Genomic DNA, 57,671 nt, shown 5'->3' with positions numbered 1-57,671 from the left:
CCACTTCTATTCATCGGACTTTGTACGCATCGAGAATCTTTATAAAGAATTAATTGATAAGTCAAAAAAACATATTTATATTGGTACGCCTTACTTTATTCCAACAAAAAAACTTATGAATGCATTACTTGCGGCACTTAATCGAGGTGTCCATATTTGTGTAATGATTCCTGAAAAAGAAGACCATAGGCTAGTTAAAGAAGCGAGTTTTCCACACCTCCTATTAATCCTAGAATGTGGCGGAGAAGTTTTCCATTATCAGAAAGGATTCTTTCATGCCAAAGTACTATTAATCGATGATTGCTGCTGTGATGTGGGATCCGTCAACTTTGACCGTAGGAGCCTTTGCATAAACGATGAATGGAGTTGTATTTTCTCGAGTGAGTCATTCATATTGAAAATCAAAGAAATATTTATGAAAGACCTAGAGCGTTCGAAGTCTTACCCTATCCAGCATTATAAAAAAACAACATTTTTATGGAAGTGCCGTAAGCTTTTATCTAAGCTTCTTTCTCCATTAATGTAATGTTTTTTTCAGTACAAAATAATAATTGAGGTGAACACAATATGATAATTCGATTTGGATATGTATCACATGTATTATCCTTATATAATTGTTCACCTGCAAAAACTCTTACATTAACACGTTATAAAGCGCTTGAAAAAGATGAACGTTTAGAGAAACTAATTTACGTTACATCCCAAAATATTAAAAACACGTTTAGAGCACTACACTATAATGTAGGACAACAAATTCCCTTATATAGAATGTCCTCTTCAATGGTTCCTTTGGCGACTCATCCGGATGTAGAATTCGATTATATTAATATTTTTTACAAACAATTCAAAGAAATAGGTGATTTTATAAAAAAGCATGAAATAAGAGTTAGCTTTCACCCTAACCAATTCACGCTTTTTACAAGTGATAAACCGCATATTACTAATAATGCTGTGATTGACATGGAATACCATTTTAAAGTTCTTGAAGCAATGGGCGTTTCAGACCAAAGTGTCATTAATATACACATAGGAGGAGCGTACGGTAACAAAGAGCTTGCTATCGGACGATTTTATGAGAATATAAAAAAACTCCCTTCTCATATAAAAAAACAAATGACACTTGAAAACGACGATAAAACTTATAATACTGCTGAAACACTAATGGTTTGTCAAAACGAAGGTATTCCACTCGTATTTGACTATCATCATCATATGGCAAATTTATGCGAAGAACCGTTGGATGAATTATTACCACTCATTTACTCAACTTGGGATCATACAAAATTGAAACCTAAAATACATATCTCCTCTCCAAAATCTGATAAAGAATTTAGAGCTCACTCAGATTTAATTGACCTTGATTTTATTAAACCTTTTTTTGACATTGCTCGAACAATTGGAAGTGATATCGATATAATGATTGAGTCGAAAAAAAAGGATATAGCCCTATTGCAATTAATGGAAGACCTGTCAAAATGGAGAGGCTATAAGCGAATATGTGGCGGAATAATTGAAGTGAAATAGAAACCACCAGGGAATCGTTCTTCCCTTGTGGTTTCTTTTATTTTAGGAGCTTCGACATCTTTTATCTGTTAAATGATATGATGATTTATAGATCATCATCTAAAGTCTAACTGCGACTCTATTATAAAGGTGGCGTGTAAATGAACTATCAGGATGCTTTACAACAGTACATAATAGCAACAAATACACATGATTTTGACGAAGTAAAGAAATACATACATAAAGATGCTACTTATTGGTTTTCTGACAAATCGTGTACAAATTTACTAGATATCCGACAATACTTTGAAAACGCTTGGAACCTGATTCAAGATGAAGTCTATAGAGCTACGAATGTAAAATGGTTAACGGTTGATGAGAGTTCTGCTTCGTGTACTTATCAATATCTTTATGAAGGCTATATGAACGGGAAAATTGTAAAAGGTCATGGTAGGGCTACAAATGTGTTTATTAAGGATGTAGTTGGTGAATGGAAGGTTATTCATGAGCATTTAAGTGGCCATGCTTAAGGTTTCTTTCTGTCTTCAATAAGAGTAGTCTGAGTTCCAAATAAGTGTGAGAGAACTGCAATTAAATGCGTTAAAACTAATCTAAAAAGTTCTTGCATTTATAAAAACACTTTGCTTAAATCCTTATGCTAAAGCGGTATTAAAAAAAGGCTCCATTTTGTCAGTTAGCCTGACTTATGGATAGCCTTTTCTTTATTGATTTCTATGCCAGTCTTTATTGTACGATTTTTCATCATATTTATTACGGTCATCGCACTTATAGCATTTTTCATTTCTTCCATGAAAGTTATTTTTTCTACTTGAATTACGTTCGCTATAATTTTCATGTTTTTTTTTCTCATAATACTTCTCATAGTTTTTGTATTGATTTTTTTGATCGTACTTCTTTATTTCTTGGTTGTTGTCACTATGATTCCATTGTCGCTTTTTATTACCCCAACGTTCTTCTTGGTGTCTATTATTTTTATTTTCTTTTGAATAACCATGATTATTGGCCTTGTTTTTATCTTTAATAGGCGACTTTACAGATGATTTATTTTTGAAATTGTTCTCTTTTTTTGTGACTTTATTTGAATGAGAATTAAAGTTACTATCTTTTTTAATTTGTTTCTGATCTTGAGTTTTTATTTGATTTTGAGGTTGAGTTTTAGCTTTTGGTTTATCTAATTCATTAGATTTTGGGATATTAATATGATTATTACTTTCTTGAATATCCTTCAATTCACTATTTAACTCAATTTGCTTATTTTTAAATTTTTGTTTCATCTTACCTGTTAATTTGATTGTTTCATCTGGTTGAATTACTTTAGATTTCTCCATCTCATTAACTAAGTCATTCATGACGGTCTGTAAAGGCTCCTGCTTCCAGTTATCCATCTTATCAACCACTTTTTTGCCCTGTTCATTGTGACCTTCTAATGAGATAACGTTTAACTGTTTGTCTAAAACTAATGACACCTTTGCCTCTGAGTCAATTGAGACCTTTCCTGCTGCTAATGCTTTTTTATCGTTCCAATTTTCGAATAAAAATGACATAAGAATTAGTGCACTGGCAATTACGACAGGTACTAATTTTGGGATATTTATTTTCACTCTATTATTTAAAATAATTGCATGGTTAGGGAACTGAATTTCTTCACCAATTGAATATGATGACAATAATTTTTTACATTTTAAGTACTCACCATTTGCAGTTAGTACAACTACATATGTACGATGAACCTTTAATACAATTCCATTATTCATCTTCAGTCCCCCCTTTTTAAATAGTTTTTTAAATAGATATAATCATTAACATCTATGATGCACATAGCAATTATATATTTCCTATGTTTTTCAAGTGTTTTACGACTTATATCAACTTTAGATTCTAGTCTATTCATCGGTAATTTTTTCTTTTTATATAGAAAAGCCGTCATTTCTTCATCAGATGTAATACAATCCACAACTGAAATAATATGCTTCCTAGTATCCTCGTGTTTTGGTGAAACCTCTACTAAATTTTCTAATGATATTCCAAATTGATTAAGCATTTCACTAAAATGAAGTATTTCTTCTTTACGATTAACTTCATCAAAGTTTTTAATATAGGAACTATACACGTGGTCATCATATTGTTTATGCAAATCTTCCGACTCAGATTTTTCTGATGTCATTGATTGATACTTAGATTCCCTACGAAAGTAATCGATTAATTCCCTTTTTATGATCAACTTGGCGAACGATAGAAATGAGGCACCTTTTTTATATGTATATAGTTTAATAGCTTCATGAAATGCACTTAGGCCAATACTATATTCATCTTCTTGATTTGTAATATATCTACCACAAATAGTAGAAACAGTTTTGTTTATAAAAGGATCATATTGAACGATAAAATCATCTAGTTCTTTTGATGAAGATTGTTGTATTGTTAATACAATATCTTCAATTTTTTCTTTTCTTTTATAAAGCGTCTGAAAAATTGTAAGTAACAAGACCCCATCTCCTTTCAAAAGAGGATTGCTTAGTTTTTAAAACAGAATGCGCCTCCACCCATTATATAATCAAATGGACGAAGTGGCACCGTTTTATTAAACCCACTAAACTTAAGCATATCGCATCCTAAGAAATGTTTCATGTTAATTCAATTGAAAGGTGAATGGTAATAATTACTTATTAATGTTTATGATGACCATTTCCGTTGTTTTCACCTTGGTCATTAGAGTCATCACTTTTCTTCCATTCATGCTTCTCATTTCCCTTGTGATTTCCACGATTTTCATTTTTACCATGATGTCTATGAACTGTACCATTTTCGTGTTTTTTCACTTCATGTTTTACAGCTTTTTCGTCTTTCTTAACTTTAACTACTTTTTCTTCCTTTGATTTATGTTTATCCTTATGATGAACTTCCTTATGTTTTACTTTTGCAGGTTTAGTAGAAACCTCAGTAGCATCATCTTCATTTACATTTTTTAAATCTGTATCTTTTACATCTTCAATTTTAGTTATCATTGTAATAACTTCTGGTGTATCTGATTTTTCTGTAGTTGTATCAGGGTATTGAACTGTAATAATTGGTTTTACAACAGTTGAATTTTTTTCTGAATGCTTTAATACTTTCTCTAATCTTTCAGAAATTTTGTTAAAGCTCTTTTCAATATTTTTTGCAATTGCAGCTTTCGCTTTAGGATTTTTCACTTTATCTAAAACGTCTGCTAAAACAAGTAAATTATTATTTAAATGGTGCTGAATTTTAGCAATTTCTTTTTGCTCTTTAGTTAATTTTTGTTTTTCAACATGTTCTTTTTCGTCTTTTTCTGTTTCAACTTTTTCTACTTCTGTTGAATCTTCAGCTGGTTTCGTATTCACAGTACCTTCTGTTGTTGCGTTCTCTGGAGTCGTTGGCTCAGTAATCGTTGGAAGTTGCCCTTGAGCATTTTCCATCTGTCCTAAAGCTTCTTTTATTGTTTCTTTTGCTAGGTCTTCTTTACCTTCTTTAATTAATTCTCTTGCTTCATGAATACGCTCTTGCGCAAATTCTGCTAAAAGTTCTGCTTCTTTTACTTTGTCAGTTGTTAATAACAGTTGAATCTTTTCTACAGTTGTTTTTACAAAATAGAAGAAATCGCCTTTAAGTAATGCAGGTGCCTCTTCTTTGTGGTTTAAATCAGTTTTTGAAGCAGATTCATTTTCAGCAGCAAATACTGAACCTGAAAATCCTAGTTGTGATAATAATAATGCTGTGGCAGTTGTATGTACTAAAAGTTTTTTCATGTGTTTTTATCCCCTTTGTAAAAATTTCTTTATGTAGTCTCACTATAACTATTCGTAGAGAATTTCATTTTTTAGGGGGTCGTTATAAAAAAAATTTAAAAAATAAATAAAAAAATGGTGAAATTTGTGATTTTTCCGTATCTACCGACAAAATTATATAAATTAATACCCAAAAATCTTACAAAATAATACTCTTTGAAAATAAAGATTAACTAAAAAAAGTACCATACCTTAAACATAAGGCATGGTACTTTTACCAATTTACTATTTACATTTTTTCAGGTGCAGAAACTCCAACTAAAGCTAATGCATTTTGTAATGTAACTTGAACAGATTTCATTAAAGCTAGTCTAGCTTTTGATTTTTCAACATTTTCAGCATCTAATACTTTTTCTGCATTATAGAAGCTGTGGAAAGTTCCAGCTAGTTCAAACACATAGTTTGTAATATGATGTGGTGTACGTTTTGAAGCTGCTAATGAAACTGCCGCTGGGAATTCTCCTAATTTCTTTAATAATTCATATTCCTTTTCAGAAGAAACAAGGCTGTAATCCGCTTCACCATTGTAAACTATACCCATTTCTTTTCCTTGACGAAGAATACTGCATACGCGAGCATGTGCGTATTGTGAATAATACACAGGGTTTTCATTTGATTTTGAAACAGCTAGGTCCATATCGAAGTCCAAATGTGAATCGCAACCACGCATAGCAAAGAAGTAACGTGTCGCGTCAATTCCTACTTCTTCCATTAGATCACGTAACGTTACAGCTTTTCCTGTGCGTTTACTCATTTTTACTTTTTGACCATCTTGATATAGCTGAACCATTTGAATAATCTCTACTTCAAGTGTATCAGCGTTATAACCTAATGCTTGAATTGCCGCTTTCATTCGAGGAATGTAACCGTGGTGGTCAGCTCCAAGAATATCGATTAATTTATCTGCTCCACGACTTAGCTTGTCTCGGTGGTAAGCGATGTCCGGCGTTAAATAAGTATAAGATCCATCACTCTTTATTAATACACGGTTTTTGTCATCTCCATATGTTGTAGAACGGAACCAAGTTGCTCCTTCTTCTTCATATGTTTCACCACGTTGTTTTAAATCAGCAAGAGCTTCTAGCACTTTACCATTTTCATATAATGAAGTTTCTGAATACCATACATCAAAGTCTACTCTGAAATTACGTAGATCTCTTTGTAGCTTTTCCATTTCTAGTTTTAAACCGTACTCACGGAAGAATTTGTAACGAGCTTCTTCTGGTTCATTCATATAACGGTCACCGAATTCACCAGCTAAAGTTTTCCCAATCTCAATAATGTCCGCACCATGATAGCCATCTGCAGGCATTTCTTTATCCAATCCAAGAGCTTGCATATAACGAGCTTCTACTGATAATGCTAAATTATTAATTTGGTTTCCAGCATCATTAATATAATATTCACGTGTTACTTCATAACCAGCTTTACTTAAAACATTACATAATGAGTCCCCAAATGCTGCACCACGAGCATGGCCTAAGTGTAAATCACCAGTCGGATTCGCTGAAACAAACTCAACTAAAATCTTTTCACCGTTACCAAAGTTTGTTTGGCCATATTCTTTTCCTGATTCAATAATTGACGGGATTAAATCAGTAAGGTAACTATTATCCATATAAAAATTGATGAAACCAGGTCCAGCAATTTCTACTTTTTGAATACTAGCTTTGCTTTGATCAAAAGAATTAATTAACTCTTCTGCGATCATTCTAGGCGCCTTTTTTGCAACACGCGCCAATTGCATTGCCATATTCGTAGAAAAATCTCCGTGCGCTTTATCTTTTGGGGTTTCTAATACTACTTGTGGTAGTTGTTCCTCCGTTGCTAATCCTGCTTTTAATACAGCAGCTTCGATTTCATTTTTCAAACGACTTTTTACTTGTTCTAATGTATTCATATCGTTGCCTCCTTAATTGATACTGTGATGTTATACGAACCAGCATTTTCATCCCCTACGAATAACTTATACCCTAATTGAAGCACGCCTTTTAAAGGTCCTTCTGATACTAGAAATTGTAGTTTTTTTGTATATGCTTTTGTTTGAAATACACCTAATTCATTTGAGAAAGTACCTTCAGTTGTTTCATTAACACGGTATTGATGACGCATCATCACTCCGCCATTACGAATAATTGTAACTTCCCCTTTTCCTATCTTCATAGTCGCCTTTATTTTTCGATCTTCGTGATTTTCATCAAATAATAGATATGAAACATCATCTTTTTTATAATATAGGCCATTTGCTTGAAAACTGATTTTATCACGCCCGTGTGGATCTTTAATCAAAGTCTCAAAATCAATTGAAACAGGTATACCTTGTTTTCCTTTCACTTTTACACGTCCTTTTCTCCCGATGAACGTAACGAATCACATCCAAAAATCATCTTTTCCCATTTTAGCATAATCTAATAAAAAAAATAAAATAGGTAATAAAAAAATTGTGAAAAATATTCATTAAAACGAACAAAAAAATACGGTCGTCTCAAAAGTTGGTGCATTTTCTTGTTTTAATTCTACTCTTGAAATTGTGATAATATTTGTTTTCAATTGAAAATGGTTTGTGAGACAATAAAGAACATATAGTATATAGAAGGAGAATTTATGAAAATAATCGCACAACTATCATCAAGCAAACTATTTTTCATCGGACTAGGCATTGGAATTATTTCGTTATCGAGTATTTTTCTCATTTATTTGTACGCCTTTTTCGTGCCGCTCGTTGTGGGACTCATTTTATGGTTCATTTTCAAACGAAAAGCAATCATGTTCGGCAGTTTTACAGCTGTAATAATCGGACTACTCGCACTCATCGGCTTCATCTTTTATCTTGCCTTTTTTGGTCATTTCGGACCATGACAAGCAGCTCGTAAAGGGCTGTTTTTTGTTTGTTAAAAACAAAAAAACCGCTAGAAATTTTAATTTCCAGCGGACATTCACTAAATTTCTGAATCTACCTCATAATATAATTAATGCGCAGATTCTGCTTTATCAATATGAATTAAATGCTTTTTATTAATTAATAAGAATAGTACCGATATTAATACAAAACATCCACCTACATAGAAAGGCACATGTGGATTATACCATTCAGCAAGTTTACCTGCTAAAAATGGTGCAATTGCTCCACCAAGGAAACGTAAAAAGCTATATGCCGCAGATGCCGTTGAACGTTCAACTGGAGCTGCCTGCATTACTGCTGTCGTAATTAATGTATTGTTATTACCTAAAAATGCACCAGCAATAATTACACAGACGATAATAACGCTATTTGTATCTGTTCCAATCCCCATAATAATAAGTGTTATAGCAAAAAGTGTTAACATTGCATACATCGATTTAAGCGTACCGAATTTTTTTTGTAGCTTTGGTGCCATAAATACGGATGTGATTGCTAATAAAAGTCCCCAACCTAAGAATACAAACCCTAAACCATGTTCCTTTAAGCCCATAAAGAATGGTGAGAATGCTAATAAAGTAAAAAACCCAAAGTTATATAAAAATGCTGTAATCCCTAGTGTTAATAATGATCTATGTTTAAGAGCGCGGAATGGATCAAGGAATGATGTTTTTTTCGTACTTTGTGTTATTGGTGTTTTTGGCATCATAACGCTTAAAGATAAAAATGCAATGACCATTAAACAAGCTACGCCAAAAAATGGACCTCTCCATGAAATTGAACCTAATTCCCCACCTAAAAGAGGACCAACCGAAATGCCTAGACCTATCGCAGTTTCGTATAAAATGATTGATTGTGCAACACCTGATCTTGATAATGAAACAATTGCAGATAATGCTGTCGCAACGAATAGAGCGTTACCTAGGCCCCAACCGCCACGTAACCAAACCAATTCCCATATACTGCTTGAATTTCCGCCAAGACCTGCGAAAACTGCAATAATTAGAATACCTAAAAGAAGTGTCCATTTAATTCCGATACGTGAAGATAGATAACCTGTTACTAACATAGCAATTGCCATTACTAAATTATAGCTAGTAAAAAGCAGCGTTACGTCACTTTTGGAAGCATGCATCTTCTTGGCGATTGCTGGTAAGATTGGGTCAACTAATCCTATTCCCATGAATGCGATAATACATGCAAAACCAACAGCCCAAATGGCCTTTGGTTGATTCAGAAGACCCGACTTTTGACTTATATCAGTCCTTTGATTTTTACTATTAGCCAAGTTTGACATAGTCCTTCCATCTCCCATATTTTTTTATTGTTCTAATGCTTTTCGCACTCTCTGGTACATCTCATTCATTTCATTTCTTATGTCGTTCATTTTTTTAAGCTTTTCATCAATCATATTTAATTGTTGAGAAAGTATTTCTTCCGCTCCTAGAAGCTTTTCCTTTCTCTCATCATCGTTCATCTTTTCCTTGTTTTCTCTATATTGGATTCGGAATTCTTCAAACGCTTCACTAATTGCCATATATTCCTGGACCTCTTGCAATGAAAAACCAAGAACATCACGTACATTCATTATTTTCTTTAGTCGTTCAATATGCTGATCTGAATAAAGCCGAAATCCACCTTCGCTTCTTTCAGGTGGAGGAATTAATCCAATTTCCTCGTAATATCGAATAGAACGTTTCGTTAAATTACACTCTTTTGCTACTTCATCTATTTTATAAAGCAAATTATTTCCTCCCTTCGAAAAATATTTAATTGATCGCGTTATTTACATCACTTATCTATCTTACTCCTAATGTATCGTTAACGTCAACGTTAACTTTATTTTTATTTCTATTTTTATCTTTCTTCAAAAGCATTGTTTTACTATCAAAAAGCTATAAAATTTCTTATCATAGATTATTTAATACCCATACAAAAAAAACCGAAAGATAAATTCTCTTTTAGAGCACTTATCTTTCGGGTTCCGCTTTCTTCTGTATTATATTTCGTTCATTTATGCTACTTTCTGTAATTTCCTCATTTTTTTAGCTTTGTTTCTACGTTTTAAAGCCCACATTGTAATACCAGTTATTCCTAATCCAAGTGGAGCAATCCCAACTAAGGCATAAATCGTTCTTACGAAGACACCACCATAAGTACCTCTATGTAAACTATGTCTCCAAACCAAAAATTTATCATAAGCCGTTTCATTATTTTTCGAAAAAGATCCTAAATGCTTGCCAGAAAATTGATCGAAGAATTCACTTGTATTCCCTTTACCTTTAGGATCGTAAGTACCATCACTTAATTGGGCTTCTATAACACCCTCTTTATCAGATGGAAGTCTTAATTTGTATAACTCACCTTCAGGATGTAGCTTTTTAATTTCAGCGGTTATAGAATCTAATCCAATTTGATGTTTACCATTATCAACTGATTTAAGCTCTTCAGGATAATTCGATGTAAACTTCAATTTCAAAGATTCTTCAATCTTTTCTTGGAATGGAAATAGCATTCCTGTAATTGCTACAACGAGTAAAAATGGTAAAGTAATTACCCCAATGAAATTATGTAATGATAAATTTCGTGCCATTTGGCTTTTATTCCATTTTATTTTTAAGCTTTTAAACATTCGTTTAATACCTGGATACCATAAATAAATACCTGTAATAAGAATAATAATAAATGCAATTGCTACGATTCCTATAATTGTTTCACCAATATCATCTAACAATAAATGAGTATGTAAATCTTTCATAAAAGATACGAATGACGCTTCTCTATCAAAATTACCTAATAACTTACCATTGCTAGGATCTATATAAGCATCAATTTCATTATGTCCTTTTGACATATTTGCATGGTATACATCTGATAACTTTGAAGGAACATCCAGCCTAGTGATTTCAAATCCTTTGTAATGATCTTGAAAAACCTTTTCTGCTTCGTTAATTCCAACATTTCTTTCACTACTTGCAGGCTTAAAATACTGCGGATTTAACACATGTTCAATTTGATCCTCAAACACTAAAACACTACCCGTTGCACAAACAGCAATAATAAATAGACCAAAAACTAAACTGCACACGAGATGTAGTGTCAAAATAAACTTCCTTACCCCTTTTTTCATTTTCATCTTCTCCCCGAAAATATGATAATAATAATCGTTCTCAATTATAAAGGTAATGATTATCATTATCAATAATATTTTTATATTATTAGTATAATTTTTATTCAAATTTAAAATTTCATATAAAAAAAAGACGAATTTTCGCTCTTTTGAACGAAAAATCGCCTTTCACAATTCGTATTATTTTACCCAACCTAATAGGATTTCACGAATAAATTTACTTGCTGCAACTTGAGTTTGCTCTGCATGATCATATACTGGTGCTACTTCTACTAAGTCTGCCCCAACAACGTTAATATCACTGTTAGCAATTGCTAATATACTATCAAGCATTTCTTTTGAAGTAATACCACCTGCTTCAAGAGTACCTGTTCCTGGAGCATGCGCTGGGTCTAGTACATCGATATCAATCGTAACATATACTGGACGACCAGCAAGTGTTGGAAGTACTTTCTTTAACGGCTCAAGCACTTCGAATTTAAATAAATTCATTCCAACTTCTTTAGCCCATTCAAATTCTTCCTTCATACCAGAACGAATACCAAAAGAATAAACATTTTTTGGACCAATTAAATCACAAACTTTTTTAATTGGTGTTGAGTGAGATAATGGCTCACCCTCATATGAATCACGTAAATCCGTATGAGCATCAAAATGAATAATAGCTAAGTCTGGGTATTTCTTATACATAGCTTTCATTACAGGCCAAGATACAAGATGCTCTCCACCCATACCTAAAGGGAATTTCCCTTCAGCTAATAGGCCGTCAATATAGTCTTCAATCATATCAAGACTTCTTTGTGCGTTACCAAATGGTAATGGAATATCTCCTGCATCAAAGTATTTAACTTCTTCAAGTTCTTTATCTTGATATGGACTATATTCCTCTAATCCAATTGAAACCTCACGAATACGTGCTGGACCGAAACGAGAACCAGGACGGAAACTTACAGTCCAATCCATAGGCATACCATAAATAACTGCTTTACTTTCTTCAAAGCTTGGATGACTCTTTATAAATACATTTCCTGAATAAGCTTCATCAAAACGCATAGTTAAGCCCCCTTATTTAGTAAGATCAGCTACAAATTTTGGTAATACGAACGCTGCTTTATGTAGCTCTTTTGTATAATATTTTGTCTCAATATCGAAGAAACGATTCTCTTCTACTTCAAGTGGATCATGTTTTTTCGAACCAATTGTAAATGTCCACATACCACTTGGATATGTTGGAATGTTTGCAATGTATAAACGAGTGATTGGGAAGATTTCTCTTACATCACGTTGAACTTGTGTAATTAATTCTGGTGTAAACCAAGGGTTGTCCGTTTGAGCCACGAAAATACCATCTTCTTTTAATGCTTTTGAGATTCCAGCATAGAATCCTTTTGTAAATAAGTTAACAGCAGGACCAACTGGCTCAGTAGAATCTACCATAATGACATCATATTCATTTTCGCTGTTTGCAATATGCATAAACCCGTCATCTACTTTTACTTCTACACGTGGGTCTTCTAATTTTCCTGCAATTTCAGGTAAGTATATTTTAGAGTATTCAATTACTTTTCCATCGATTTCAACTAGAGTTGCTTTCTTCACGCTTGGGTGTTTTAGTACTTCGCGAATTACACCGCCGTCACCGCCACCTACAACTAATACGTTTTCCGGATTTGGGTGTGTGAATAAAGGTACATGTGCAACCATTTCGTGGTACACAAACTCATCTTTTTGAGTTGTCATAACCATACCATCTAAAATAAGCATATTACCGAACTCTTCAGTCTCTACCATGTCAAGCTTTTGAAACTCAGTTTGCTCTGTATGTAAAGTTTTATTAATTTTAGCAGTAATTCCAAAGTTTTTTGTTTGTTTTTCAGTAAACCATAATTCCATTTAATGCATCTACCCTTCTTTATCAAGATTTAGTTTGAAACATGTTTTGTCCAGTTCCAGCGACTAGCCCCACAGAGGTCATTAGCAAACCGCCAATGGAAGGGGCTTTAGCAAGGCGCCTCCACTTTTCGAATATGTTTCGTATTATCCCCACTCTTCCTAATTCCTATCGGATTTGTGTTGTTACGACATTTTTTGCCGTACAAAAGAAAAGTATAGAGTAATTTTCCTGAAATGCAAGATTTTTAAGGCTAAATTATTTGATATTTTTTACTACAGTAATTTGTATAAAAATTCTCTTAAACTACCATACTATTATTAAAATAGAGAAACTGGTCGAGGGGAGGATTCTTTTTGTATCATATCAACTACTCTTTTCATTGGCGCACCCTTCAAAAGGTAGGCATTTTACTTACTATTATTTCAATTTCAGGCACTTTATTTTTATCTTGCATCTATATTGTAGCAATCTCATCTACAAAACCTTCATTATTTGTTCAGTCAAATTCAAGCTATTATGATCATCATAAAAAATTAATTAGTAAAACTAAGCTACTTCAAAATCGAAAAACACTTCAAATTGCAGATGTACCGCCAATTGCGATTAATAGTGTTTTGGTTTCTGAGGATCGTAATTTCTTTCATCATCACGGTTTCGACTTAAAAAGGCTTGGTTCAGCGATTTTAATTAATTTAACGAAGGGACATTATGCTCAAGGTGCAAGTACAATCACTCAACAACTCGCAAAAAATTTATATCTTTCACAAGAAAAAACGCTCAGTCGTAAAATAAAAGAAGCTTATTTAACAATGAAGCTAGAATCCTCTTATAGTAAAAAGAAACTATTAGAGGCCTATTTAAATACTATTTATTTTGGACATGGTATTTACGGTCTCGAAACCGCAGCGAATACCTTCTTAGGAAAAGAGACAAACCAGCTTACAATTGGAGAAGCTACATTTTTATTAAGTATTCCAGCTAATCCCACTATATATGATCCTTACGTCCATTTCTCATCAGTAAAGAAAAGACAGCAGCGTATTTTAACTGCGCTTGAACGAAATAAATTAATCAATTCAAAAAGCGTAAAAAATGCAATTAACGAGTCAATTAAGTTAAAGCCGATTACACATGCTTCAAATTCTTCATTTTCGTCCTATTTTCAACAAAGTGTTCAAAAAGAGATTACAGCTTCCATTGGACAGTCCATCAATAATAATGGTAGCCAGATTTATACAACATTTAATCCAAAAATACAAAAGCAAATTGATCAAGCATTTAATAAATATATTTCACCAATACCAAAATTGCAGGCTAGTATAATTGTATTAGATAGCCAATCTGGAGAAGTACTAGGTATGATTGGTGGACGTGAGAAAGGTCAGTTTTTATTTAATCGTGCAATTGCCTCAAAAAGACAGGTCGGAAGTACAATAAAGCCCATTTTGTATTACAGTGCACTTGAAAATGGATATACTCCATCGACAAGGCTTCAAAGCAAACCTACTGTATTTCATTTTGAAAACGGAGATTCATATAGTCCCCAAAATAGTGGGAATCTATATGCACACGATTCGATTACTTTAGCAAAAGCAATTGCTGTTTCAGATAATATATACGCAGTAAAAACTCAACAGGCAATTGGTACCGACGAATTTATAAAAGCCCAGAAGTTATTCCATTTACCAACGCCAAATGATCATCTCCCATCAATGGCACTCGGTACACAAGAGGCTTCATTGCTCGATATGACAAGAGCTTATGCCTTAATTGCAAATAATGGGAAAGAAGTTTTTCCTCATTTTGTAAGAGAGATTAAAACACAATCTGGAAAAACGCTCTATCATGAAAAGTTTGATCAAAAACAGCGATTAGAAAAAGATCAAACTGTGATTCTTAAACAACTAATGAATGGAATGTTTAATACGAACTTTACTAGTTACTTACCTGTAACAGGTACTAGTATTATCCCTGAACTTTCTAAGGATTATTTTGGAAAAACTGGTACTACGAAAACGGACAGCTGGATGATTGGATTCCATTCAAGTCTTGTTGTTGGGGTGTGGGTTGGATATGATCACTCAAAAGATTTATCTGCTGAAGAAAGCACACTAGCAAAAAAAGTTTGGGCATCAGTTATTACAAATCTATCAGATAAAAAACTAGATTCAAAACTACCTAATGACCTAGTTAAAATCGCAATAGATGAAAAGACCGGCCTTTTATATAAAGAAGGATGCGGTGAAAAAGTTTCACTATATTTTGTCAAAGGTACACAGCCGACAAAACCTTGTATAAATAAAAAAATAACGAAAAAACATAAAAAAGAAAATAAGGATAATAAACCTTGGTATTCACAATATTTACCATAAAAACAAAAGACCTCACCAAATTGGTAAGGTCTCTTGTTTGTCCTAGTCCTAGCTTTGTCCAAGCTAATATTAGTTTACTTTATTTGGTCAAAAATGTAAAAAGATTATTCGACGATTTCTTCAATTTTTTTATATAATTTTCCATAAAAAATGTATTATCCTAAAAGTTCGGTTTTTAATTGATCAGATGAATTATTCCACATCTCTTCATTGTGCAATTTTAGAAAATTAGCTAACAATTTACGAGATTTTTCATCCATATGATCAACCATTAGTTTTCGTTTCATTGCTTTATCCATTTTATTTACATGGTCAGGAAGAAGTTTATATCCCCTTCTAGCTTCTCGATCAACTGTCATGTAGCAACCAGTTACTCCAGCGTAATAAGGACCACTTTCAGTTCTCTCAGTTGCTACCCACACTAACCAATACGGTTTTCCATTAGGAACTTCATCCTCATTTGTTAAGAATTTAATCCCTTTTTCCACTGAACTTCTCGCGTGCATTGCACCGATGTCTACAAAAACATCATTCTCTTGAATATCAATAAAGACTGGTGAAATATTTTCTAAACTAATTGCTCCAACACCAAATCCGCCATGTCCGCTCGTTGAATCATTTTTTAATATATTAAATCCCATTGACTTCTTTTTTGGTTGTTCAGACATTGTGTACCTCCTAATAGTAAATTACATAATTAATGGTGTAACAATTGAATTAATCCAGTGAAAAACTGAAGGTATAGCAACCTGGAAAATCGGTTGTATTGTATAGTTATCTAATGGAGTTAATACTAATATTAAGAATACAAATGCACCATATTGCTCATATTGTGACATTTTTGCACGAATATCATTTGGCGCTAAATCTTCTAGAATTCGATATCCATCTAATGGTGGAAGAGGAATTAAGTTAAACACAAATAATACAATATTCATTTGAATGAAGATACTAAAGAAAGAATCTAGAGTAATTGATAAAGCTTGTGAGAAAGAATGGAAGAAACCATACTTTATTAATAGTAAGTAAACAATTAAACCAAGTGTTGCTAGTATTAAGTTACTAATCGGACCCGCTGCGGTTGTTAGGATCCCTGCTAATCTAGGATTTTTAAAGTTATGGCGATTTACTGGAACAGGTCTTGCCCAACCAAACCCTAAAATAATGATAGCAATTGTTCCGAAAATATCTAAATGTTTAAATGGCGAAAGAGTTAATCGGCCTTGTCTCTTAGCTGTGTCATCTCCAAATTTATAAGCTACATATGCGTGTGCAAATTCGTGAACTGATAACGAAATTGCGACAACTAGTAATATTAATGGTATATCTTTTAGTGGATATTGAAAAAATGCTCCCATTATTTGCTCCTCTCGAGAAATAGCTGTTTTGTGTAACTAAACGTTATATTATAAACAGTTTAAATTATTCTTTATGATTTCTTCAATGTTAATTGATTTAATCGTTATTATTCTGACTTCCTGAGTTATAATAAAAATGATAAATCTAAGGAGGTCATATTATGCCATACGTTACTGTAAAAATGCTAGAAGGTCGCACTGATGAACAAAAGAAAGCTTTAGTCGAAAAAGTTACTTCAGCTGTAAGTGAAACAACAGGTGCTCCAACTGAAAAGATTGTTGTTTTCATTGAAGAAATGACAAAAAATCATTACGCAGTTGCAGGAAAACGCCTTAGTGACGAATAGAATTTCATACATACATTAACAGTAAACGGGAGTAACTTTCGTTTACTGTTTTTATCTTCTTTTAGCCCCAGCAATTTCTTCAATCATTTCGATTACTTTCTTTTTCTTATCATCTGGATTTTTATAGATTAAATCATAAGGAAAATATAGCTTAGAATCGAATAGCTCCTTACCAGTTATTCCATCCACTAGCTCTGATTTACGAGAGATCTCTTTTAAATCACCGTTCGTTTGTAATAGTAAAATCGGTTTCTTCCCATCTTCCTCACCGTATCTAAAATAATCATAGGCTTCGTCTGAAATTGTATCAATCACTAAATAGTACTCCGAATCAATATCTATTTCTAAGAAAAGCTTTTTTAATTCGGCAAACTTTTCAGTATGGTTTTGAGTATCAAAATCTACATATTGAAATAAATTTCGATTTAAGAAACGTTGACACAAATCACTTAAAATTTGATCGGATTCCTCCTGCCATACTTGGAAATAATACAAAAGGACTGATTCGTCTAACTTGATATATTCTTCTAAGTCAATCTTTCCTTCAAATAAATGACCAAAATGCACTGGTACATAATTAAAATGATAACCTGTTTCATGCAAATACTTAGCTCTTTGTAATATTTTTTGTAATATTGCTTCAGCACTTCTAGACACAGGATGAAAATAGACTTGCCAATACATTTGGAATCGACTAATTAAATAATGCTCAACAGCATGCATACCAGATTGTTTAATAACGACACCATCTGGTCGGGGACGCATAATTCTCAAAATACGTTCCATATCAAAATTACCGTAACTTACACCAGTGTAGTATGCATCTCTTAGAAGATAATCCATTCGATCAGCATCAATTTGACTCGAAATCATACTCGTAACTAACTTATTTTTAGATGTTTTCCCAATGACTTCCGAAACTTTCATAGGAAAGTCATCCCCTACTCTTTTTAAAATTTCATTAATTTCTGTTGAACCCTCTATAATTTCTCTCGTTAATTCTTCATGATCTAAATTAAAGATTTTCTCAAAAGTATGTGAAAAAGGACCATGACCAACATCATGTAAAAGTCCAGCACAAAGAGCTAATAAACGATCATCGTCATTCCATTCAGGACGACCGGAAAAAACATCATCTACCATTCGCCTTATAATTTCATAAACGCCAAGCGAATGGGTAAATCGACTATGCTCAGCTCCATGAAAAGTAAGATATGTAGTACCTAGCTGTTTAATTCTACGTAGTCTCTGAAATTCCTTAGTCCCAATTAAATCCCAAATCACTTGATCTCTCACATGAATATAACGATGTACTGGATCTTTAAATACTTTTTCCTCATAAAGCTTTTGGAAACGATATGACATATGTTGGCCCCCTTTCAATATGTACACTATTTCTTTATATGCTAATGTTTTTGCTTTCTGAACAGGACGCTTATCTATTTCACTTTTTTTAAATCTCACTTATTCCTCAGATCTAAAAACTTAAATTTGTATAACATGGTGTCTAGTTACGAAAGCACTTCAATCTATTATATCAAAAAAACGCTCCTGAAGATGAAGGAGCGTTAATTCTTACCTAGTTTTGACTTTACTTTTAAAATTAAATCATCTTCGCTTGGTGCTGATAGTGGACGATTATTTACGAAACAGAATGATTTTTTTCGTCCTGGTCCACAGTAAGATTGACAACCAATTTTAATCTCTGCTTCTTCATCTATTCTTTTTAAGCGAGGGACTAATGTTTTAATATTTGTCGCCTGGCAGTCATCACATATTCTAAACTCGTTTGACATTTTTTTACAATCCTTTCTGTTCTAAAATGAACATACTCAGCAGTAATTTTACTCGTTCCAAAAAGGACATGCAAGTTTTCCAAATTAATCACTCCAAATAGTATTCTACTATTTTCTATTTTTTGTATAGTTTTCTATTTTTTTGTCCAAACTTCTATTAATCAGCTATGAAATTAAAGCAATTAATTGAATAAAGAAAGTTGAGGGGAAATTTCTATGATGAAATTAAGACAAGATGCTTGGACTGAAGAGAATGATTTACTTTTAGCGGAAACAGTTTTACGCCATGTACGTGAAGGAAGTACCCAATTAAATGCATTTGAAGAAGTTGGCGATATTTTAGAACGTACTTCTGCTGCTTGTGGTTTTCGTTGGAATGCTGTAGTTCGTTATAATTATGAAAAGGCACTTCAATTAGCAAAAAAATTCCGTAAAGAAAAGCTTCGTCACGCTAAAGGTGAAGACGCTAAGAAAAAATTATTATATACACCTTCTGAATCTAGTTATATACAAACTGATGTATCTAGTAATTTTGATCGTTATTTAAATGATGAGCAAGATTTGGAATATGGCGTAGAACTTAATCAAGAATTCGGATCATTTGTAGAAACTAATGATCAAATTGAAACAAGTGTTGAAGCTTCGCACGATGAGGAACCAAAAACTGAGATCTATTCAAGTATTCCTTCAGTACAAAGTCAATATCAAGCTCAGACTTCTCCAGTTAACACAAGAAAAAGTACAATCACAATGTTTGACGTAATCCAATTCTTACAAGGTCTTTCAACTAGTCAGGTCGGTAGCGATCGTTTAGTCCGCGAAAATGACCAGTTAAAAAGAGAATTAATGCAATTACAAGAACGAAATTCACAGTTACAGAGACAAGTAGAAAAACTTGAAAAAGATGCTACTACTGTTCAAGAAGACTATGAAACAATGATGAAAATAATGAACCGCGCTAGAAAATTAGTATTGTTTGAAGAGGAAGAGAAACCAGCAGCAACATCCTTTAGAATGGATAAGAACGGAAATTTAGAAAAAATTGCTGAATAGTAAAGTCAGTAAATAAATAGAGGAACTAAATCTTATAACAGGTTTAGCTCCTCTATTTTTATGATCACTAAATTCTCTAAAATCTATTAATTTCCTAAAAATGATTTTTTAAAGAATGCTAGCTGTTTATCGAGTGTTACTGGGTCACTAAATGAAGCACCATTACCTAGCATTTCATATACATGATTATTTTTTACTGCAGGAATTGATTTATATGTATCAGTTTTTTTGAAAGAAATATCCGCATCTGCATATTGACTTAAAATAACATAATCTCCTGCATATTGTGGCAACACTTCTGTAGAAAGTGTATAATATCCGTCTTTTAGAGCCATTTCTTTTACCTTTTCAGGCATTTTTAACTTCATTGCTTGATATAAGATCTCCGTTCCGCGAGCCCAGTTATTACCGAATACATAAAGCTGTTTATCATATGATTCAAATACTGAAACTGTTGCGTCTTGACCAATTTTTGCACGAATTTCATCTCCGGCTTTTTCCGCGCGTTGCTTGAAGTCATCAACCCATGCTTGAGCTTCCTTCTCTTTGCTTAAAAGCTTACCAATTTCTACATGCTGTGCTAAATAATCTAATTTACCCCATGTGTAAGTAACTGTTGGAGCAATCTCTTTTAGTTTATCTATATTTTTAATATTAGATAAACCAATAATTAAATCCGGTTTTAATTCAATAATTTTTTCAAGATTTTCATCAGAAACTTCTGCTACATCTTTTAACTCTTTCTTAAAAGTTGGATTATTCTTTGACCAAACGTCTACACCTACAACATTTACTCCTAACGAAATAACATTACCAGTAAAACCTGATAGCAAAATAACACGCTTAGGATGTGATGGCACTTCAACAGGTCCAGTTTCTGATTGATACGTAAATGTTTTAGGTTGATCATCTTTACTTGAAGTACTCGCCTTCTTATCAGCCGAATTATTACTACATGCACTTATGATTACTACAAATATAAGGATAAATGGTAATATTAGTTTTTTCATTTGAATCTCCTTTTACAACCATTATCAACGTCTTCTTACTGATAACGATTATCATTTTCATTACGATATTAACTATAAGTCGGTTTTAAATTATTGTCAACCAATATTCATTATTCAAAATATGAAGTTTTTTTATTTAACCTTAAATCATGCTAAAATAGGAAGACAAACGCAAAACGCAAGGGGCTTATTGAATGAATCAACATTTGAATCGGTTACAAAAAGATGAAATACGTTTTATAGACGGCTCAACTTTAGGGCCATCCTTTGAGGCGATCCAATCATTTGCAATAGATGATACATTATGTACAAAAATTGGGAAAATGGAGTCTCCAGCAACAATTCGAACATGGGTACACCATAATACGATTGTTTTAGGAATACAAGATACTAGATTACCGAATTTAATAAATGGTGTAAAATTCCTTAATAACCATGGCTACAAAGCAATCGTACGAAATTCAGGTGGACTTGCAGTAGTTTTAGATGAAGGTGTTTTAAATATATCAATTCTATTTCCAGAAGCTGAACGTAAGCTTCAAATTAATGATGGTTATGAAACGATGTATGCACTTATTCAGGATATGTTTAAAGATTTAACAGATAAAATAGTTGCAAAAGAAATTGTTGGTTCATATTGTCCAGGAGATTTTGATTTAAGCATTGATGGTAAGAAATTTGCGGGTATCTCTCAACGACGCATACGTAAAGGGGTCGCTGTTCAAATATATTTATGTATTAACGAAAGTGGTTCAAAACGAGCATCAATCATTAAAGATTTTTATGAAATTGCGATCGATCACAAGGAAACTACATTTAAATATCCTACGATTATTCCTGATACAATGGCATCTCTTTCCGAACTACTATCATTAAATCTTTCTTTAACAGATGTAATGACTAGACTACTGCAGTCACTAATTAAACTAACTCCTAAATTAACTTCTAACTCTTTATTAGGTGATGAAATAGATTTATATAATTACCACTTACAAAGAATGATTGACCGAAACTCAGAATTAAGTTCTATGCAAGAATGTTAATGATCGGATCATAATTTAGAAAAACCACAAAGATTTGTGGTTTTTTCTGTTTTTTACTTTAAATTTAGCCAGTTCTCTTCTGTTTTACGAAATTCTGGACTAATTGCTACTTTCTAAAAATGATTTCAATGAGTTTCTGCACTAATTGTGTGGGTTTCTGAATTATTTGAGCGGAATCTAACAATAATTAAGCCGGTTTCAACATTAATTGAGCCAGTTTCGTCATTAATTAAGCAAAGTTCACAAAGTGTTCGACTTCCATGCTAACAAACTAAAAATGGGTGCTCTTAAGTCCTTTGACTTTTGAGCACCCATCAGTTTCTCTCATGATCTTAAACCAATACTATTACAGTGACTGAGCCGCTGTAATGATTGATAATTTATATACATCTTCACTGTTACAACCACGTGACAGGTCATTAACAGGCATATTTAAGCCTTGTAGGATTGGTCCGATTGCTTCAAAGTTACCTAAACGTTGAGCAATTTTGTAACCAATGTTTCCTGCTTCTAAGCTTGGGAATACGAATGTATTAGCATCACCTTGAATGACTGAACCAGGAGCTTTACTTTTCGCTACAGATGGTACAAATGCTGCATCGAATTGGAATTCACCATCTAAAGTTAATTCAGGCGCAAGTTCTTTTGCAATTTTAACTGCTTCAGCTACTTTTTCAGTTTCTGGTGATTTTGCTGAACCTTTAGTTGAAAAGCTTAACATGGCAATTTTAGGCTCAATATCAAAAAGTTTTGCAGTTTTTGCACTCTCTATTGCGATTTCAGCTAAGTCTTGGCTATTTGGGGCAATATTAATTGCGCAATCTGCGAATACGTATTTCTCATCTTCTCGAACCATGATAAATACACCAGATGTTTTTGTTACGCCTGGTTTTGTTTTAATGATTTGAAGAGCTGGTCGTACTGTGTCTGCTGTTGAATGTGTCGCACCACTAACTAGTCCATTGGCTTTGTTAGCATAAACTAACATTGTGCCAAAGTAGTTTGGATCTAGTAATGCTTTACGTGCTTGCTCCTCTGTTGCTTTTCCTTTACGACGTTCAACAAATGATGCTACTAATTGGTCCATTTCTGCATAAGTAGATGGGTCTAAAATTTCCACACCTTGAAGCTCTAAACCTAAACTACTTGCTTTTTCCTTTATACTTTCTACATGACCTATTAAAATCGGTTTTAATACTTCTTCTTTTGCTAGTCTGTCAGCTGCCGTTAAAATTCTCTCATCTGTACCTTCTGGTAAAACAATCGAAATATCTTTACCTGATACTTTTTGTTTAATACTTTCAAATAAATTGCTCATAGTAGCCTCCAAAAACTTTAAAATTATTTTATTTGTACATAATTAGAATAAAACCTTTTTAGAATAATGAAAAATATAATACATTTATTAAAGCGCTATCATTTAAAGTAAATTAATTCCTAATTTTCTAACTAAATTTGGGTATTGTATAATTTTGTATGTTTTTACAAAATACTTTTAATTGTAGTATGCTATATAAATGAAAATCAATACGATAACGTTTGGGGGATTTAAAATGAGTGAAGCTGCAAAAACTTTAGATGGATGGTATTGTTTACATGATTTTAGAAGTATGGATTGGCATGCTTTTAAACAATTAAGCAGTGATGAGCGTCAACTAGCTATTTCAGAATTCCAACAAGTATTCTCAAAATGGAATCAAGTTGCTGATTCTGGTGAAGGTAGCCATGCTATTTACAATATTTTAGGTCAAAAAGCTGATATTATGTTTATGGTTTTACGACCTACAATGGATGAGTTATTACATATTGAAACAGAAATTAACAAAACAACACTTTCTCAATTTATGATTCCTACTTATTCGTACGTTTCTGTAGTTGAATTAAGTAATTACTTAAGCGAAGAAGATGGCGATCCATATCAAAATCCTCATGTTCGCTCTAGACTTTACCCTGCTTTACCAAAGTCTCAATACGTATGCTTCTATCCAATGGATAAAAAGCGTGAAGGTGAAGATAATTGGTACATGCTTCCTTCAGGAGCTCGTAAAGAAATGATGTATAGTCACGGAAAAATTGGTCGTGGTTACGCTGGTAAGGTTAAACAAATTATTACTGGTTCAGTTGGATTTGATGACTATGAATGGGGCGTTACTTTATTCTCTGAAGACGTGCTACAATTCAAAAAGTTAATCTATGAAATGCGCTTTGATGAAGTAAGTGCTCGTTATGGAGTGTTTGGTTCATTCTTCGTTGGAACGATCTTAAAAGAAGACGCATTCACGAAATATCTATACGTATAATTGAATACTTAAGTGTATCCTCTATATACTATCAGTCATAGTATATAAATTAAAAGACTTCTCTTTTTTGAGAAGTTTTTTTATTTTCCTTTTGGAAAAGATGTCATATGTTTCTTTCAATTTTAATATAGTTACAGTAGTGAACGAACTAATTAGTCCTCGCTTTCCGATCACCAATGAGATCAATGTAGAATATTTAATTCGGATGAGGAGGCTTATTTATGGCTGTAATTCGTTATACCGAGGCTGAGGTTTCTTTACTCGCAAGATTAATGCGTGCTGAAGCTGAAGGCGAAGGTAAAGAAGGTATGTTAATGGTTGGAAATGTGTGTGTTAATAGGGTTTTATGTGATTGCTTAGATTTTAGAAATCTTAGAAGTATAAAAGATATGGTTTATCAGAGTCCCGGTGGATTCGAAGCTGTTCAAAAATCATATTTTTATCAACGTGCTCGTGAACAAGATATTGAACTATGTAGAAAAGTAATAGCAGGGCAGCGCTTTTGGCCAGCAACATATGGCCTATGGTTCTTCAAACCAGCAGGATCGTGTCCACCTACTTGGTTTAACCAAAAATTAGCAGGAAGATATAAGTCGCATTGCTTTTATCAACCAACTCCTAAAGATTGCCCTAAAGTCTATGATTTTTAAATGATTAAACTAAGGAGGTTTTTTCTTTGAGTAATCCTTTCGAGTACTATCAAAATACTTATCGTGCAACACAACCTGCTCAGGGGCAAGGACAAGGACAACAGGCCGGGCAGGGACAAGGATTTGCAGCTCCATCAGGAGGTATGATCACCCAGCAAGGTCAAGTTACAGCCTCACCTGGTCTTTTTGAACAATCATATGTAGAAAATATCCTTAGGGCTAATCGTGGGAAAATTGCTACGGTTTATATGACTTTCACTGGTCATCAACAACAAGTATTCGTCGGGTACATTCTGGGAGCAGGACGTGATCATATTGTTCTCAGAGATGTAAATACAACTAAAACCTTCGTATTACTGACAATTTACTTAGATTACATCACATTTGACGAAGAAATAGCTCTTCCTTATCAACTTTAAAAAAAAGTGTTCAATATAGTGCAATCATTGCACTTTTATTGAACACTTTTTTTATTTCATGACTGATATTCCTACTAAAATCCACGCAACTAAAAATGCTAGTCCACCTAATGGTGTGATCGCTCCAAGGATTTTTATACCAGATACGCTTAATATGTACAAGCTTCCTGAGAATAAGATTATTCCTATTACTGATAACCATCCAGCCCACGTAAGTTGAGTTACTGAACCGTATTTATCCATTAAAAATGCAATAATAAATAATCCGCCTGTTTGAAACATTTGATATTGAACTGCTTTATGCCAAATTTCAAGCGATCTTTCGGAAATTTTCCCCTCAAGTCCATGCGCTCCGAAGGCACCTAATGCGATAGATAAAAATGCAAAAATACTACCTAATAAGAAAAATATTTTCAATTCTTCTCCCCCTTTATCTTAAAAATCTAATAATGATCCACCTTGTTCCGAATCATCCAATTTAGACATAACAGCTGGCTGAGATATAATTGGTTGACTTGGAATTGATTGAACGATACTACTAGTAAAAATACTCTTTGGAACCTCTACACTGTTCTCGTCTTCAAGTAGTAACTCGCATAAAGATCTAATACTTGCAATTCTTTCTCGAAATTGTCCAGGTTTTTGAGTATTTGCTTTTGCCTTATGTAACTCATTTTCAATTTGCTGGATTACTTTTTCTACACTAATATTCAGATAAATCACCACCAAACTTTTTTAACACAATCCAATAAAACCTATTATACTATGGCTTTTTTCTGAAAGCGAATACCAACCAAATTAAGCACTATTTTAAGTGAATGGTGGTATACTAAAAAAGTTAATTTTTAGGAGGAAATAAATTTTGAACTATAAAATGATTGTATTAGATATCGATGACACACTTTTAACTGATCAGTATATTATATCTCCAAAAACGAAGGAAGCGTTACTCAAAGCCCAGGATATGGGTGTAAAAGTGGTGTTAGCTTCTGGTAGACCAACTTTTGCAATGCATAAGTTAGCAGAGGAACTATTATTACATGATTATGGTAGCTATGTTCTATCATTTAACGGAGGAATCATTACTGATTATCGAACAAAAAATAATGTTTACGAATGTACGCTAACAAAAGAGCAAGCTCATGAGCTCTATGAGATTAGTAAGAAGCATAATGTTTTCGTTCATACATATGTTGAGAATGATATTATTACGGAAAAAGGAAATCAATACACTAATATTGAGGGTCAACTTACGGGTATGCCAATTAAAGAAGTAAGTAGTTTTACTGAGCATGTTCAAAATGACGTAGTGAAATTGTTAATGTTAGAGGATCCAGAAAAATTGGCTCAAGTTGAAAAAATTCTTCAAAAAGAGCTTGAAGGTAAAATTAGTGTTATGCGTTCGAAGCCGTTCTTTTTAGAACTAACGAACAGTGAAGTAGATAAAGGTAAGAGTTTAAATCACTTAATTCAAATTCTTGGAATTCGTCAGGATGAAGTAATAGCTGTAGGAGACGGTTATAACGACTTACCTATGATTAAATTTGCGGGACTGGGAGTAGCAATGGGGAATGCTCCTGAGGAAATTAAACAACAGGCAGATTATGTCACTGCTACAAATAATGATGATGGTGTGGCTAAAGTTGTTGAGAAGTTTATTTTGAATAATAAGTAAGTGTAGAGAAAAAATCAAATTTTCGGGACTCTGTCTACACACTGAGAGGTGTCCTTAAATAATGGACACCTCTTCTTTTAACATATAAATAATTTCTACTTTACTGCCCAGTCCATCGGCTTCATTTGATGTTCTACTAGTTTTTGGTTAATTTGAGAAAATGGCTTACTTCCAAAGAAACCTCTACTAGCAGATAATGGGCTAGGATGATGAGCTTTTAATATGACATGGTGATCACTCGTAATTAATTCTTCTTTAGCTTGAGCATGCTTGCCCCATAAAACAAAAATAATTGGTCGTTTGTGTTGATTCAACATGGATAGGATTGTATTTGTGAATAGTTCCCAGCCTTTGTTCTTATGTGAATTCGGCTCCCCTTCTCGAACAGTTAGAACTGTATTTAATAATAAAATCCCCTGTTTTGCCCAATTATTTAAATATCCACTCGTTGGTACTTCTACGCCTAAATCACTATTTAATTCTTTATATATATTTCTTAAAGAAGGAGGGATTTTCACTCCTGGTAATACCGAAAAGCTTAACCCGTGCGCTTGACCTGGCTGATGATATGGATCTTGTCCAAGTATTACTACTTTACAATCTTCATATGAACATTCATTCAAAGCTTGAAATATATGCTCTTTGGCAGGGTATATTATTTTCTCCTTATATTCTTCTTCAAGAAATTGCAATAAATCTTTAAAATACTGTTTTTCAAACTCTGAATTTAATCTTTCTTTCCACTCTGATGATAATTGAAGCAATAAAAGACCACCTTTCTTGACGAAATTTCCCGAGAAATAGATATGAATTGTTGTTTCTTGTCGTTGTACGAGATTATTAATAGATTATTTGAATGAATAAAATCGCTAATGTGATTTGAAAGCCGACAATACTTAATGCATAAAGAGATAGTGACTTTCCTTGCTTTATAATCATTTTTAGATTTACGTTTAAGCCAATTGCGGCAAGTGCAATTATTTCAAATAAGTGACTAGTTTTATTTGACATATTTGCAGCCCAGCCTGGTAATACGCCTAAACTATAAAGAATGCACAGAATAACAAATCCAATTACATACCAAGGAAATTGAATTTTAACTTTTTCAGTTGAATCCTCAGCTAAATGTCTTTTCTTTATATTAGATAAACTAAATACTACAAATACTAAAAAAACGACTCGAATTAATTTAAATAATGTAGCATAATTCTTTACTTCATCGTTTACTAAACTACCACTAGCAACAACCTGTCCGACCGATTGTAATGTACTACCAATCAATGCAGAAGTCGACAATGTTTCCGAATGATATAAAACAGAAGCAATGGCAGGTAGAACAAACATTAAGACTGTTCCCATCATATTTACAAGTGTCACAGCCAGTCCTTTTTCTTCTTGAGTGGCATGGATAGCTGGAGCTGTCGCGCCAATTGCTGATGAACCACAAACTGCATTTCCACTTGCCATTAAGTAACTAAAATTCAGTCCAAAACCTAATTTTTCACCTGTCCAAATTGTAAAAATAATGACTAAACACATCTGTGTTATGATTAACAAAATTCCTTTCAGTCCTAATATGCTAATCATTTGAACGCTTATCGTTGCTCCTAATAAAAAAATAGAGAACTCTAGTAATTTACTTTCTGCAAACTTTCTACCACCTTCAAAATAAGGCTTTAACTGTACTGTATTACCGACAACTAAACCGATTAATATTGAAAATGTGGCTGCTCCAACTGGCAATATATATGAAAGTGTTTGACTAATAAGTGCAATTAGAAGGCAAAAAATTAACCCCGGTAAAACTTTAAAAATATTCCCCATATTATTCACCAAGTTTTCACTAAAATATTATTCTATCTCTAAATATTATGTAACGAAAAAAGAAATTCGACAAGATTCTTGTCGAATTTCCAAATTTATCTTATATAGATATTTACTCTTCATCAAAGCTTGAATCCTCAACAATGTATTGAGGTCTTCTTTTCGTTTCGTAATATGTTTTACCTAAATATTCACCTAATACGCCAATCATTAAGATTTGAACACCGCCAAATAACATAATGAAATTAGAAATTGTATATAATCCAGGAATTCTAATGCCAACAAAGAGCACTTTAAAGCTCATCATAATAAAGATTACAAGGCTGATGCCGATTAATAATAATCCAACTTTTGTTAACAACCTCAATGGCCTTGTATTAAAACATAATATATACTCAATGGATTTTTTAATCGCATCTAGTCTTTTTACTTCTGACTCCTTATTAATTATTCTTGAAGTTATTTCGTACTCTATTGTTTTTATTTTGTAACCAATCCAGTTAAAAATACCTTTTGAATAACGATTTGATTCTGGCATACTTAAAATAGCATTGACAACTTTTCTACTTAACAAGCGAAAGTCCGACTCGTTTTGCAATAGATCAGGATCCACGAATTTTTTAATGACTTTCTCTAAAAAGCCTTTTTTTGCTTTTTTTAGAACGGAACTCTCTAATTTTTTTGAAGCGACAACATGATTATGACCTTTTTTGTATTCATCCATCATCTCTAAAATAACGTTCGGTGGATGTACAAAACTGCCATCCATTAGAATGACTATGTCACCTTTTGCATGCTCAAGTCCTGCACAAATTGCCCCTTCTCTTCCGAAGTGACGAGTAAATGAAATATATTTCAAATGACTGCTATGATTCGCAATAACTTGCAATGCTAATAGTGTGTCATCGTCACTCCCGTCATTTATATATATAATTTCATAATCTTCTTTAAGTAATTTTACTGTACTTGATAAATTAACATGAAATTTTTCCAAATTTTCTCCATTGTTATTGCAATAAACAACAACTGAAATTTTCATACAAAACACCTACTTCTCCTAAAAGCTATAATATAATAACTTTTATCTATGTTATAGCACTTGGCAAAACAGTTCAATGATTTTTATATGAATTAATTATGTTAAGCTATTAATGAATGAGTTTACTCTTTTTAGATAAATCCACTATTTTACTTGCTCTCTTATTAATAGGCGCTTTAAAAACTACTCCCACTATGATCGCAATAATTACAAACAGAACTAGCGTTGGAAGATCATGTTGAATCGTTTCCCATACAATTCCACCAGTTGCCTCCCTAAGTAAGCTTAATGCATATGTAAAAGGTAAAAACGGGTTGATTATTTGGAAAAATGTTGGAGTTACTTGAATTGGATAAACTCCTCCCGCTCCTGATATTTGAAGGACCAAAAAGATGATGCTCATGCCCTTCCCAATATTTCCGAAAACCGAAACAAGCGTGTAAACAATAAACGTAAATACGATGCTAATTAATAGTGCAAATAAGATAAAATAACTTCTACTTGCCGCATATGTACCTAGAATCAGGAAATTTCCAGTAGTCACGACTAATGTCTGTAATACCCCAATTGAAATAAAGGTCATTAGTCTTCCAAAGTAAACTTCTCTACTTTTGTATGGCTTTTCTTCATGAATTTCTGTAGTTAATAACGATACCATTAATAATGCGCCTACCCATAATGACAAGGTTGTATAAAAAGGGGTCATGCCAGTACCATAATTCGGAATTGGAAACATTCGCTCCTTTTTTAATTCGATTGGACTCGAATAAAAGTCACTTACTTTTTCAATATCTGTCCGAAGAAAATTAATCAAATCCTCAATACTCCCTTTTTCTTCAGCTTTTCTAATCTCATTTGCTATTTTTTTTATTTTGGCTTCAATCATTGGTAATTCCTTTACCAACTGTTGTATGTCACCTTTTTTATTTGCTAATAAATTTGATGTATCCACTAGTACACCCTTTATAGTAGGTATACTCGTTTTCGCATCGGCCAATACAGTCTGACTATTTTTTATTGAATCATTTATTAGACTTGAAACTTCACTTAATTTTGGTGCTAAATCTTGATCAAAATTACGATTTAAACTAGTTATTCTGTTATTTATATTTGCTGCACTCTCATTCATTTTTTGAAGTAAATCCTTCGATACATTATTTCCGTTTTGGATTCCACTTTTTAATTGGGCGTTCTCATTTTGAATGTTCACAAAATCTGTTTCTAATTCTTTTAGTATGCTAACATCTTGACTAAAATCTGCTGCAGTGCCTAATCCATTAAACGATTGAAGAACTTCATTTAAAGAAGAAACTGTATTTATTGAGCTCGGTAATATTTTAGCCATTTCATTCGATAGCCTAATCGACTCATCTGGACTAATAGTTTGATTTTGTAGTCGTGATAAGGTACTTTGAATAACTGCAGACTGATTTTGAAGTAGGTTAAGAGTCTGTTTAACAAACGGAGTTGCATCCTGAATAGATTGATTTACTAGATTAAAAAATCCACTTAAACTAACTGTTAATTTTTCACCATTTGAAATGATCTGATTAATCAATTCAATATCTTTTTTAGTAGTTTGAATCACGCTTTGTACTTCACTATAGTCTTTTAAGGCCATATTCACATCCGTCTTTATTTCAGGTAAATCTTTTTCAAGCTTAAAAACCATTTGTTCAAATTTCTTTATTTCAGGTAAATTCGCTTGCAAATCAATTCCTATTTTATTAAATTCCTGCAATACTTCTTTACTTACGGTCTTTTCAAATTTCTTTGTGATCTCACTTGCAATACCAGTTGCACCTTTTTCCGTATATTTCGGTGCAACAATGTTCAGCTTTTCATTTACTTGATAAATAAGCTCCGGCTTTTGAGGATGATCGGTTAAAACTGTACTAATTTTCTTTGAAAAATCATCCGGGATTAATATACTAGCGTAATATTTTCCTTGTTTAACACCTTTATGTGCTTCAGACTCACTTGTAAACTGCCAGCCTAAAGAAGGATTTTCTTTTAAAGAACCAATTACTTCGTTTCCGATATTAATCTTATTATTTAAAACAGTAGCTCCACTATCTTCATTTACAATTGCAATCTTTAAGCCCTTCGTATTTCCATACGGATCCCAAGAGGACTTTATATTAAACCACGCATACATTGACGGCATGATAATTAAACCGATAATAATCATCAATGCGGCCCAATTCGTTACAACCCGTTTCACATCACGAAAATAAATCTCAAGAATGGAACTCACCTATAACTCACCTAATCTTAATTTTTCAATAGTATGCAAAAAAAAGTACAGAACTATTCTTTGAATGGCTTGTAACGGGGGGTTCGGGATTTCAGAAAAACTTATTTATTCAAAAAAAGACTTTCGCTAATTTTAGAGAAAGTCTTTTCTGTCCAACTATTTTTCTTTGTTTTTGCCTACCAATTCACATATTTACCTTTCCAATAACTACTCCCATCTAAATGTACGTGCAGCGATTAAGAAGCTAACAACCATCCAGACACATAGCCAGCCGAAGTCCGGAAGTAAATCTCCAAATGATGCTCCGATATTCATAATATCTCGCATTGCGGTCGATAAATGCGTAATTGGAATTGTCTTTATAATCGGTTGTAAATATTCGGGCATATTATTTACAGGGAAAAAGACTCCACCTAAAAACATAAGAGGGAACGAAATGAAACCAGCAATTGGTCCTGCACTTTCTGGACTTTTCGCTAAACTTGCTATAATAAATCCAATGCTCATAAATGTTAACGTACCTAATACAACTAATAATACGACTAATAGGAACGACCCTCGAATACTGACATCAAACCCAAAATAACCAATTAAAATGGTTAAAATGGCTTGTAAACTATTCAATATTAACCTTGCTGTAATTTGCGCTGCAATAAATGTTGATGCCTTTAGTGTAGTGCCTTGCATTCGTCTTAGAACTCCTCGTTCTCTCCAAGAAGCGATTTGGCCTGCAACACCATTCATATTATTATTCATGATTTGCATTGCAATAATTCCAGGTACTAAAAAGTCTAAATAGGAAAGTGTAATTCCTGCTACACCTTTAAAGTCTGTAACGATTTTTGGAGTATACCCTGCTATCTGTTTACTAGCAGCATCAACATTTGCTGTTATAGTCGCAATTCCACCTTGTAGTTGGGCTGAATTACTTTCATTATAAAGCACTTTTAATTGTGCCGGAGCAGTTTGTTGTTTGGATGTGACTTGATTTTGAAATTCTTTGTTAATAACAATGACAAAGTCAGTTTTTCCATCGGATAATAATTTTCTAGACTTTAATTCATTCGTATTTTTATGAATTTTAAGTGACTTCTGTTTATCTAAAATCGAAGTAATCTGTTTACTCGCTTGAGTGTTATCATAATCAATTAAATTTACCGAGTAGCTAGTAGTATTTCCATCACTAAACATTAATCCAAAAATAATCATAAAGAAAAATGGAAACAATAATGTCCAAATTAGTGCTTGACGATTACGTACATAAATCCGAAGTTGTGCTAAAGTCAATTGATAATAAGCCTTCATTCCTCACGTAACCCCCTTCCAGTCATGTGTAGGAATACATCCTCAAGAGTCGCAGTTCTTGTTGATAAATCAGAAATTGTCATATCCTCTTCTTTTGTATACTCAAGTAAGGCCATTAGTGTGGCTTGTAGGTTACGAGTATACACTGTTACGAAATCATGATTTATAACAACTTTCATTACACTGTCTAAATGGGTAAACTTATCTTCTTGTTCTGGCAGTTTCGTTTTAAACTCAATTGCACTCTCTGCAGAAATAGAACTAACTAAATTATTTGGTGTATCCAATGCAATTAGTTTTCCTTTATCCATAATACCAATGCGATCAGCTAGTACATGGGCCTCATCCATATAATGTGTTGATAAAACAACTGTTTTACCACGTTCTTTTAGTTTTAAAATGATTTCCCACAACGTTCTACGGGCCTGCGGATCAAGACCTGTCGTTGGCTCATCTAGAAAAATGATTTGAGGGTCATGAATTAATGCAAGTGCAATTGCTAATCTCTGCTTTTGTCCACCAGATAGCCCTTTTACAAGGCTATTTTGTTTTTCGGATAAAAGCATCTCATCAATCAATGGCTGAATTGGGATGTGACTAGGATAGAAACTTGCATACATCTCTATGATTTCTTTTACTTTTAACAGTTCAAATAATGACGTTGATTGAAGTTGTATACCTATCTCTTGTTTGATTTTATTTGACTCTTTCCCGATCTTGTGCCCTGCAATAGTAGCAGTTCCTTCATCAGGCTTTCTTAACCCTACAAGCATTTCCATCGTTGTAGATTTACCGGCACCGTTCGGACCAAGCAAACCAAAAACTTCACCTTTTTCAACTTCAAAACTAATTCCATTTACTGCATAAAAATCTCCATATCTCTTTTTAAGATTTTCAACTTCAATAATTGAGCCCATTGTTTTACCTTCACCTCGACTACTTAATTGATATTCAATATGTACGCTTTCATTTTTTATTCAACCTGCTAAGTATATAATGTAGATCATAATTTATTTGTCGAACAAACAAATTATTAATGATTTTTAATAAAAATTTACATTTTTTACCACACACTCCCATCCCATGCTATAGATGATTTCTTCAATAATTTGCAGAATTTACGTAATAATCGAATACATTTTATTACTTTATTGTAACGTCCATGTTGTCACTTTGTAATACTCATCAGTTACAATATGTTGGACATTATTAAAATAAATTGGCTATGTAATTTCGATTAACAGCCATAAAAACAAGGTGATAAAATGAAAATAGATCGTGAAAGATGGTTGGATGTTGCCAAAATGATCGGTATCTTTTTGGTTGTTTATGGTCATTCTACAGAAGGTCCGAATTCTATTACATTTATTTACTGGTTCCATATGCCACTATTTTTTATTATTAGTGGTTATTTATTTAAACCGGTTAATTCTTTAAATGAACTTAAATTTTTTATCAAAAAACTGACATGTAGATTGCTTGTACCTTATTGTACGTATTTAATTTTATTTAGTTTATATAACATTTTAATTGAAATACTAGATGGAACAATCAGCTTATCGAATTTATCAAATGAAGTCATTTCATTATTAATTGGTGGAAGATTTATTACTGGAGTGCATGGAGTATTTTGGTATGTGACATGTTTATTTATTACACAAATATTATTTGCGTTAATCTGTCTATACTTTAAAAAGAATAGTGTGCGTCTTCTCATTGTCATTGCATGCTATTTACTTGCGCATTTCGAAACAATTAAATTAATTCCACAAATCGGTAAAAACACCTTTAATCAAATTTCAATCCCATGGAATATGGATGTCGCTTTACTAGCTATATTCTTTTTAGGATTAGGATTCTTTGCCAAAAAATTAATTGCATCAATTTCTAATTTACTAGGAGTTTCTTGTATTGCGCTTAGTATCGTTTATATGACCTTATATGAAATGAATAAATTAGATTATCATTTAAGTCTTAAGTATTTAAGATATAACCATTTATTTTTGGATGCATTAATTCCAATTACAATGACAATTGCAGTCCTTTATTTATGTCAAAAGCTCGCAAAATTACAATTTATACAGCCTTACACTGTCTTGGGTAAGGAATCTTTAACGATTATGTACATCCATATTTTCGCAAATGCTGTTTTTTCACAGTTCTTCGATTATGGTCCACTATTGTACACAATTATCGGATTAGCTGTACCTATGATTACGAAGAAGTTTATTATTGAATCTCAACCTACAATAAAACCATTGTTTATTGGTTTAAGTGTAAAACGAAGACAGCGTTTAAAAGTAAGAACAGCATAAAAAAAATAGCCCTCGGGCTATTTTTTTTATTTTAAACTAGCAATTGCTGCATCTGAACCTTTTTGAACTGAGCCAGTTGCTGTTACTTTAATGTTTTCTAGTGCATCTCCATTTGTAAAAATAACTGGAGTAATTGTGCTTTTTGCATTTTCTTTTATGTAATCAATATTAAATGTTAATAGATGATCTCCAGCATTAACATTTTGTCCTTCCGTTACATGTGCGTCGAAGCCTTCACCATTTAGTTTAACTGTTTCCAAACCAACGTGAATTAAGATTTCAACACCATTTTTTGAACGAATTCCGATCGCATGTTTTGTGTGGAATACTTGTACGATTTCTCCATCAAATGGAGCAACGACAACTCCTTCTGAAGGCGTAATAGCAAATCCATCACCCATCATTTTTTCAGCAAATACTGGATCTGGCACTTCAGATAGTGGATGTATTTCACCAGTTAATGGCGCTTTAATTACCACTTCTTTAACTGATTCTTTTGAGGCAGGAGCAGAACCAGCTTGTTGTTCATTTTCCTCTAAACCGAACATCTTTTTTAATTTGTTAAACATAATACTCACCTTTTCTTTAAATTAGATTCCAATCTTATCATTATCTTTTCAAAAAAAATAATACTAACTATCCTAACAGAAAAACTACTTTTTTGCTTACTAAAAAGTGAACTTTTATTGAAATATTAATAAATGTGTATTATTTCTCCAATAAAAGACATGAAAATCATTCCATTTCTTATTCTTCAGTCGGTTTCTAACTATTAGCAATACTTATGATAAAATGTTAGTGTATGTTCAATCAATAGTTAGGAGCGATTATATGACTGAAATGGTTCCATTAGTATTCTCACTTCAAAATAAAAAGATCGTAATCATCGGTGGAGGAAAAATTGCTTTTCGTAAAGCTAAAGCATTTTTAAAAAGTGGTGCTTCAATTACAATCATTAGCCCTCATATATGCGATGAATTAAAACAATTACCTACTATAACATGGATTAAAAAGTATTTTGAAAAAGATGATCTAACGAATGCTCATATTGTTATTGCAGCAACAAATGATAAGAAAATAAATAATTTCGTCAAGGACTGTACTACAGATTTCCAATGGTTTAACGATGTAAGCAATCAGAATAATAGTGATTTCCATACTCCTGCAGTCGTTCGCAGAGGAGATTTAATCATATCGGTCTCGACTTCAGGTAAAAGTCCGGTACTATCAAAGAAGATAAAAAAAGAACTAGAAACGTATTTTGACGATCACTATAGTGAAATAGTAAATGACTATGCCAGTGAACGAAAAAAAACAGTCGTTGAGTAATCTCAAACGACTGGAATTAAGAGCAGGAAAGCAACCTTTTTTTCCTGCTTCTATTATTTTTTTAGCTTAGCCAAAGCTTCTGCAAATGGGTTATTAAATGGCTCATCATCTTGTTTGTTCTGTTGTTTTAAATACTTTTGAACATCTCGCTTAGAAACTTTACTATTTTTTTCTTTTGAGCGTCGATCTTTAAAGGTAGAAAGTTTTTCTCTATGACCGCAAGAGCATACAAAAATTTGACCTTCTCCTTCGCCTCTAAGCTCTAAACGTTTGAAGCAATTTGGACATCTCGCGTTCGTTGACTGTGAAATCGTTTTTCGATGACCACATTCCCTGTCCTGACAAACTAACATTTTACCACGCTTACCGTTCACTTCTAGCATTAGCTTTCCGCATTCCGGACATTTCGTACTAGTCATGTTATCATGCTTAAACTTTTGTTCAGTTTGTTTTATTTCTTTAACAGCTTCTGAAGAAAAATTAATCATTTCACCCATAAATTTAGTTTTAGATAGTTTCCCTTTAGAAATAGCTTGTAGCTTTTGCTCCCACTCAGCTGTTAATGCTGGTGACTTCAAGGCCTCAGGAACAAGGTTTAATAATTGTTTTCCTTTATTTGTTATGAAAATATCTTTTCCCTTTTTTTCGATTAAAAAGCTACTGAAAAGTTTTTCAATAATATCCGCTCTTGTCGCAACAGTTCCTAATCCACCTGTTTCACCAATTGTCTTCTTTAAATCATTACGATTTCCAGACATAAAATGAACCGGATTTTCCATTGCACTTAAAAGTGTCGCTTCATTGAAGTATGCTGGTGGTTTTGTATACCCTTTTGTCTCATTTACTTTCGTAACTTGGATATTCTCATTTTCATTCATTATTGGTAATCTTTGATCTTCCGTACTTTCATTTTCGTCTTCGTCTTTAAAGACCTCTTTCCATCCTAGTGATTTAACTCTTTTTCCTTTAGCAACAAATACCTCATTATTAATTTCTGCAATTACCTTTTCCTGTTCATATACGTATGGTGGTAGTAAAACTGCTAAAAATCTTCTTACGATTAGTTCATATATTTTAAATTCTTTTGAAGAAAGTTCACTTAATATAGGTGCCTGCTCTGTTGGTATGATCGCATGGTGATCAGAAACCTTATTATCATCTACAAATGTCTTATTAACTTTAATCGGTTGATTCGTTAATTTCATAATGATTTTTCCATAAGGCTTTATGTTACAAGCCGATAGACGTTCCTTTAAAGTATCAACTAAATCTGATGATAAATATCTTGAATCAGTTCGCGGATACGTGACAATTTTATGATGCTCATAAAGCTTTTGCATAATGGATAAGGTTTCTTTAGGTGAAAAGTTGAATCTTTTATTAGCTTCTCTTTGGAGCTCAGTTAGATCATAAAGCTGAGGAGCAAAAGATTTTTTTTCTGCTGTCGAAACTTCCATGATCTTCAGCTGTTTTCCTTTTATCGAACCAATAACTTTTTGTAACTCTTCAGTTGTTTTAATTTTTGTATCATTCGACTTACGATTTTGCCACGTAAAGGTTACGTTGTTTGCTAATACTTGTAATCCATAAAAAGTTTGTTGCTTAAACTCTTTTATTTCTTTTTCACGTTCAAATATCATCGAAAGTGTAGGTGTTTGAACTCTTCCACAAGAAAGTTGAGCATTATGCTTAACAGTAAGAGCTCTCGTTGCATTAATTCCTACAATCCAATCTGCCTCAGCTCTTGCTACAGCAGATAAGTATAAGTTTTCATATTCCTTTCCATTGCGTAAGTTTTCAAATCCTTTTTTTACAGCTTGATCTGTTGCAGAAGAAATCCACAACCTTTTAATGGGCTTGTTAACCTTTGCCATTTGAAGGATCCATCTAGCAACAAGCTCACCTTCTCGCCCTGCATCCGTTGCGATTATGATCTCTGAAACATCTTTTCTTAATAATTGAGTTTTTACAGCTTGAAATTGCTTGCCAGTCTTTTTAATAACAACAAGCTTTAATTTTTCTGGAATCATTGGCAAATCTTCTAAATTCCATGATTTATACTTATTATCATATCCCTCTGGGTCTGCTAAAGTCACAAGATGCCCTAATGCCCAGGTTACAATATATTTTTTACCTTCTAAAAAACCGTTACCTTTTTGATGACATCCCAGCACTTTCGCGATATCCCTTGCGACTGAGGGTTTTTCTGCTAATACTACAGTTTTGCTCATATCGTACTCCTTAATTTATCTACAATTTTCTTATTAACTAACTTTAACATTAACGGCGGAGGAAAGGAAAGGGAAGGGAATATAGGAATGGAAAAGTAAATTGAAGGATTATTAAAATTGCTTGAGCTTTGAAAAAATAAAGATTTCATAAATCATTCATTCTACATAAATCGCCACTCTAATTGTGTTCTGCTTGTTTTTCCTTTTTTCCCTGCCCTTCCTGTTTTTTCAACACAAGCCCTTTTTTTTGCTGAAAAATGACGTTTTATTTTTCTAAAAAAACAAAGGAATCCATCCCTTATACGGCAAATTTAGTAATTAATTCCATATATAAGGAGAGGGACAATGTTTAATAAAATTATATCTGTACTTTTAGGGGTATTTTTATTCTTGTTACCCACGGCTAACGCAACTTCTTTTTCTCCAGGTTTTAGTGATGATGAGTTATCGAATTATATAGATAATCTAAATTTAAACACTACTGAAGCCACTTTTGGGCAATCGATTGAAATTGGCGTAACGACTAAAAAACATTTCGACAGTGTCGCTTTAACATTTAAAAATGGAGCTAGTGTGACGGAAGTTTTACTAAAAAATCCATCTTCTTCAGATCTTTATTATTCTGGAAAAATAGGTGTTACTAGTTCTTTTGCAAAAGGCACTTATCAATTAAGTTCCATTACACTCGGTGATCAAACTCTACCTGTATCAGATCAGAAAGTAAAATTTTTGATTAAAGATTTACCAACTCCAATCATTAATCCTATTACAAATAAATCTACATCTATTAATGGAACATTTTTAGAAAATAGTAGCGTCCAACTATCCATCAATAAAAAACTAGTAGGCAATGTGCAAACGGACGCAAAAGGAAATTATCGCTTTAATACAAAACCTCTAAAGGCATTTACTAAAATAAATATAGTTGGTGTTTCAATTGGAATAAAAAGTAAATTTGCTACGTCAACCGTTTCTGACGTCATTGCACCTTCAGTCACTTCAATATCTTCAATTTCAGACCATTCTCAAAATATATCGGGTAAGTCCGAGCCATATGCTGATGTCATCGTTAACTTGAACAAGAAAGTACTAGTGAAAGGGAAAGTAAATTCGGCAGGAAAATTTAATATAAAAATGGCTAAACAAAAGGCAAATTCGATTCTTCAAGTTGTTGCAATTGATAAGAGTAAAAATCAAAGCAAACCTGTTTCAATTCGTGTATTAGATCGCACAGCACCTTCAAAACCTACAATTCAAACAGTAAAAGAAAACTCTACTGTCATTAGTGGAAAAACAGAAGCAAAGGCTTCAGTTAAATTGTATCTAAAGAATAAATATGTAGCGAAAATAACCGCATCAAAGTATGGCAGTTATTCATTTAAAGTAAGTAAATTGAAAGCGTTTACTCCTATTAAAGTACAAGCTATTGATGCAGCTGGGAACCAAAGTAAACCTTCGTTTACCGAGGCTAAGAGCTCTAAACCACTTTCAAATGGTCAGCTAATAATTGTTAATACAAAAACGAATAAACTATCTTATTACAATAAAGGCAAGCTAGTAAAAACATTTAGAGTAGCAACAGGAAAAGCATCTTCCCCTACACCTACTGGAAAATTTAAAGTCTTAAATAAAATTAAAAATAGGCCATGGTATAAGGAAAATATTCCTGGAGGAGCTCCAAATAATCCACTAGGTAAAAGATGGATGGGTTTAAGTATGGGTAGCTCTCCTGGAAACTCATATGGGATACACGGAAATGCTAATGAGAGTTCGATCGGAAAATCAGTTAGTAGCGGTTGTATCCGAATGCACAACAGTGAAATTGAATGGTTATTCGATCAAATAAATGTTGGAACAACTGTTATTATTGCAAAAACTTCAAGTTCGAATGGACAAATTGCTCACTCATACGGTATGGCGATCACATAAAGCAAACCACCTCTGGTTTGCTTTTTTTATAGTTTAATAGATTCCCCTTTCATTTTTCTAATAGCATTCTTTTCATTTTTCACTGATAATATTTAATAAAAAGGAAATAGTTAGAAAGGGGTAATGTTATTTTGAAGAGGTATCTACCTATACTGATTTTGTTACTTAGTATTCTCTATATCTTCTTTATTCCTTCAGAACCTGTAAGCGTAAAAATCTTATTTAAGGTAATTCCAATGTTGTTGATTATTTTTTATGCTTCTTCACAAAGGCCTATTCAATCATCTAAATATCGTACACTTCTTCTTTTAGGTCTCATATTTTGTATGATTGGTGACGGAACGTTAATTTGGTTTGTTATTGGTTTAAGCGCTTTTCTAATTGGTCACTTGTTTTATACTGCTGGTTTTATAACAGAATGGAAATTTTCAATTTACCGTATGCTAACGATCATTCCAATAGCAATTTACGCGTTTATTTTATGTTCTAATTTAGTAAATTCATTAAACGAAAGTGGACAAGAAAACTTAGTGATTCCCGTAATTGCATATTCGGTGGCTATTTCAATGATGGTATTTACAGCTATTATGACTGGGAATAAATGGGCTATTTGTGGAAGTCTATTATTCATTATTTCAGATTCTATCTTATCATGGGACCTATTTGTAGAAAGCGTTACGTATGGTCATGAATTAATCATGATTACCTACTACTCTGCCCAGTTTTTAATTGCAAAAAGCATGTTAAATTTAAAGAGAGCTACGTAATATTTTACTTACAAACAATATACTTGTAGCCTCTTTTCACTAAATTAAAAAATGAAAGCGTATTACTTACAGATTATGAAATGTAAAAAGGAGATTTTCATATGAAAAATGAGTTAATTAATCGTTTAATTAGTTATGCAAAAGTTGATACACAATCAGATGCCAGTAGTGAAACATGCCCTTCTACCCCTGGTCAATTAACATTGGGGCGTATGTTAGTAGAAGAGTTAACTAAAATTGGATTAGTCGACGTAACAATGGATGACAATGGTTATGTAATGGCTACACTTCCGGCAAATTCCGACAAAGACATTCCGACAATTGGGTTTTTAGCACATTTAGACACTGCGACAGATTTTACAGGAAAAAATGTTAAACCCGGGCTAGTTGAAAATTATGATGGAAAAGATATCGTTTTAAATGAAAGTTTAAATATTGTACTGTCAAAAAGCCACTCTCCGGAGTTAAGTAAATATATTGGTCATACATTAATAACAACAGATGGAACGACATTACTAGGAGCAGATAATAAGGCTGGTATTGCAGAAATTATGACTGCAATGGACTATTTAGTCCAACACCCAGAAATCAAGCACGGTAAAATTAGAGTAGCTTTTACACCGGATGAGGAGATTGGTAGAGGACCACATAAGTTTGATGTAAAAGCATTCGATGCTAAATATGCTTATACAATGGATGGCGGTCCACTAGGTGAACTTCAATACGAAAGCTTTAATGCCGCTGGTGCAATGATTACGGTAAAAGGTAAAAATGTACACCCTGGTACCGCTAAAGGTAAAATGATAAATTCTATGAAAATTGCCATGGAAATAAATCATTTATTACCTGTTGAAGAAGCTCCTGAGTCAACTGAAGGTTACGAAGGTTTTTACCACTTAGTTTCATTTGAAGGCGATGTAGAGCAAACAATAATGCATTACATTATAAGAGATCATGACAAAACAAAATTTGTTAATCGAAAAGAGACTTTAACGAATATAGTAGATCGATTAAAAGAAACATATGGTGAAAACAGCATTATATTAGAGTTAAAAGACCAGTACTACAATATGGGAGAGAAGATTTTACCTGTTAAAGAGGTTGTTGATATCGTTTATGAGGCAATGACGAATCTAGACATCAAACCAATTGTAGAACCAATTCGTGGTGGCACAGACGGCTCACAGCTATCATATATGGGTCTACCTACTCCGAATATTTTTACAGGTGGAGAAAACTACCACGGTAAATTTGAATACATTTCAATCGACAATATGATTAAAGCAACGAATGTTATGATTGAAGTGATCAAATTATATGAACAAAAAGCAGCATCAAAGTAAAAAAATTGGACTGACTTATCTGTCAGTCCAATTTTTTATTTAATTTTACGAATAAAGACTACCTTTAAATAGTTCCCCTCTTTAAACTGCTTATTTGTTTTAAAGTCAATTGGAAGGCTGAATTCTTCCATTAATTTATATTGACCGTCTAATTCCTTAAACGCTGTGTCAATAAAACCTTTAAATTTATTCATTCCAAAAGTACTACAATTCGTCGATGCAACAATTACACCATCATTTTCTGTAATCGTAATTGCTTCTTTCAACAGATTCTTATAGTCCTTTTCCGCACTAAATGTGTGTTTTTTAGACCTTGCGAAGCTTGGCGGATCTAGTATTACCATGTCAAATGAAAGGTTCTTTTTAACTGCGTATTTAAAATAATGAAATACATCCTCAACTATTATACTTTGAGAAGTGGGATCGATTCCGTTAATGTTAAATTGTTCTTTTGTTTTATCTAAGCTTCGATTTGCTAAGTCAACACTAGTTGTTTTACTTGCCCCACCTACTGCTGCAAAGACCGAAAATGCTCCTGTATAAGAGAAAGTATTTAAAACGGTTTTCCCGTAAGCATACTTATCTCGAATTAGTTTCCTAACTTCACGTTGATCTAAAAATACCCCTACCATCGCTCCATCATTTAAATAAATAGCAAAATTTACCCCATTTTCCTTTACGATAATAGGAAATTGACCTCGATCACCCATTACAAAGTCATCTTCTTCTATATACTGACCTTTTGTATCAAAGCGCTTTTTCTGATAGATTCCTTTAAATTCGACAGTATTTTTGATTGCTTGAATAATCCATTCTTTGAACTGATAGATTCCTTCGCTATACCAACTAATTAAATAAAATCCGTCAAAAAAATCAATTGTTAATCCACCAATTCCATCCCCTTCTCCATTAAATACTCTAAATGCTGTCGTATCAGAGCTATTATAAAATGCTTGGCGGTCTTTGATTGCTTTTCTGATTTTATCTTCAAATAACCTGGGACCGATCTTTTCATGATCCTTAAGGGTAAGAATCCAGCCTAAACCTTTATTTTGCTTTCCATAGTATCCCTTTCCAATAAAACCATTACGTTCATCCACTAATCGAATTAGTGTTCCTTCATTTATTAAGTCTTTACTATTTAGGATCGATTCTTTTGAAATTAATGGATACCCATTTTTATAATCTCGTACAAATTTTTGTTTTACTTTTATATTCATTTCTTTATCCATAAGCCCATCCAATCGTTTTCTTTTTTACTCATTATTACCATAATCAATTTTTATAGTGTGACCTGTCAGTTAAAATTGATGAATTAGAGCAACCTCTAGCTTTTTTTGTAAACTAATCGGATCTATTCACTCGTCTTCCTATTTTAATAATGATTTTGTCGTTTATTACCTTTATAAGCCTGATTAAGCATAGTATACACTTGTATTAATAGCAATTTTTTAACTTAACTATAATACAAAAAACCTTATCCAATTGGATAAAGCTTTTTTGTATCATTCATTAATCTGTTGAATTCTTCTGGCAAAATCGACAAATTTAAACTTATCAGGTCGATGTCGTGATTGGCCGTATTGTAATAAAGAACCGTCGTCTAAATAGACGAAAGTATTTACAACGACTACCATATCATAGCCATCTAAATCTAAATATTTTTGATCGTCTTCTGTACATGCTTGTACTACAATTTCTTTTTTCGCAAAGCCAATATTTAAGTGTAATGTATTTTCTATATAGTCAAAAATTGACCCTTCGCAGATTGATTTTGAAAGTTTTTCGACATATTCACAATTATAATATTCTTTGTCTAAAATAATTTTTTTCCCGTCGATTTTTCTAGCTCTTACTACTTTCCAAATCGCCGTTTGATCATCTATTTCCAGTTGTTCTCTTAAAAATTTACTAGGTTTCTTTTTTTCAAGAATTTCTACAATCGTTTCTGCTTCTCTACCGATTTGATTCGACAATTCTTTAAAACTAATTAAACCTGTTACAGGAAAATTCAATTTAGCGGTATCTAAAATAAATGATCCTTTACCTTTAACTTTATTAATATAACCATTCTGCTCAAGCATCTGTAATGATTTTCTGATTGTATCCCTAGAAACATCGAATTTTTCCATTAAAGACTTTTCAGATGGTATTTTACTACCAACAGTAAAAACACCTTTTTCAATCTGTTCAACTAACTTATGATAGATTGAAATATACTTTGCGTTCATTTTCATCACCTAGGAAAAATTTTATTATATTCTCTCATTTTTCTCAAGAAGGTAACAAATAGACTCATACGGACGTAAAGTAAATTCATTTAAATCTTGACTTGTTTCACTATAATTTGAAATTAATAACCTCTTGTCATATCCATTAATGTCGATTTCCTCTGGTAATGTAAATACTGCATCTTCGCCATAAAAGTTATTTATTACTAATAACATTTGATTACTATGCTTTCGGATATAAGCAAATATTTTTTCATGATCCAATAATAATGAATGATAAGAACCTGACGAAATAATGTCGAATTCTTTTCTTAAATTAATGAGTTTTTTATAATGATGAAATACAGAATCTTCATCAGTAAGAGCCTTTTCAACATTTATTTGTTCGAAATCTTTCCCAGTCAAAATCCAAGGTGTTCCTGTTGTGAACCCAGCGTGTTTAGATGCATTCCATTGCATAGGCGTACGAGAATTATCCCTTGATTTACTCTTTAAAATAGCTAATATTTCTCGTTCCGGAACTCCACTTTCTTTTAATATTTTATAGTAATTTAAGCTTTCTACATCTCGATAGTCTTCAATTCTGTCAAATTTAGGATTAGGCATTCCGATTTCTTCACCTTGGTAAATATATGGAGTGCCCCTTAACATGTGCATTGATGTAGCTAGCATTTTGGCAGATTCCTTATGATATTTCTGGTCATTTCCGATTCGTGAAACAATACGTGGTTGGTCGTGATTACACCAAAATAAAGCATTCCAACCATTTCCTGATTGCATTCCTTTTTGCCACTGATCCAAAATTGATTTAAGGGCCATGAAATCAAAATCCTTTAATGACCATTTTTGTCCATCTTTATAGTCAATTTTTAAATGGTGGAAGCTAAAAACCATCGATAACTCATTTTCGGAAGGATTTGAGTATTGAATACAATGCTCAATCGAAGTTGAAGACATTTCACCAACTGTAATGATTTCTTCACTCCTTCCAAACGTCTCTTTATTTAGCTTTTTTAAATACTCGTGTATTCGCGGACCGTCTGTGTAGTACTTTCTACCGTCACCAATTTCGTCATCAATAAACACTTCTGGCTTTGAAATAAGATTTATAACATCCAGTCGAAACCCTTTTACTCCTTTATTAATCCAGAAATTAACGATCTCGAATATTTCATTTTGTACCTCTGTATTTTCCCAGTTTAAATCTGGTTGGGTTTTGTCGAACAGATGTAGATAATACTCATTAGAGTTCTCAACCTTTTCCCATGTTGAACCACCAAATTTAGAAATCCAATTCGTTGGCTCTTTTCCATCCTTGTCTTCACTAAAAATATAGTAATTTTTATATTTTTCATCTCCATCAAGGGCTTTCTTAAACCATTCATGTTCTGATGAAGTATGGTTAAAAACCATATCTAACATGATTTCTATATCAAGACTTTTAGCAGCCTTCACTAATTCATCAAAATCTTCCATTGTTCCATACACTGGATCAATGTTTCGATAATCCTCGACATCATAACCATTATCATTTTGAGGAGATACATAAAATGGAGTAAGCCAAATGTAGTCAACACCTAATTCTTTTAAATAATCAAGCTTTTTGGTAACTCCTTTTAAGTCTCCAAAGCCATCTCCATTCGAATCATAAAAAGACTTAGGATAAATTTGATATACGACACTGTTCTTAAAATCCTTCATTTTGATAATCTCCTTGATTTCTAAATTCGAAAGGAAGGAAAAATAATTTTCCTTCCTCTTAAATAATTATGAGTTTTTCACTAGCAGTTTTTTCTTGTTAAAAATAATCGTTAAAATAAATGGGACAACGACTGCAACTAACATTGCGACAGAAAACATTCCGATATGTTTTGGCTGAATAGATAAAATAGCTGGAAGACCTCCAACACCAATCGAATTCGCCATTACACCTGAACCAACTGAAACAATCGCAGCTATACCGGAGCCAATCATGGCTGCTAAGAAAGGATATGCATATTTTAAGTTAATACCGAACATTGCTGGCTCCGTTACCCCTAAGTAACACGAAATCGCAGCAGGAATTGAGATTTGCTTTTCTTCTTCATTCTTTCTATTCATATAAATGATTGCTAATACTGCCGAGCCTTGAGCTATGTTTGATAAAGCAATCATCGGCCACAAATTAGTTCCGTGAAGCTGACTCATTAATTGAAGGTCAATTGCGTTTGTCATATGATGCAAACCTGTAATAACTAATGGTGCATAGAAGAATCCAAATACTAAGGCAAATAGCCATCCAAATGAAGATGTTAAACCTGAATAAACTATATGTGAGATAACTGAACCGATTTTCCAACCGATTGGACCTAGCACTGTATGTGCTATTAATACAGTTGGTACTAGCGCAAAGAAAGGCACTATAATCATTGAAATTGCACTTGGGACGATTTTTCGAATATTTGTCTCCAAAATTGCTAATGTGAAACCTGCTAATATAGCTGGAATTACTTGGGCTTGATAACCAATCATATCAATTTTAGTGAAACCAAAATCCCAAACTGGAGGTACAGCCCCACTTGCCACTGCATATGCATTTAGTAACTGAGGTGAAACAAGGGTGATCCCTAAAACGATACCTAATATTTGAGTCGTGCCCATCTTCTTTGTAATTGACCATGTAATACCTACTGGTAAGAAATGAAAAATGGCTTCACCAATCAACCATAAAAAAGAGTGTGTTCCTGCCCAAAATTGAGAGGTTTCGACAAGAGTTTTTGTACCATGATCTAGTAGTTTAATATCGCCAATTACATTACGGAAACCTAAAATTAGACCCCCAACTATAATGGCTGGAATTAATGGTGAAAAGATTTCTGCTAAATGAGCAAGTAGTCTTTGAATCCAAGTCATATTTTGCCTTGCAGCAATTTTAGCTTCGTCTTTCGAAGTTTCTTCCACCCCAGCTAATTTGACGAAATCATTATAAAACATAGATACTTCATTCCCGATAATCACTTGAAACTGTCCAGCTTGTGTAAAAGTACCTTTGACTATTTTTATTTCTTGAATCTTTTTTTCATCAGCTTTTTTAACATCTTTAAGCACAAAACGCATACGCGTTGCACAATGAGTTACAGTAGCGATATTTTCTTTACCACCAATGTACTGAAGTAATTGTTTTGCATCATCACTAAATCGGCTCATGATATCCCCTCCTCGAGCATCCATTATTTATTTTTAGATTAATAAACTTTATCCTGTACGTACAAGATTAGTATATTCTTGTACGTACAGGATTGCAAGCGTTTTTTTGTAAACGTTCCCAACCCTTGATCATTTCCATGGAAATCGCTAGTAATAGGGTCTTGTTTAATTTAATGGAAAGGATATCGCTTCAAGTTATTGAAATATATATATAACTTTTGGAAGTGCACCAATGGAAATTCGACATTTACAAGTTGAATCAAATTGCATGAAAATGAGATATAGGAAAAAAGGAAACAGCTCTCTACTTTACGAAAAAAAGTTAAAAACTATCATTTCGTTACTTCAATTGGCGACCAACAAGCTTTCTAGAACTATTTGGTAATAGAGAAGAACGAATCGTCATCCTATGGAAATTAATAAAATAACCGCTAATCTCTTATTGTTCTCAATAAAGATTAACGGTTATTTTATTAAACAGGTTCTTCAGTGAAGTAATCAAATACGATACAGCCCGCTCCTTGCGCGACGATATTATACGCGGTCGTTGATTTTTTAATTTGAACAGGACTATTAGGATACTGTTTCATTCTTCCTTGTGCTACTTCACATGCTACATCAAAGAATAATGGCTTAGGAACTAATGTACCTCCACAAATGACAATATCAGGTCGTACAATATAAATAAGATTAGTAAGTCCAATACCAAAATAATTGGCTGCCTCTCTTATTATGTCCAAACAAAGTGAATCTTCCTTCTCTAAAGCCTCAAGAATTTGATGATAGCTAATTTGTTCGACATCTGTTATTTCATTCTTCAAAGAAGAACTCTCTCCACGCTTTATGCGTTTAATCATTTCTTCTCTTATTGCTGGTAAACTACTGTACGCTTGTAGACAACCATAAGAACCACATGAACAACGTTTTCCGTGGATATCTACAATTATATGTCCAAAAGCGTCATCCATTTCGTATTTATTGCTTATTAGTTTACCTTGCTGAATAATTCCACATCGTATGCCCATATCACTTGAGACAAATACAATATTCTCACTTTCTTTACTATAATTTAGTCGGTACTCTGCTAAGGCTGCTAAATTAGTACCATTATTTAAAAATATCGGGCACTGATTAGCTTCTTCTAAGTAATGAACAATATTTAAATCTTCCCATCCACCAGCTAAGAATGACTCCGAGTTAATCATTTCACCTTTTTCTGGATCGATTGGGTCCAAGACTCCAATACCAATTCCTAATAAATTTTCTTTACTAATATTATTTTGAACTAATAATTCACCTACACTTTTCGTAACAAAGTTTAACGTAAAATCTCCTGTACTCTCACTACTCATCTTTAATTTCTTGGATTCTATAATAGACAGGTTTAAATCAAGCAATAGCACGGTTGTAAATAAATTCGTAATTTCTACACCCACTAAGTAAAAAGCAGATGGATTAATCACATACATTGCTGGTCTCCTTCCACCGCTTGAAACCCCTAAACCACTATCATATATAAGCCCTTCCTGTACTAACTCTTCTAATAACCGAACACAGGTAGTATGCTTATATCCTGTCATTTCAGTTAACGTACTAACTTTTATTGGTCCTAATTTTCGTATTAGGCTATATAAAAGCTTTAAACTTTTGACTTTAGGTGACTGGTAGCCTACAAATTGCCTGATCATTGGTTCCTCCAAATCAAATCTTAATTTCTGATCTATTCTTTATTCTACTTTTTATATTTTATGAATTAAGTATAGCTAGTTATGCAGTGTTATTACAGCTTTTTAAATAAAATACCAAAAACTTTTTGCCAAAATGGAATTTAGTTCATTTACAAGTAAGTCATTATCTATTAGACTGATGATGAACGTATGAATATTTTAGTAGATTTTTTTATCCCAACTTTATTACTCATATTAGGAGGAAAAATAAATGCATAAAACTGAACAAATTTTAGAAACAAGAGATTTTATATTAAATAAAACAAACTACCGTCCATCAATTGGATTAATATTAGGTTCTGGCTTAGGTACTCTTGCAGATGAAATCGAAAACTCTGTAGTCATCCCTTACAGCGAAATTCCTCACTTTGCTAAATCTGAAGCAGTAGGTCATGCTAATGAATTAGTAATCGGTGAATTAAAAGGGCAATCTGTAGTAGCAATGAAAGGTCGCTTCCATTACTATGAAGGTTTTACTTTAGATGAAGTAACATTCCCTGTACGCGTAATGAAGGCACTTGGTGTGGAAAAATTAATCGTAACAAATGCTTGTGGTGCTGTTAACACAAGCTTTAACCCAGGTGATTTAATGCTGATTACTGACCATATTAATTTAGTAGGAACAAATCCTTTAATTGGACCAAATAACCCAGAATTAGGAACTCGCTTCCCTGACGTTTCTGAAGTATATAACAAAGGGTTACGTAGTCTTGCACTAGATATTGCGGCAAAACAAGATATTAAATTACAGCAAGGTGTATATGCATGGTGGAGCGGTCCTTCGTATGAAACACCTGCTGAAATCCGTATGATCCGTACGCTTGGTGCCGATTCTGTAGGAATGTCAACAGTTCCTGAAGCAATCGTAGCTGTTCATGGAAGTATGAAGGTTTTAGGTATCTCTTGTCTAACAAACATGGCTTGCGGCATTTTAGACCAGCCTTTAAACCATGAGGAAGTCATCGAAGTAGCAAGCATGGTAAGAACGAAATTCGTTAACTTAGTTAAAGGTATTTTAGAAGAAATGTAATATTACCGGAGAAATATCTATCTTAGCTCAACAAGAGAATATGAAATTAGACCAAAGTCGCATAGGTCATAATCCCAAAAAGCTAAGTTTCAGACTGATAGAAAATGTTTGTCTTTCAAGGCGCGAAGTCTTAAGAGGAGCGGAGTTACCCTAGAAGGTAATGAGCACCGAAGTTAGACGAAGTAACGAAGAAAGAGAGCGTTTATCAGCCGTCTGAAGTAAAGAGGCCATTCCTCTTTACTTCTTTTTTATTCTTATTAAGTGGGGTGTTATCTTGAAAGGCATACTCTATATCATCATCGGCTCTGTCTGTTATGGCGTTTTATCTACCTTTGTAAAATTAGCTTATGGTGATGGTTTTATTGTAAATGATGTCGTCGGTATTCAAATGCTTGTTGGCGCACTATTATTATGGTCTACTGTCCTCTTTAATAAAAGTAGATCATCTAAGTCTAGGAACAATCAATATGTAAAGCCTACAAAGAAGAATGTACTATTACTTATAGTGTTAGGGTCAACAACTGGTTTAACTGGAATGTTTTATTATTTGGCTTTACAATATATCACTGCATCATTAGCTATTGTGTTGATGTTCCAGTTCACCTGGATTGGTGTTTTACTAGAGTCAGTCTTCAATCGAAGACTACCAGAGAAAAGTAAATTAATTTCATTAATTCCACTTATTATCGGAACACTTTTTGCTACAAATATTTTATCAAATGGACTTGGTTCATTGAATTGGATAGGAGTTTTATTCGGGTTGTTGTCCGCAGTTTCATATAGTACGTTTATTCTCCTTAGCGGAAGGGTAGCTATTCATACTAACCCAATCACTAAAACGGCATTAATGATAACAGGTGGTTTTATCATTTGTACAATCATCCTACCGCCTACTTTTTTTACTGATCTACATTTGTTTGGCAAAATAATGTTAAAATATGGTCTAATCCTTGGTTTTCTTGGACCTTTCTTTTCTACTTTAATGTTTTCAAAAGGAGTACCATTAACCGGATCTGGTGTTGCTTCTATTTTAGGAGCAGCCGAGTTGCCGACAGCAACTTTAATGTCAGCAATTGTATTAAAGGAAACAATTGGCACTTCACAATATTTTGGCATCATCTTAATTTTAGTAGGGATCGTTTTACCGCAATTTCTCAGAAGAAATTCACTTCAATCCGCATAAAAATAGATTTACTTAGAGAAAACTTGTAAAATACATTATTCAACAAAAGTCTACTAATACTCCGAATAATTAAATAGATACTACAAATAATATCTCAGTCAGAATAATATTTTTTTGGAGGTATTTTTATGAAAGTAAGAGACGTTATGTCGAGTAATGTTGAATGTTGTACAAATCAAGATTCTTTACAATCAGTAGCAAGTAAAATGGAGTCTTTAAATGTCGGTGCGATTCCAGTTGTTGAAAATGGTCAAGTTGTTGGAATGATCACAGACCGAGACTTAGCTTTGCGTGGAATTGGTAATGGAAATTCAAATATTTCCCAAGTAATGTCTAATAATATTGTAACGATTGACTGTAATGCAAGTCTTCAAGAAGCATCAAGTTTAATGGCTCAACATCAAATAAGAAGATTGCCGGTCGTAGAAAACGGAAATCTCATTGGAATGCTTTCACTAGGAGATTTAGCCGTACAAGATCAGTCAGACGAGAGTGCTGGCGAAGCATTATCACAAATCTCTCAGAATGATATTAAATAATGTAAAATGAATTAAAAGGGACCGTATTTTATACGGTCCCCTTTGATTCATTATTTATTCATTTGTGCAAGGAAATCTCCAAGGAGACTATCCATATCTTCCTCTTCAATTTCGTCTTTAGCTGCAGAAATTTCACTTTTGCTTGCAATTTCCCAATTAAAGTTTTCCAAATCGTTATCATTTTTACTTAGTACTTTCCGTTCCCTTGTACGGATTTCTGTTTGAATAGGCTCTAATTCAGGTTCTAGTCCCGTTTCTTCTTCTTGAAGATACAGAGCTTCCTCAATTGCTAGACTATTACTATTTAGTGAAGTAATAAGTGAGGCTGTACGAGTTGGGTTGGATAGTAATTGGTACACAATACTGCCTAAAAGCGCCTCAGAATGTTCATGCTTTAACCAATCTCTTTGAGCTTTATCTAGACCCTTAGGAAGTGGAATCGTGATTGTTTGCCTCTGCTTTGATAATGATTCATTTACTCCGCTTAATACGTACTCAGCAATCTTACTTGAAAAGTTTCGCCTTTCGTTTTGCTTAAGCTGTTGCAAATGTTTTATGATTTGATCAGGCGTATCGGAAGGGATACGAAATGTAATAGGTTGTCCCCTCGTCAATTCTTTTTCCTTCATGGAATCACCTTATTTTGCTTTAGACATTTTTTGTTCTTCTTTTTGAGGTTGTTGTGCTTCTCTTCTAGTTTCTCTAATTCTTTTTATTTCAAAATCAGCAATTAGTTTATAGTAAGCATTCGCCATCATCCAGATACTTTCCTTCTCATCTTCAAAGAAATCAATATTATAGCCATCTAGGTTATTATTAAGTGTTTTAAGATATTCTTTTAAGATTAAAGATCCGCCACCGATGAAATAGCATATTTCTGTTTGAGAGTTTTTCTGCCAAATATTTCGTAAATGGCGATATTGTTTTTTAGCTAATTCTAGTAGAATTCGGTCAACAATATCATGAACGCTTGTCCGACTACCTTTAACCATTATATGATTTCGGTCATTCTTCTTAGTAATAATCTCTACAACATCTCTTCGGCTATCAAGTTCAACTCCATGTCTGGAACGAATCTCTTCACGAATTGCTTCTAGGGATTCTGCTACACCTAGATTAAAGCCTTGAGCTTTATCGTCATCTACCTTTCTGTTTCGAATGACTGCAATATCAGTTGATAACCCACCGATGTCTTGAATAAGGATTTTTTTATCGATAAGGTCTTTGTTAATTATGTTTAAATGATTATCCATAACTAGATTAATAAAAGCGGCAAATCCTTCAGGGTAAACTTTAACATCTTCAAATTTAATATTAACTTTTAATCCTTGATGTCTAGGTGTTACTAAAAACTCTACTTGGTGAACTGAACCTAGTAATCGTGATCGATAACCTACGTCCTTTCCTTCCTTTACTTCTCTAAGTGGAAGGCCAGTTCCTAAAATGTATGTTGCCTCAATTACATTATTAGAGGTTTTTACAATCTGTTTATTTTCTTCTCTGGCTGCGTCTAATGCAAGTGCTGCAAATAACATAATAAGTGTTTGATCTTCCTCAGACTTATTACTCCCAGGATCTAATTCAGTTGCATTACTACTTTTTGTTGCTAAGTTTCCTACACGATAAACAGTATTATTCTCTTTTAGGGTAGGGGAGTGAACGCGAATATGTATTCCATCAACTGGATCTTGGTTGTCTAATTCCTCTATCCCAATGATTGGACGATCTTCTGTATCCCTCGCAATAATATTGGGAATGTTAATCTCAGAATCCATCTTCCCAAAAATTCCTTTGAGTGAATCGTTTCCTACATCAATTGCAGCTATACGAGCATTTACCAAATAAATCATCCCTTTCGTTAATAGGTTTACATATTATATAGATAATTCTGATTTTAGATTATCTAAATTTAGCCATCTGGTCAATATTCCATACTAAACTATTATAAAAATGTAATTAAACTGTCATCTTGTATACAAAATTGTAAACACACAACCTTGTATACATTTTCGTATACAAGTAAACAAAAATGTATACAATTGTTTACAAAAATGTGTACTTGTTTACGAAAGTGTATACATTGTATTTTTTGATTAGAAATATTTTCTGAATGTTTGTATTCTACCTATGTGGTACTTAAGAAATTGATTAAACTCAAAGTATACAGAAATGTGTACAAGTATACTTTATTGTGTACAACTGTTTACAAAATGTATTCTTGTGTACAAAACTGTGTACACCTCACCTTATCCACATGTTGATAAAAAATTAAAATACAGGTAGATGGCTTCTACCTGTTAGTATGTGGATAGTTTTTAACCTAATTAATAGTAATACAAAAGAATCTTCTACTTTTTTGCTTAGATTATTTATTTTTTTATTTGATTATTTAACTCACGAATCGGATTTTTTTCAAAGATAATAACTTTTGAATTCTGTAATTTAATATAATCCTCTTCAGACATAAGCTTTAAATTTAATAGATCCTCTTTTGTTGTATATTTCGGGTACTTCCTTCTATTTAATGCTCCTAATCTTCTCAGATTATAAAATTTCCAACCTAAAAGACCAAAATAAAAAACTATCCACAATAGCATTACAAATAAAATAAAAAGACGTATGTCGTGATTTGTCATTTTGAAATAGTACTTTATTATATTTATATATCGATTATTGTAATTTATTAGCGAACTAATGAAGTAAACTATTACTACTATCAATAAATCAACATTACTAAGGTTGTGATGGTCATTATTAATTCACTTAACCAATTTTTCTTTGGATGAACGATTACTCCATTTTCCTGTTTCTCCTGTCTGGACTTGTCCATGTTGCATAACCACCTTTTATTCTAGATTTAATTGCTTTAGGTAATGCAAACATAACAATCACTGCATTTAGAACCCAATAAATGACTGGATACCATGCAGCCCAAAAATAGTATCCTTTAATATTATCGTATGATAAATCAACTCTTATTGATATCCAAAGCTGAATTAGACTTATGAATACTAGTGAGAAAGAAGAAAAAGTCATCCAAATGACAAATTCCTGTACAGTGTCAGCTGTTATTAAATAGTAAATTGTCACAAATAACCAAGAAAAAGACCATATTAAACTAACCCATTGTTCAAGATAAATTGGCCAAATTCTTCTATGCCGCAAGTCCAATAATAATCGCCAATATCGTATGATTACTTCTTGTCCACCTTGTGCCCAACGAATTCTTTGATTCCAAATTCCTTTAAGTGTTACTGGAACTAGCATCCAACATAGTGCACGAGGTTCATATCGAATATCCCAAAATCTTTCTTGAAGCTTCCAAGATACTGCAATATCTTCTGTAATCATGTCACGGTCCCATAACCCTACATCTACAAGTGCTTTTTTCCGAAACGCAACGACTACGCCTGAGACGGTCATAATTTTCCCTAATATTTCTTTGAGTTCTTTTAATCGCCCCAATAATTGAGGAATATTCTACGATTTGTAATCTACTGAAAAGTGTGTCTCGATTTCTATTTCTTGGATTTCCCGTTACGGCCCCTACCCTCTCTCCTTTATGAAGAAAATGATAAACAAGGTAATGCGCAGCTTTAGGAGCTAAAATAGCATCTGAGTCGATACAAATTAAAAATTCTCCTTTTGAAGCATGGCAAGCAATATGTAGTGCATTGGCTTTCCCTCTATTTTCTCTACAATCAATTGCTTTAACCTCACGATGTTTATTTGCCATTTTTTCTAAAATCTTAAAGGTTGAATCTTTGCTCCCATCATTTACAGCAACAATTTCTTTTAGTGGGTAATCTTTCAACCAAATATTCAATTGTTTCTTGAATCGTTTCTTCCTCGTTGTAACACGGTATTAAAATACTAATTAGTGGCCAATCAATTTCATCAAAATTAATCTCTTTTCCCTTTTCTCGATATCGAAAAAAAAGTCTTGATCCGGCAATCCAAAATAAAGATATAACTAACGGATACCAAAACACAAACTCCTCTAAAGAATTAATGAATTTGCTCAGCTTAATCACCTTATTTACTAATAAATACAACACTTTAACTTCTATCTATCCGTTAGTATCAGCAAATACAAATGAATTAACAGTTTTTTTAACATTATATTTGTAATTTTTTACTTTCTTGAATTAATTTCATAA

At 33.0% G+C, this 57,671-nt stretch carries 54 protein-coding genes (1 of these 54 running past the window's edge); 19 read left to right on the top strand and 35 right to left on the bottom strand.

All coding sequences use genetic code 11. The annotated features are described in order from the left end of the window. The 3 genes from cls to COC46_RS03840 all read left to right on the top strand — a co-directional run. Positions 1-526: the end of a cardiolipin synthase gene (gene cls / locus COC46_RS03850; RefSeq protein ID WP_098808434.1), read on the top strand. 668 nt of this gene lie to the left of the window's left edge; the window shows 526 of its 1,194 coding nt (coding positions 669-1,194); its start codon lies off the left edge, out of view; its stop codon occupies positions 524-526. 41 nt (positions 527-567) lie between these two features. Beyond that, positions 568-1,524, top strand: a complete 957-nt coding sequence (gene uvsE / locus COC46_RS03845) for a UV DNA damage repair endonuclease UvsE (protein WP_098808433.1) — start codon at positions 568-570, stop codon at positions 1,522-1,524. Positions 1,525-1,664: 140 nt separating this feature from the next. Continuing rightward, entirely contained in the window at positions 1,665-2,033 is a 369-nt protein-coding gene (locus COC46_RS03840) for a YybH family protein (protein ID WP_098808432.1), read from the top strand. A 192-nt stretch (positions 2,034-2,225) separates the two neighbouring features. Here the strand turns inward: COC46_RS03840 and COC46_RS03835 are convergent, their stop codons facing one another. From COC46_RS03835 to speE, 10 genes are all read right to left on the bottom strand, one after another. Next, a complete protein-coding gene (locus tag COC46_RS03835) occupies positions 2,226-3,278 on the bottom strand; it encodes an anti-sigma factor domain-containing protein (protein WP_098808431.1) in 1,053 nt (350 codons plus the stop codon). Between the two features lie 2 nt (positions 3,279-3,280). After that, on the bottom strand, positions 3,281-4,009 hold the full coding sequence (gene sigI / locus COC46_RS03830; protein WP_255294802.1) for an RNA polymerase sigma-I factor: 729 nt from the start codon (positions 4,007-4,009) through the stop codon (positions 3,281-3,283). Between the two features lie 181 nt (positions 4,010-4,190). Next, a complete protein-coding gene (locus COC46_RS03825) occupies positions 4,191-5,291 on the bottom strand; it encodes a DUF5667 domain-containing protein (RefSeq protein ID WP_098808430.1) in 1,101 nt (366 codons plus the stop codon). 268 nt (positions 5,292-5,559) lie between these two features. Then, entirely contained in the window at positions 5,560-7,230 is a 1,671-nt protein-coding gene (gene argS, locus COC46_RS03820) for an arginine--tRNA ligase (RefSeq protein ID WP_098808429.1), read from the bottom strand. Then, entirely contained in the window at positions 7,227-7,664 is a 438-nt protein-coding gene (locus COC46_RS03815) for a YwiB family protein (RefSeq protein WP_176545048.1), read from the bottom strand. Before COC46_RS03815 ends, argS begins: the two co-directional genes overlap by 4 nt. 635 nt (positions 7,665-8,299) lie before the next feature. Beyond that, on the bottom strand, positions 8,300-9,526 hold the full coding sequence (locus COC46_RS03805) for an MFS transporter (protein ID WP_098808426.1): 1,227 nt from the start codon (positions 9,524-9,526) through the stop codon (positions 8,300-8,302). A 24-nt stretch (positions 9,527-9,550) separates the two neighbouring features. Next, a complete protein-coding gene (locus COC46_RS03800; RefSeq protein ID WP_098808425.1) occupies positions 9,551-9,973 on the bottom strand; it encodes a MerR family transcriptional regulator in 423 nt (140 codons plus the stop codon). 270 nt (positions 9,974-10,243) lie between these two features. Further along, a complete protein-coding gene (locus tag COC46_RS03795; protein ID WP_176545047.1) occupies positions 10,244-11,359 on the bottom strand; it encodes a PepSY-associated TM helix domain-containing protein in 1,116 nt (371 codons plus the stop codon). Positions 11,360-11,539: 180 nt separating this feature from the next. Next, a complete protein-coding gene (speB, locus tag COC46_RS03790; RefSeq protein ID WP_069033703.1) occupies positions 11,540-12,412 on the bottom strand; it encodes an agmatinase in 873 nt (290 codons plus the stop codon). 12 nt (positions 12,413-12,424) lie between these two features. Beyond that, positions 12,425-13,252 carry a spermidine synthase gene (gene speE / locus COC46_RS03785; protein WP_098808423.1) on the bottom strand — a complete coding sequence of 276 codons (828 nt, stop codon included), beginning with the start codon at positions 13,250-13,252 and terminating at the stop codon, positions 12,425-12,427. A gap of 354 nt (positions 13,253-13,606) precedes the next feature. Here speE and COC46_RS03780 point away from each other — a divergent pair, with 354 nt between their 5' ends. After that, entirely contained in the window at positions 13,607-15,625 is a 2,019-nt protein-coding gene (locus COC46_RS03780; protein WP_098808422.1) for a transglycosylase domain-containing protein, read from the top strand. 155 nt (positions 15,626-15,780) lie between these two features. Here COC46_RS03780 and COC46_RS03775 read toward each other — a convergent pair whose 3' ends face one another. Together COC46_RS03775 and COC46_RS03770 are read right to left on the bottom strand one after the other, a co-directional pair. Then, the gene (locus COC46_RS03775) at positions 15,781-16,293 is read right to left on the bottom strand and encodes a YwhD family protein (protein WP_098808421.1); all 513 of its coding nucleotides are present in this window, start codon (positions 16,291-16,293) and stop codon (positions 15,781-15,783) included. Positions 16,294-16,314: 21 nt separating this feature from the next. Further along, positions 16,315-16,983 carry a site-2 protease family protein gene (locus tag COC46_RS03770; protein ID WP_098808420.1) on the bottom strand — a complete coding sequence of 223 codons (669 nt, stop codon included), beginning with the start codon at positions 16,981-16,983 and terminating at the stop codon, positions 16,315-16,317. A 161-nt stretch (positions 16,984-17,144) separates the two neighbouring features. Here COC46_RS03770 and COC46_RS03765 point away from each other — a divergent pair, with 161 nt between their 5' ends. Then, a complete protein-coding gene (locus COC46_RS03765) occupies positions 17,145-17,330 on the top strand; it encodes a 2-hydroxymuconate tautomerase (RefSeq protein ID WP_088012578.1) in 186 nt (61 codons plus the stop codon). A gap of 51 nt (positions 17,331-17,381) precedes the next feature. On the opposite strand, the gene COC46_RS03760 is transcribed toward COC46_RS03765, so the two are convergent. Together COC46_RS03760 and COC46_RS03755 are read right to left on the bottom strand one after the other, a co-directional pair. Further along, positions 17,382-18,695 (bottom strand): HD domain-containing protein, encoded by a 1,314-nt coding sequence (locus COC46_RS03760; RefSeq protein WP_098808419.1) that lies wholly within the window; start codon positions 18,693-18,695, stop codon positions 17,382-17,384. Positions 18,696-18,898: 203 nt separating this feature from the next. Next, a complete protein-coding gene (locus tag COC46_RS03755; RefSeq protein ID WP_098808418.1) occupies positions 18,899-19,126 on the bottom strand; it encodes a YuzB family protein in 228 nt (75 codons plus the stop codon). Positions 19,127-19,345: 219 nt separating this feature from the next. Here COC46_RS03755 and COC46_RS03750 point away from each other — a divergent pair, with 219 nt between their 5' ends. After that, positions 19,346-20,179, top strand: a complete 834-nt coding sequence (locus COC46_RS03750) for an RsfA family transcriptional regulator (RefSeq protein WP_098808447.1) — start codon at positions 19,346-19,348, stop codon at positions 20,177-20,179. Between the two features lie 86 nt (positions 20,180-20,265). Here the strand turns inward: COC46_RS03750 and COC46_RS03745 are convergent, their stop codons facing one another. Continuing rightward, positions 20,266-21,189 carry an iron-hydroxamate ABC transporter substrate-binding protein gene (locus COC46_RS03745; RefSeq protein WP_098808417.1) on the bottom strand — a complete coding sequence of 308 codons (924 nt, stop codon included), beginning with the start codon at positions 21,187-21,189 and terminating at the stop codon, positions 20,266-20,268. Between the two features lie 194 nt (positions 21,190-21,383). Between COC46_RS03745 and lipL the strand changes: the two genes are divergently transcribed. After that, positions 21,384-22,232, top strand: a complete 849-nt coding sequence (lipL, locus tag COC46_RS03740; protein WP_098808416.1) for an octanoyl-[GcvH]:protein N-octanoyltransferase — start codon at positions 21,384-21,386, stop codon at positions 22,230-22,232. A gap of 346 nt (positions 22,233-22,578) precedes the next feature. On the opposite strand, the gene pta is transcribed toward lipL, so the two are convergent. Next, positions 22,579-23,550, bottom strand: coding sequence for a phosphate acetyltransferase (gene pta / locus COC46_RS03735; RefSeq protein WP_098808415.1), 972 nt, complete (start codon positions 23,548-23,550; stop codon positions 22,579-22,581). A gap of 235 nt (positions 23,551-23,785) precedes the next feature. Between pta and hemQ the strand changes: the two genes are divergently transcribed. The 3 genes from hemQ (at position 23,786) to gerQ (ending at position 25,601) form a co-directional block, all read left to right on the top strand. Beyond that, a complete protein-coding gene (gene hemQ / locus COC46_RS03730) occupies positions 23,786-24,532 on the top strand; it encodes a hydrogen peroxide-dependent heme synthase (protein ID WP_098808414.1) in 747 nt (248 codons plus the stop codon). Between the two features lie 221 nt (positions 24,533-24,753). Further along, the gene (locus tag COC46_RS03725) at positions 24,754-25,182 is read left to right on the top strand and encodes a cell wall hydrolase (protein WP_098808413.1); all 429 of its coding nucleotides are present in this window, start codon (positions 24,754-24,756) and stop codon (positions 25,180-25,182) included. 26 nt (positions 25,183-25,208) lie between these two features. Continuing rightward, complete coding sequence (gene gerQ, locus COC46_RS03720; RefSeq protein ID WP_255294801.1) at positions 25,209-25,601, top strand: spore coat protein GerQ; 393 nt, start codon at positions 25,209-25,211, stop codon at positions 25,599-25,601. A gap of 51 nt (positions 25,602-25,652) precedes the next feature. Here the strand turns inward: gerQ and COC46_RS03715 are convergent, their stop codons facing one another. Both COC46_RS03715 and COC46_RS03710 read right to left on the bottom strand, forming a co-directional pair. Further along, positions 25,653-26,018: a DUF423 domain-containing protein gene (locus COC46_RS03715; protein ID WP_098808412.1), complete on the bottom strand. Its 366-nt coding sequence runs from the start codon at positions 26,016-26,018 to the stop codon at positions 25,653-25,655. An 18-nt stretch (positions 26,019-26,036) separates the two neighbouring features. Then, a complete protein-coding gene (locus COC46_RS03710) occupies positions 26,037-26,324 on the bottom strand; it encodes a YwdI family protein (RefSeq protein WP_098808411.1) in 288 nt (95 codons plus the stop codon). Between the two features lie 139 nt (positions 26,325-26,463). Between COC46_RS03710 and COC46_RS03705 the strand changes: the two genes are divergently transcribed. Beyond that, a complete protein-coding gene (locus COC46_RS03705) occupies positions 26,464-27,276 on the top strand; it encodes a Cof-type HAD-IIB family hydrolase (RefSeq protein ID WP_098808410.1) in 813 nt (270 codons plus the stop codon). 95 nt (positions 27,277-27,371) lie between these two features. Here COC46_RS03705 and COC46_RS03700 read toward each other — a convergent pair whose 3' ends face one another. The 6 genes from COC46_RS03700 to COC46_RS03675 all read right to left on the bottom strand — a co-directional run bounded on the left by COC46_RS03700 (position 27,372) and on the right by COC46_RS03675 (position 34,618). Beyond that, positions 27,372-28,040: a uracil-DNA glycosylase gene (locus COC46_RS03700; protein WP_098808409.1), complete on the bottom strand. Its 669-nt coding sequence runs from the start codon at positions 28,038-28,040 to the stop codon at positions 27,372-27,374. A 76-nt stretch (positions 28,041-28,116) separates the two neighbouring features. Beyond that, positions 28,117-29,100, bottom strand: a complete 984-nt coding sequence (locus tag COC46_RS03695) for a YeiH family protein (protein WP_098808408.1) — start codon at positions 29,098-29,100, stop codon at positions 28,117-28,119. A 112-nt stretch (positions 29,101-29,212) separates the two neighbouring features. Further along, on the bottom strand, positions 29,213-30,139 hold the full coding sequence (locus COC46_RS03690; RefSeq protein WP_098808407.1) for a glycosyltransferase family 2 protein: 927 nt from the start codon (positions 30,137-30,139) through the stop codon (positions 29,213-29,215). A gap of 109 nt (positions 30,140-30,248) precedes the next feature. Continuing rightward, positions 30,249-32,396: a YhgE/Pip domain-containing protein gene (locus COC46_RS03685; protein ID WP_098808406.1), complete on the bottom strand. Its 2,148-nt coding sequence runs from the start codon at positions 32,394-32,396 to the stop codon at positions 30,249-30,251. A 207-nt stretch (positions 32,397-32,603) separates the two neighbouring features. Then, entirely contained in the window at positions 32,604-33,701 is a 1,098-nt protein-coding gene (locus COC46_RS03680; RefSeq protein ID WP_098808405.1) for an ABC transporter permease, read from the bottom strand. Continuing rightward, positions 33,698-34,618 carry an ABC transporter ATP-binding protein gene (locus COC46_RS03675; RefSeq protein WP_098808404.1) on the bottom strand — a complete coding sequence of 307 codons (921 nt, stop codon included), beginning with the start codon at positions 34,616-34,618 and terminating at the stop codon, positions 33,698-33,700. The genes COC46_RS03680 and COC46_RS03675 overlap by 4 nt, the downstream gene beginning before the upstream one ends. Before the next feature lie 348 nt (positions 34,619-34,966). Between COC46_RS03675 and COC46_RS03670 the strand changes: the two genes are divergently transcribed. Beyond that, positions 34,967-36,016, top strand: a complete 1,050-nt coding sequence (locus COC46_RS03670; protein WP_098808403.1) for an acyltransferase family protein — start codon at positions 34,967-34,969, stop codon at positions 36,014-36,016. Between the two features lie 26 nt (positions 36,017-36,042). Here COC46_RS03670 and COC46_RS03665 read toward each other — a convergent pair whose 3' ends face one another. Continuing rightward, positions 36,043-36,585 carry a PTS sugar transporter subunit IIA gene (locus COC46_RS03665; protein ID WP_369700012.1) on the bottom strand — a complete coding sequence of 181 codons (543 nt, stop codon included), beginning with the start codon at positions 36,583-36,585 and terminating at the stop codon, positions 36,043-36,045. A gap of 262 nt (positions 36,586-36,847) precedes the next feature. On the opposite strand from COC46_RS03665, the gene COC46_RS03660 reads away from it, so the two are divergent. After that, a complete protein-coding gene (locus tag COC46_RS03660; RefSeq protein WP_098808402.1) occupies positions 36,848-37,345 on the top strand; it encodes a precorrin-2 dehydrogenase/sirohydrochlorin ferrochelatase family protein in 498 nt (165 codons plus the stop codon). A 53-nt stretch (positions 37,346-37,398) separates the two neighbouring features. Here COC46_RS03660 and COC46_RS03655 read toward each other — a convergent pair whose 3' ends face one another. Next, a complete protein-coding gene (locus COC46_RS03655; RefSeq protein ID WP_098808401.1) occupies positions 37,399-39,576 on the bottom strand; it encodes a DNA topoisomerase III in 2,178 nt (725 codons plus the stop codon). A gap of 345 nt (positions 39,577-39,921) precedes the next feature. Between COC46_RS03655 and COC46_RS22095 the strand changes: the two genes are divergently transcribed. The 3 genes from COC46_RS22095 (at position 39,922) to pepT (ending at position 43,615) form a co-directional block, all read left to right on the top strand. After that, entirely contained in the window at positions 39,922-41,505 is a 1,584-nt protein-coding gene (locus tag COC46_RS22095) for an Ig-like domain-containing protein (protein WP_176545046.1), read from the top strand. Between the two features lie 131 nt (positions 41,506-41,636). Next, complete coding sequence (locus COC46_RS03645) at positions 41,637-42,272, top strand: lysoplasmalogenase (protein ID WP_098808400.1); 636 nt, start codon at positions 41,637-41,639, stop codon at positions 42,270-42,272. Positions 42,273-42,373: 101 nt separating this feature from the next. Continuing rightward, complete coding sequence (pepT, locus tag COC46_RS03640) at positions 42,374-43,615, top strand: peptidase T (protein ID WP_098808399.1); 1,242 nt, start codon at positions 42,374-42,376, stop codon at positions 43,613-43,615. Between the two features lie 35 nt (positions 43,616-43,650). On the opposite strand, the gene COC46_RS03635 is transcribed toward pepT, so the two are convergent. The 5 genes from COC46_RS03635 to COC46_RS03615 form a co-directional block, all read right to left on the bottom strand. Continuing rightward, entirely contained in the window at positions 43,651-44,847 is a 1,197-nt protein-coding gene (locus tag COC46_RS03635; RefSeq protein WP_098808398.1) for a class I SAM-dependent rRNA methyltransferase, read from the bottom strand. Positions 44,848-45,120: 273 nt separating this feature from the next. Beyond that, positions 45,121-45,852 (bottom strand): trehalose operon repressor, encoded by a 732-nt coding sequence (treR, locus tag COC46_RS03630; protein WP_218012442.1) that lies wholly within the window; start codon positions 45,850-45,852, stop codon positions 45,121-45,123. Between the two features lie 18 nt (positions 45,853-45,870). Beyond that, complete coding sequence (gene treC / locus COC46_RS03625; protein ID WP_098808396.1) at positions 45,871-47,547, bottom strand: alpha,alpha-phosphotrehalase; 1,677 nt, start codon at positions 47,545-47,547, stop codon at positions 45,871-45,873. 66 nt (positions 47,548-47,613) lie between these two features. Beyond that, complete coding sequence (treP, locus tag COC46_RS03620; protein WP_098808395.1) at positions 47,614-49,032, bottom strand: PTS system trehalose-specific EIIBC component; 1,419 nt, start codon at positions 49,030-49,032, stop codon at positions 47,614-47,616. Between the two features lie 473 nt (positions 49,033-49,505). Further along, entirely contained in the window at positions 49,506-50,720 is a 1,215-nt protein-coding gene (locus COC46_RS03615; RefSeq protein WP_098808394.1) for an ROK family protein, read from the bottom strand. A gap of 250 nt (positions 50,721-50,970) precedes the next feature. Between COC46_RS03615 and COC46_RS03610 the strand changes: the two genes are divergently transcribed. The 3 genes from COC46_RS03610 to COC46_RS03600 all read left to right on the top strand — a co-directional run bounded on the left by COC46_RS03610 (position 50,971) and on the right by COC46_RS03600 (position 53,511). Further along, a complete protein-coding gene (locus COC46_RS03610) occupies positions 50,971-51,789 on the top strand; it encodes a purine-nucleoside phosphorylase (RefSeq protein WP_098808393.1) in 819 nt (272 codons plus the stop codon). A 274-nt stretch (positions 51,790-52,063) separates the two neighbouring features. After that, the gene (locus tag COC46_RS03605; RefSeq protein ID WP_098808392.1) at positions 52,064-52,972 is read left to right on the top strand and encodes an EamA family transporter; all 909 of its coding nucleotides are present in this window, start codon (positions 52,064-52,066) and stop codon (positions 52,970-52,972) included. Positions 52,973-53,100: 128 nt separating this feature from the next. Beyond that, positions 53,101-53,511, top strand: coding sequence for a CBS domain-containing protein (locus tag COC46_RS03600; RefSeq protein WP_255294800.1), 411 nt, complete (start codon positions 53,101-53,103; stop codon positions 53,509-53,511). Positions 53,512-53,561: 50 nt separating this feature from the next. Here the strand turns inward: COC46_RS03600 and COC46_RS03595 are convergent, their stop codons facing one another. The 4 genes from COC46_RS03595 to COC46_RS22550 all read right to left on the bottom strand — a co-directional run bounded on the left by COC46_RS03595 (position 53,562) and on the right by COC46_RS22550 (position 57,325). Further along, positions 53,562-54,140, bottom strand: coding sequence for a hypothetical protein (locus tag COC46_RS03595; RefSeq protein ID WP_098808391.1), 579 nt, complete (start codon positions 54,138-54,140; stop codon positions 53,562-53,564). A gap of 9 nt (positions 54,141-54,149) precedes the next feature. After that, the gene (locus tag COC46_RS03590) at positions 54,150-55,352 is read right to left on the bottom strand and encodes a ParM/StbA family protein (protein ID WP_098808390.1); all 1,203 of its coding nucleotides are present in this window, start codon (positions 55,350-55,352) and stop codon (positions 54,150-54,152) included. Positions 55,353-56,301: 949 nt separating this feature from the next. Beyond that, positions 56,302-56,934, bottom strand: coding sequence for a glycosyltransferase family 2 protein (locus COC46_RS22555; RefSeq protein ID WP_255294799.1), 633 nt, complete (start codon positions 56,932-56,934; stop codon positions 56,302-56,304). Then, positions 56,864-57,325 (bottom strand): glycosyltransferase family 2 protein, encoded by a 462-nt coding sequence (locus COC46_RS22550; protein ID WP_255294798.1) that lies wholly within the window; start codon positions 57,323-57,325, stop codon positions 56,864-56,866. The genes COC46_RS22555 and COC46_RS22550 overlap by 71 nt, the downstream gene beginning before the upstream one ends. Positions 57,326-57,671 lie beyond the last annotated feature (346 nt).

Origin of the sequence: Bacillus sp. AFS041924 (assembly GCF_002577195.1) — a bacterium.
In the GTDB taxonomy this organism is placed as follows: Bacteria; Bacillota; Bacilli; order Bacillales; family Bacillaceae_G; genus Gottfriedia.
This window is presented reverse-complemented; position numbering and strand designations above follow the sequence as displayed.

Bases quoted from the DNA above. Each gene is read 5' to 3' on its own strand.
- uvsE (WP_098808433.1), top strand. From the start codon at position 568: ATGATAATTCGATTTGGATATGTATCACATGTATTATCCTTATATAAT.
- COC46_RS03840 (WP_098808432.1), top strand. From the start codon at position 1,665: ATGAACTATCAGGATGCTTTACAACAGTACATAATAGCAACAAATACA.
- COC46_RS03835 (WP_098808431.1), bottom strand. From the start codon at position 3,278: ATGAATAATGGAATTGTATTAAAGGTTCATCGTACATATGTAGTTGTA.
- COC46_RS03825 (WP_098808430.1), bottom strand. From the start codon at position 5,291: ATGAAAAAACTTTTAGTACATACAACTGCCACAGCATTATTATTATCA.
- argS (WP_098808429.1), bottom strand. From the start codon at position 7,230: ATGAATACATTAGAACAAGTAAAAAGTCGTTTGAAAAATGAAATCGAA.
- COC46_RS03805 (WP_098808426.1), bottom strand. From the start codon at position 9,526: ATGTCAAACTTGGCTAATAGTAAAAATCAAAGGACTGATATAAGTCAA.
- COC46_RS03795 (WP_176545047.1), bottom strand. From the start codon at position 11,359: ATGAAAAAAGGGGTAAGGAAGTTTATTTTGACACTACATCTCGTGTGC.
- speB (WP_069033703.1), bottom strand. From the start codon at position 12,412: ATGCGTTTTGATGAAGCTTATTCAGGAAATGTATTTATAAAGAGTCAT.
- speE (WP_098808423.1), bottom strand. From the start codon at position 13,252: ATGGAATTATGGTTTACTGAAAAACAAACAAAAAACTTTGGAATTACT.
- COC46_RS03775 (WP_098808421.1), bottom strand. From the start codon at position 16,293: ATGTCTGAACAACCAAAAAAGAAGTCAATGGGATTTAATATATTAAAA.
- COC46_RS03770 (WP_098808420.1), bottom strand. From the start codon at position 16,983: ATGGGAGCATTTTTTCAATATCCACTAAAAGATATACCATTAATATTA.
- COC46_RS03765 (WP_088012578.1), top strand. From the start codon at position 17,145: ATGCCATACGTTACTGTAAAAATGCTAGAAGGTCGCACTGATGAACAA.
- COC46_RS03760 (WP_098808419.1), bottom strand. From the start codon at position 18,695: ATGTCATATCGTTTCCAAAAGCTTTATGAGGAAAAAGTATTTAAAGAT.
- COC46_RS03755 (WP_098808418.1), bottom strand. From the start codon at position 19,126: ATGTCAAACGAGTTTAGAATATGTGATGACTGCCAGGCGACAAATATT.
- COC46_RS03750 (WP_098808447.1), top strand. From the start codon at position 19,346: ATGAAATTAAGACAAGATGCTTGGACTGAAGAGAATGATTTACTTTTA.
- COC46_RS03745 (WP_098808417.1), bottom strand. From the start codon at position 21,189: ATGAAAAAACTAATATTACCATTTATCCTTATATTTGTAGTAATCATA.
- lipL (WP_098808416.1), top strand. From the start codon at position 21,384: ATGAATCAACATTTGAATCGGTTACAAAAAGATGAAATACGTTTTATA.
- pta (WP_098808415.1), bottom strand. From the start codon at position 23,550: ATGAGCAATTTATTTGAAAGTATTAAACAAAAAGTATCAGGTAAAGAT.
- hemQ (WP_098808414.1), top strand. From the start codon at position 23,786: ATGAGTGAAGCTGCAAAAACTTTAGATGGATGGTATTGTTTACATGAT.
- COC46_RS03725 (WP_098808413.1), top strand. From the start codon at position 24,754: ATGGCTGTAATTCGTTATACCGAGGCTGAGGTTTCTTTACTCGCAAGA.
- COC46_RS03695 (WP_098808408.1), bottom strand. From the start codon at position 29,100: ATGGGGAATATTTTTAAAGTTTTACCGGGGTTAATTTTTTGCCTTCTA.
- COC46_RS03690 (WP_098808407.1), bottom strand. From the start codon at position 30,139: ATGAAAATTTCAGTTGTTGTTTATTGCAATAACAATGGAGAAAATTTG.
- COC46_RS03680 (WP_098808405.1), bottom strand. From the start codon at position 33,701: ATGAAGGCTTATTATCAATTGACTTTAGCACAACTTCGGATTTATGTA.
- COC46_RS03675 (WP_098808404.1), bottom strand. From the start codon at position 34,618: ATGGGCTCAATTATTGAAGTTGAAAATCTTAAAAAGAGATATGGAGAT.
- COC46_RS03670 (WP_098808403.1), top strand. From the start codon at position 34,967: ATGAAAATAGATCGTGAAAGATGGTTGGATGTTGCCAAAATGATCGGT.
- COC46_RS03665 (WP_369700012.1), bottom strand. From the start codon at position 36,585: ATGTTTAACAAATTAAAAAAGATGTTCGGTTTAGAGGAAAATGAACAA.
- COC46_RS03660 (WP_098808402.1), top strand. From the start codon at position 36,848: ATGACTGAAATGGTTCCATTAGTATTCTCACTTCAAAATAAAAAGATC.
- COC46_RS03655 (WP_098808401.1), bottom strand. From the start codon at position 39,576: ATGAGCAAAACTGTAGTATTAGCAGAAAAACCCTCAGTCGCAAGGGAT.
- COC46_RS22095 (WP_176545046.1), top strand. From the start codon at position 39,922: ATGTTTAATAAAATTATATCTGTACTTTTAGGGGTATTTTTATTCTTG.
- pepT (WP_098808399.1), top strand. From the start codon at position 42,374: ATGAAAAATGAGTTAATTAATCGTTTAATTAGTTATGCAAAAGTTGAT.
- COC46_RS03635 (WP_098808398.1), bottom strand. From the start codon at position 44,847: ATGGATAAAGAAATGAATATAAAAGTAAAACAAAAATTTGTACGAGAT.
- treR (WP_218012442.1), bottom strand. From the start codon at position 45,852: ATGAAAATGAACGCAAAGTATATTTCAATCTATCATAAGTTAGTTGAA.
- treC (WP_098808396.1), bottom strand. From the start codon at position 47,547: ATGAAGGATTTTAAGAACAGTGTCGTATATCAAATTTATCCTAAGTCT.
- treP (WP_098808395.1), bottom strand. From the start codon at position 49,032: ATGAGCCGATTTAGTGATGATGCAAAACAATTACTTCAGTACATTGGT.
- COC46_RS03615 (WP_098808394.1), bottom strand. From the start codon at position 50,720: ATGATCAGGCAATTTGTAGGCTACCAGTCACCTAAAGTCAAAAGTTTA.
- COC46_RS03610 (WP_098808393.1), top strand. From the start codon at position 50,971: ATGCATAAAACTGAACAAATTTTAGAAACAAGAGATTTTATATTAAAT.
- COC46_RS03600 (WP_255294800.1), top strand. From the start codon at position 53,101: ATGAAAGTAAGAGACGTTATGTCGAGTAATGTTGAATGTTGTACAAAT.
- COC46_RS03595 (WP_098808391.1), bottom strand. From the start codon at position 54,140: ATGAAGGAAAAAGAATTGACGAGGGGACAACCTATTACATTTCGTATC.
- COC46_RS22555 (WP_255294799.1), bottom strand. From the start codon at position 56,934: ATGACCGTCTCAGGCGTAGTCGTTGCGTTTCGGAAAAAAGCACTTGTA.